This window comes from Paenibacillus sp. J22FR83, assembly GCF_059691955.1.
On record NZ_JCAUAM010000023.1, the window covers coordinates 57,672 to 115,342 of the forward strand.

At 47.2% G+C, this 57,671-nt stretch carries 44 protein-coding genes and 1 tRNA gene (1 of these 45 only partly in view); 13 read left to right on the top strand and 32 right to left on the bottom strand.

Annotated elements, in window-relative coordinates; genetic code table 11:
- Window positions 1–70 precede the first annotated feature (70 nt).
- A complete protein-coding gene (locus AC58PV_RS30525) occupies window positions 71–790 on the bottom strand; it encodes a stalk domain-containing protein (RefSeq protein WP_497436641.1) in 720 nt (239 codons plus the stop codon).
- A 22-nt stretch (window positions 791–812) separates the two neighbouring features.
- Entirely contained in the window at window positions 813–4,433 is a 3,621-nt protein-coding gene (locus AC58PV_RS30530; RefSeq protein ID WP_497436643.1) for a glycoside hydrolase family 44 protein, read from the bottom strand.
- Window positions 4,434–4,746: 313 nt separating this feature from the next.
- On the opposite strand from AC58PV_RS30530, the gene AC58PV_RS30535 reads away from it, so the two are divergent.
- The 4 genes from AC58PV_RS30535 (at window position 4,747) to AC58PV_RS30550 (ending at window position 7,874) form a co-directional block, all read left to right on the top strand.
- Complete coding sequence (locus AC58PV_RS30535; protein ID WP_497436710.1) at window positions 4,747–5,490, top strand: spermidine synthase; 744 nt, start codon at window positions 4,747–4,749, stop codon at window positions 5,488–5,490.
- Between the two features lie 95 nt (window positions 5,491–5,585).
- Window positions 5,586–7,142, top strand: coding sequence for an ABC-F family ATP-binding cassette domain-containing protein (locus AC58PV_RS30540; protein ID WP_497436644.1), 1,557 nt, complete (start codon window positions 5,586–5,588; stop codon window positions 7,140–7,142).
- 143 nt (window positions 7,143–7,285) lie between these two features.
- A tRNA-Lys gene (locus tag AC58PV_RS30545) sits at window positions 7,286–7,357 on the top strand.
- A 154-nt stretch (window positions 7,358–7,511) separates the two neighbouring features.
- Window positions 7,512–7,874 carry a DUF5658 family protein gene (locus AC58PV_RS30550; protein WP_497436645.1) on the top strand — a complete coding sequence of 121 codons (363 nt, stop codon included), beginning with the start codon at window positions 7,512–7,514 and terminating at the stop codon, window positions 7,872–7,874.
- Window positions 7,875–8,616: 742 nt separating this feature from the next.
- On the opposite strand, the gene AC58PV_RS30555 is transcribed toward AC58PV_RS30550, so the two are convergent.
- Both AC58PV_RS30555 and AC58PV_RS30560 read right to left on the bottom strand, forming a co-directional pair.
- Complete coding sequence (locus AC58PV_RS30555; protein WP_497436711.1) at window positions 8,617–11,877, bottom strand: response regulator; 3,261 nt, start codon at window positions 11,875–11,877, stop codon at window positions 8,617–8,619.
- Window positions 11,878–11,941: 64 nt separating this feature from the next.
- Window positions 11,942–13,213 (bottom strand): EAL domain-containing protein, encoded by a 1,272-nt coding sequence (locus AC58PV_RS30560; RefSeq protein WP_497436646.1) that lies wholly within the window; start codon window positions 13,211–13,213, stop codon window positions 11,942–11,944.
- A gap of 265 nt (window positions 13,214–13,478) precedes the next feature.
- On the opposite strand from AC58PV_RS30560, the gene AC58PV_RS30565 reads away from it, so the two are divergent.
- The 3 genes from AC58PV_RS30565 to AC58PV_RS30575 all read left to right on the top strand — a co-directional run bounded on the left by AC58PV_RS30565 (window position 13,479) and on the right by AC58PV_RS30575 (window position 15,753).
- Entirely contained in the window at window positions 13,479–14,189 is a 711-nt protein-coding gene (locus tag AC58PV_RS30565; protein ID WP_497436648.1) for a response regulator transcription factor, read from the top strand.
- Between the two features lie 173 nt (window positions 14,190–14,362).
- Entirely contained in the window at window positions 14,363–14,944 is a 582-nt protein-coding gene (locus AC58PV_RS30570) for a hypothetical protein (RefSeq protein WP_497436649.1), read from the top strand.
- 116 nt (window positions 14,945–15,060) lie between these two features.
- Window positions 15,061–15,753 (top strand): MBL fold metallo-hydrolase, encoded by a 693-nt coding sequence (locus AC58PV_RS30575; protein WP_497436650.1) that lies wholly within the window; start codon window positions 15,061–15,063, stop codon window positions 15,751–15,753.
- Between the two features lie 305 nt (window positions 15,754–16,058).
- Here the strand turns inward: AC58PV_RS30575 and AC58PV_RS30580 are convergent, their stop codons facing one another.
- The 3 genes from AC58PV_RS30580 to AC58PV_RS30590 form a co-directional block, all read right to left on the bottom strand.
- Complete coding sequence (locus tag AC58PV_RS30580; protein ID WP_497436713.1) at window positions 16,059–17,336, bottom strand: voltage-gated chloride channel family protein; 1,278 nt, start codon at window positions 17,334–17,336, stop codon at window positions 16,059–16,061.
- A 55-nt stretch (window positions 17,337–17,391) separates the two neighbouring features.
- Window positions 17,392–18,834, bottom strand: a complete 1,443-nt coding sequence (locus tag AC58PV_RS30585; protein ID WP_497436714.1) for a SulP family inorganic anion transporter — start codon at window positions 18,832–18,834, stop codon at window positions 17,392–17,394.
- A 172-nt stretch (window positions 18,835–19,006) separates the two neighbouring features.
- Complete coding sequence (locus AC58PV_RS30590; protein WP_497436651.1) at window positions 19,007–20,500, bottom strand: DHA2 family efflux MFS transporter permease subunit; 1,494 nt, start codon at window positions 20,498–20,500, stop codon at window positions 19,007–19,009.
- Window positions 20,501–20,734: 234 nt separating this feature from the next.
- On the opposite strand from AC58PV_RS30590, the gene AC58PV_RS30595 reads away from it, so the two are divergent.
- Window positions 20,735–21,319, top strand: coding sequence for a TetR/AcrR family transcriptional regulator (locus AC58PV_RS30595; RefSeq protein ID WP_497436653.1), 585 nt, complete (start codon window positions 20,735–20,737; stop codon window positions 21,317–21,319).
- Window positions 21,320–21,522: 203 nt separating this feature from the next.
- Here the strand turns inward: AC58PV_RS30595 and AC58PV_RS30600 are convergent, their stop codons facing one another.
- Complete coding sequence (locus AC58PV_RS30600; RefSeq protein WP_497436654.1) at window positions 21,523–22,044, bottom strand: hemerythrin domain-containing protein; 522 nt, start codon at window positions 22,042–22,044, stop codon at window positions 21,523–21,525.
- Window positions 22,045–22,326: 282 nt separating this feature from the next.
- On the opposite strand from AC58PV_RS30600, the gene AC58PV_RS30605 reads away from it, so the two are divergent.
- Window positions 22,327–22,611, top strand: coding sequence for a hypothetical protein (locus tag AC58PV_RS30605; protein ID WP_497436655.1), 285 nt, complete (start codon window positions 22,327–22,329; stop codon window positions 22,609–22,611).
- Window positions 22,612–22,673: 62 nt separating this feature from the next.
- Here AC58PV_RS30605 and AC58PV_RS30610 read toward each other — a convergent pair whose 3' ends face one another.
- From AC58PV_RS30610 to AC58PV_RS30660, 11 genes are all read right to left on the bottom strand, one after another.
- Window positions 22,674–24,323, bottom strand: a complete 1,650-nt coding sequence (locus AC58PV_RS30610) for an extracellular solute-binding protein (RefSeq protein WP_497436656.1) — start codon at window positions 24,321–24,323, stop codon at window positions 22,674–22,676.
- 179 nt (window positions 24,324–24,502) lie between these two features.
- Window positions 24,503–25,423: a carbohydrate ABC transporter permease gene (locus AC58PV_RS30615; protein WP_497436657.1), complete on the bottom strand. Its 921-nt coding sequence runs from the start codon at window positions 25,421–25,423 to the stop codon at window positions 24,503–24,505.
- A 27-nt stretch (window positions 25,424–25,450) separates the two neighbouring features.
- Window positions 25,451–26,410 (bottom strand): ABC transporter permease, encoded by a 960-nt coding sequence (locus tag AC58PV_RS30620; protein ID WP_497436659.1) that lies wholly within the window; start codon window positions 26,408–26,410, stop codon window positions 25,451–25,453.
- A 178-nt stretch (window positions 26,411–26,588) separates the two neighbouring features.
- Window positions 26,589–28,013 (bottom strand): Sapep family Mn(2+)-dependent dipeptidase, encoded by a 1,425-nt coding sequence (locus AC58PV_RS30625; RefSeq protein WP_497436660.1) that lies wholly within the window; start codon window positions 28,011–28,013, stop codon window positions 26,589–26,591.
- Window positions 28,014–28,055: 42 nt separating this feature from the next.
- Entirely contained in the window at window positions 28,056–29,126 is a 1,071-nt protein-coding gene (bglB, locus tag AC58PV_RS30630) for a beta-galactosidase BglB (protein ID WP_497436715.1), read from the bottom strand.
- Between the two features lie 96 nt (window positions 29,127–29,222).
- Window positions 29,223–30,857, bottom strand: coding sequence for a response regulator transcription factor (locus tag AC58PV_RS30635; protein WP_497436661.1), 1,635 nt, complete (start codon window positions 30,855–30,857; stop codon window positions 29,223–29,225).
- Complete coding sequence (locus AC58PV_RS30640) at window positions 30,854–32,635, bottom strand: sensor histidine kinase (protein WP_497436717.1); 1,782 nt, start codon at window positions 32,633–32,635, stop codon at window positions 30,854–30,856. Before AC58PV_RS30640 ends, AC58PV_RS30635 begins: the two co-directional genes overlap by 4 nt.
- A 118-nt stretch (window positions 32,636–32,753) precedes the next feature.
- The gene (locus AC58PV_RS30645; protein WP_497436663.1) at window positions 32,754–34,097 is read right to left on the bottom strand and encodes a DUF455 family protein; all 1,344 of its coding nucleotides are present in this window, start codon (window positions 34,095–34,097) and stop codon (window positions 32,754–32,756) included.
- Window positions 34,098–34,134: 37 nt separating this feature from the next.
- On the bottom strand, window positions 34,135–36,024 hold the full coding sequence (locus AC58PV_RS30650) for a heparinase II/III domain-containing protein (RefSeq protein WP_497436664.1): 1,890 nt from the start codon (window positions 36,022–36,024) through the stop codon (window positions 34,135–34,137).
- Between the two features lie 19 nt (window positions 36,025–36,043).
- Window positions 36,044–37,195 (bottom strand): trans-sulfuration enzyme family protein, encoded by a 1,152-nt coding sequence (locus AC58PV_RS30655; RefSeq protein ID WP_497436665.1) that lies wholly within the window; start codon window positions 37,193–37,195, stop codon window positions 36,044–36,046.
- Between the two features lie 14 nt (window positions 37,196–37,209).
- Complete coding sequence (locus AC58PV_RS30660) at window positions 37,210–38,007, bottom strand: phytanoyl-CoA dioxygenase family protein (RefSeq protein WP_497436666.1); 798 nt, start codon at window positions 38,005–38,007, stop codon at window positions 37,210–37,212.
- A gap of 179 nt (window positions 38,008–38,186) precedes the next feature.
- Between AC58PV_RS30660 and AC58PV_RS30665 the strand changes: the two genes are divergently transcribed.
- The gene (locus AC58PV_RS30665; protein ID WP_497436667.1) at window positions 38,187–39,071 is read left to right on the top strand and encodes a helix-turn-helix domain-containing protein; all 885 of its coding nucleotides are present in this window, start codon (window positions 38,187–38,189) and stop codon (window positions 39,069–39,071) included.
- 50 nt (window positions 39,072–39,121) lie between these two features.
- On the opposite strand, the gene AC58PV_RS30670 is transcribed toward AC58PV_RS30665, so the two are convergent.
- From AC58PV_RS30670 to AC58PV_RS30680, 3 genes are read right to left on the bottom strand one after another with little or no spacing between them, the layout of a single operon-like run.
- Entirely contained in the window at window positions 39,122–42,073 is a 2,952-nt protein-coding gene (locus AC58PV_RS30670) for a family 78 glycoside hydrolase catalytic domain (protein ID WP_497436669.1), read from the bottom strand.
- The gene (locus AC58PV_RS30675; RefSeq protein ID WP_497436670.1) at window positions 41,991–42,704 is read right to left on the bottom strand and encodes an SGNH/GDSL hydrolase family protein; all 714 of its coding nucleotides are present in this window, start codon (window positions 42,702–42,704) and stop codon (window positions 41,991–41,993) included. Before AC58PV_RS30675 ends, AC58PV_RS30670 begins: the two co-directional genes overlap by 83 nt.
- Window positions 42,701–43,711, bottom strand: coding sequence for an aldo/keto reductase (locus AC58PV_RS30680; RefSeq protein WP_497436672.1), 1,011 nt, complete (start codon window positions 43,709–43,711; stop codon window positions 42,701–42,703). The genes AC58PV_RS30675 and AC58PV_RS30680 overlap by 4 nt, the downstream gene beginning before the upstream one ends.
- 203 nt (window positions 43,712–43,914) lie before the next feature.
- On the opposite strand from AC58PV_RS30680, the gene AC58PV_RS30685 reads away from it, so the two are divergent.
- Window positions 43,915–45,141, top strand: a complete 1,227-nt coding sequence (locus AC58PV_RS30685; protein ID WP_497436674.1) for a BNR-4 repeat-containing protein — start codon at window positions 43,915–43,917, stop codon at window positions 45,139–45,141.
- 307 nt (window positions 45,142–45,448) lie between these two features.
- On the opposite strand, the gene AC58PV_RS30690 is transcribed toward AC58PV_RS30685, so the two are convergent.
- Genes AC58PV_RS30690 through AC58PV_RS30700 form a run of 3 tightly spaced genes read right to left on the bottom strand, consistent with a single transcriptional unit; the run spans window position 45,449 to window position 49,006 of the window.
- Window positions 45,449–46,318 (bottom strand): DUF8832 domain-containing protein, encoded by an 870-nt coding sequence (locus AC58PV_RS30690; RefSeq protein WP_497436676.1) that lies wholly within the window; start codon window positions 46,316–46,318, stop codon window positions 45,449–45,451.
- A gap of 13 nt (window positions 46,319–46,331) precedes the next feature.
- Window positions 46,332–48,791 carry a heavy metal translocating P-type ATPase gene (locus AC58PV_RS30695; RefSeq protein WP_497436677.1) on the bottom strand — a complete coding sequence of 820 codons (2,460 nt, stop codon included), beginning with the start codon at window positions 48,789–48,791 and terminating at the stop codon, window positions 46,332–46,334.
- Between the two features lie 14 nt (window positions 48,792–48,805).
- A complete protein-coding gene (locus AC58PV_RS30700; RefSeq protein WP_068671155.1) occupies window positions 48,806–49,006 on the bottom strand; it encodes a copper ion binding protein in 201 nt (66 codons plus the stop codon).
- Between the two features lie 268 nt (window positions 49,007–49,274).
- On the opposite strand from AC58PV_RS30700, the gene AC58PV_RS30705 reads away from it, so the two are divergent.
- Window positions 49,275–49,433 carry a hypothetical protein gene (locus AC58PV_RS30705; protein ID WP_167355952.1) on the top strand — a complete coding sequence of 53 codons (159 nt, stop codon included), beginning with the start codon at window positions 49,275–49,277 and terminating at the stop codon, window positions 49,431–49,433.
- Window positions 49,434–49,513: 80 nt separating this feature from the next.
- Here the strand turns inward: AC58PV_RS30705 and AC58PV_RS30710 are convergent, their stop codons facing one another.
- From AC58PV_RS30710 to AC58PV_RS30730, 5 genes are all read right to left on the bottom strand, one after another.
- Window positions 49,514–49,837, bottom strand: coding sequence for a metal-sensitive transcriptional regulator (locus AC58PV_RS30710; protein ID WP_056618141.1), 324 nt, complete (start codon window positions 49,835–49,837; stop codon window positions 49,514–49,516).
- A gap of 754 nt (window positions 49,838–50,591) precedes the next feature.
- Window positions 50,592–51,800 carry an MFS transporter gene (locus AC58PV_RS30715; RefSeq protein WP_497436679.1) on the bottom strand — a complete coding sequence of 403 codons (1,209 nt, stop codon included), beginning with the start codon at window positions 51,798–51,800 and terminating at the stop codon, window positions 50,592–50,594.
- A 52-nt stretch (window positions 51,801–51,852) separates the two neighbouring features.
- Window positions 51,853–52,557 carry an SDR family oxidoreductase gene (locus AC58PV_RS30720; RefSeq protein WP_497436680.1) on the bottom strand — a complete coding sequence of 235 codons (705 nt, stop codon included), beginning with the start codon at window positions 52,555–52,557 and terminating at the stop codon, window positions 51,853–51,855.
- Window positions 52,558–52,860: 303 nt separating this feature from the next.
- Window positions 52,861–53,445, bottom strand: a complete 585-nt coding sequence (locus AC58PV_RS30725; RefSeq protein WP_497436681.1) for a TetR/AcrR family transcriptional regulator — start codon at window positions 53,443–53,445, stop codon at window positions 52,861–52,863.
- 115 nt (window positions 53,446–53,560) lie between these two features.
- On the bottom strand, window positions 53,561–53,686 hold the full coding sequence (locus tag AC58PV_RS30730) for a hypothetical protein (RefSeq protein ID WP_497436682.1): 126 nt from the start codon (window positions 53,684–53,686) through the stop codon (window positions 53,561–53,563).
- A 183-nt stretch (window positions 53,687–53,869) separates the two neighbouring features.
- On the opposite strand from AC58PV_RS30730, the gene AC58PV_RS30735 reads away from it, so the two are divergent.
- Window positions 53,870–55,222 (top strand): MATE family efflux transporter, encoded by a 1,353-nt coding sequence (locus AC58PV_RS30735; RefSeq protein ID WP_497436683.1) that lies wholly within the window; start codon window positions 53,870–53,872, stop codon window positions 55,220–55,222.
- 81 nt (window positions 55,223–55,303) lie between these two features.
- On the opposite strand, the gene AC58PV_RS30740 is transcribed toward AC58PV_RS30735, so the two are convergent.
- Both AC58PV_RS30740 and AC58PV_RS30745 read right to left on the bottom strand, forming a co-directional pair.
- On the bottom strand, window positions 55,304–57,004 hold the full coding sequence (locus tag AC58PV_RS30740; protein WP_497436685.1) for a collagen-like domain-containing protein: 1,701 nt from the start codon (window positions 57,002–57,004) through the stop codon (window positions 55,304–55,306).
- Between the two features lie 21 nt (window positions 57,005–57,025).
- On the bottom strand, window positions 57,026–57,671 hold the 3' portion of the coding sequence (locus AC58PV_RS30745; protein WP_497436686.1) for an S-layer homology domain-containing protein. Its footprint extends 1,754 nt past the window's final position; only the last 646 of its 2,400 coding nucleotides appear in the window; its start codon lies off the right edge, out of view; it ends in the stop codon at window positions 57,026–57,028.

Sequence of the window (57,671 nt, forward strand, 5' to 3'; positions counted from 1 at the left end):
AAAAAACCTCCTAGCCTATATCGGCTGAGGAGGTTTTGTCTATAGCCATACTTGGACCTTCAATGAACGATTACTTCCCTAACATCGGCTCACCTATAATGCTTCTATCCCCTTGCACATAGATCCGAAGAGCCTTCGTATCTTTGACATCCAGCTCCACATCGGTAAGTTTACCGGACTTCACTTTCAGTTCCTTCACAGTAACGTTATGTTCATCCACGATCTTCACCTGTAGATCATCGCTAGTCAGGCTATCTGACGCCCATATTTTCGCTTTAAATTTATCATATTGGAAATCCGTGGTGACCTCTATGTTGACCGAACGGCTGCCTCCCGTCACATACCCATAGTTCAGCTTAGTTCCGTCAGCGGTTGTTAACTCCTCTGGTGTTCTGCTCGCTAAGCGATACGTGATATTCCCATTGTAGACGAATTCCGGCGATGCTTTGATGTAGCTGATCGAATTCGTAGTTACACTACCGCCAACCTCGCCTAGATAGGCTGTTTCGGTTTGAGGATCCCAAGTGACCTGTATCCCAGCAGCTTCGGCTACAGCCCGCATCGGCAGGTACGTTGAACCTCTGTACGTAATCGGTACAAGCTTCGTGCCATCATCCTTGTCCGTTGGTTCAAACGGCTTGCCGTTCAGCATAACCTTGATTCCCGTGTTCATGAACACCTTAATTTCCGTCAATGAACCTGCCCCTAAACTCTGCTGCGTCAAAAAGAGAGTCAACATAACGGCTAGTGTGGAGATGACGATTCCTTTGTTTCGCAAACGTCTATTCATCTAAGATTCCTCCTTCACTCGTTTAAGGGATGACAATTAATGTTGCAGACATCGCTGGCAACTTCACCGAGAGACCTTGGCTTGTTCCTTGAACGGTTCCTGCTGGGGCAAGACGCTTTTGCGCATCAAAACGGTAGACAGATGCTGCCCCATTCAGCGATAAATCCGACTGTAGCTTGGCTTCCCGCGGGGCTGTGTCTTTATTGAACAGCAACACGTATTGCTTGCCTTGCGGCGATACAATCGTATACGCGCCTATCGTGTTCAGGTTGGAGCTCGCTGCGCTGACAACATCGCCTTCAATGCGGCTGCCTTGACCGTCATAATCCAAGTACAACTTAAACGCGTCCTCAAGTGGCGTATTGCCAAGAAGCGCACCCCAGCGCATCGCATAGTCGACGCCTTCACGGGCGAATAAGGCGAGCGCCTCTGCTTGCGCAAGTCCACTGCCAATACCTGTTCCGTCTCCGAAGTTATATTCGGAAATAGATAGCTTCATCCCAGGCGAGTTATTCGCAATGAGTTCATGCATCCGTGGTATCAGGTTCACGGGTTCTTGAATCCATGAAGACGGATCGGTGAAATTCGGATCATACAGCGATTTCAAGGAGTCGAAGCGACGTTTTCTCATCTGCTTGGATTCATCGCTCGAGAACGCAACGTTATTTTCAGCCGGGTAATAATGAATATCCAGCGTGTCTACTAATCGTTGACCGGTTTGCACGCGGTAGTCCTCAACTTTGCCCAAAAACCACTCTAAATAAGGCTTGTTGTTATGATCCTCCATATCTTTGCCAGGTGAACAACCATCTTTGGCCGAGTAGAAATACTCACACCAGCCCCAAGGAACTGGACCGAAGATATTGGCCTCAGGATCTGCCTGTTTGATTGCCTGCGCGTAACCTTGCGTATAATTCCAGACCTCATCATAAGTCGTCATCTGCGGATGAACGTCCCAATGGGAATGCGGCCACAGCATTGGCTCATTATCTAGCGCATAGTTGTTCACGTAAGAACCGAAGCGCTGCTGGAGATGCTGGACCCATCGCTTCACGAAGTCATAGCTGACTTGCTTGGATGTATCCTTAGGATCGTTGCCAGTCATATAACTGCCATCCTTATTCCGCCCATTTCCAGCATCTTTGCGGCACCAAGCTTCGTGCCAATCGCACTCGTTCCCTTGCTGCTGACCATACTTACCAATTGAAAAGCTCCAGCTCGTATCCCGGCTCTTCGGTGTCCAACCAATCGTCGGCACCTGCAGCAAGACCTCTGTGCTCGTATCTTTGGCATCCTGAATGAACCGATCGGACAAGGAACCATTTGGCAGCTTCGACGGGTCCGCGTTATCATTCGCAATGTTCAGGAAGTACCAGTCGCCGCCGCGGTTGGTCGTATCGATTTCCCAGTTGTAACGGGTCATCGCATTGCCGCCCCATCGTTTAACTGGCACATCCATCGTGGAATGACCTTCGGTAGGGGCATCCTCGAAATTAACGCCAAAGATGCCAGGGCTTAAGGCGCGGCGCCCTTTCGTTGAGTCGATCGTAACTTGGACCGATGGAAGCTCTGGATCAGGCAAGTTAACGATGGACGTGGTCTTCAGCATGCTGATGTCATCGAAGTAAACCATGCCTTGATCATGCTCGCCCCACGCCGATACGACCACGCCATCGAACGTTAGCTCACGGATACCCAGATCAGCAAATTTCAACTTCACTTCTGTCCATTGATTCGCTGGTACGCCTTCTGGCAGTACGCTATCAAGATCCAGCTCTCCGACGAAATTCCGATTGTCCATCAAGTTCACATGCAGCTTCTGGCCACCGACGGAGCCGCCGTGAACCTTCAACGTTAAGCCATAGTAATGATCGAGGTCCATCTTCGTATCCCGATGCAACCAAATACCGTCATACCCTTGGGCCAGAAAGGAAATGGATTTCGTTCCCGAGGCTGTTGGCTGCACGTTGTCGAAATTGTTCGTTCCCCAGCTCCAGGTATCATAGCCCTCGGCCAAGCCATCCTGATAGATAGCTTCAGGTGTGACTGGTACGACCTGTACGTACATAGAAGCTGATGCTGTGCCATAAACAGCCGTTAGCTTCGCCAAGCCACTACCTGTGGCTTTCAGGGTCCCACCATCTACGGTGACAATCCCAGGATCGCTCGTGGTCCATGTAGCTTGGCCGCTCACATCAGCACTTGTGTCATTCGAGTAACGAGCCTCATAAGTAAGCTTGGCGTTATCGCCAGGGGCTAACACCATACCGTATTGTGAAAGGACGCCTTCTACCAATACGGGAGGAGCCACATACTTCTCTAGCAAGCGAATATCGTCGAGGTATACGGTACCTTGTTCACCTTCGCTTAAGCCGCTGAAGAGTAAACCATCGAATAACTGATCCTTGATTTGCAGTTCTGGCAGCTGAATCTGGACCTTCGTCCACCCATTAGCCGGAATCTTGCCTCCTTCAATCAGACTTCCGATATTCACCTTCGCTCCAGCTTGACCACCAGCGTTAAAGACCAGTTCCAGCTGCTGTGCACCCGTTTCTCCGCCGTTAATCCAGAACTCGAGTCGGTCGTAATCCTTTACCTGAACCGCTCCATTTCCCTTATACAGATATAAACCACCTTGACCACTTGGATTAAAAGAGATCGCTTGCGTTCCCGTGTGAACCACAGCAGCATCGTTCAAGCTATGCTGTGCCCAGCTGTAATCCTGAAACATGTCATTCAGACCTTCTTCATAAATGGTTACTGCCGCTTGGCCATCTTGAACGGGAGGTGGCGCGATCTCGGAGATCCATACTGTCGTCTCTGCGCGAGCTGTGCCATATACAGCTGACAACACCGAGGAGCCAGCCTTCAGCGCTCTGACCGTGCCATTAGCCACCGAGGCCACAGTAGGATCCGATGAACTCCAGACCGTCCCCTGTGTCACAGGAGCTGAAGTACCGTTGGAAAAGCTAGCGTTGACCGCGAGATTCCCTGTTTGACCCGTTAGCAAATTCAGACGGGACGGTGTTACGGATATACCGGTGAGTACCGCTGTGTCCTCTACTTCTTGGGCACGACCTGATAACGAAATATCATCAATGTACACCTCCGGCTGCTGACCCGCCGTCGTACCGCGAATGAGAAGACCATCCCATATGCCATTCGGTATGTTCAGCTTATCTAGATCGAGGGTTGCCTTCTGCCATGTCCCTGCCTGGAAGAGTGTTTCCTTCAAAGGAACGGAAGCCACCTGCTCCCCGCCAGCATTGAAGACAAGCTCTAGCTTCTGTGCACTTGCTTTCCCACCGTTCAACCACAGTTCCAACACGGGGTACTCCGATACGCGAATAATACGGTCGTGATACAAATACAACCCATCGTCGTTATTCGGTTTCATGCGAATGGATTGACTGCCCGAATGAACCGTTTTTTTCTCCGTTAAGCTATGGTTAGCCCAGCTGTAATCAGCAAAGGAATTCCCTAGCTTATCTCCATATACCGTTAATTGTGCCGGCATACTTGCGGCTGATGCCGATGGCAGCCTCCCCATGTCCGCAGCTGTATTAGAACTGGCCGCGACTATCGCTATAGCCAATGTCAGCCTCATCGCAGCCGCCTTCTTTAATCTACCTAGTTTCACCATACTACCTCCTCTTTCTCTCACTAATCCCATTCATTATCAACAATATCGCTAGGTAGCGGATAGAGACTTAGCTCCTGTATTTCCCCTGACTGCGTCATGAAGATTTATGACGTGGTCAGGGGAAATACACCGCAGCTGCAGCACAAAAATATAGATAAGATGCCTATTAACCACCAATAAATCGTCATGAATGACACAATGACTCGTCACGATTCCTGCAATGACTTGTCATAATGTTCCTAATGTCCCGCTATTCCGTAAGCTGAGCTATGCTATACTGTCCTCATACCTATTATCGAAGGAGACTCGCTCGTTGAACGTGCTATACAGGGAACATACCGCCCACCACGACATCTCTATTTATGACACTACTACCTTTGCAGATGAAAAAGGGAATTTCCGTGTCTTGGAGTTTTCCAATCAGGCCATGCAAGGTGCGATGGATTTGGCTCAGCCGCATCGCCTTCTTTTCGAATATCCACGTGCCATGATCCACCTGATGGGTGTGAACGCGCCTCAATATGAACGTGTCTTCCTCATCGGTCACGGAATCGGCACGATCGCTTCCCACCTGAAAGAGAAACGCTTCACTGTTGCGGAGCTGGATGAGCATGTCGTGGCGCTGAGCAGGCGCTACTTCGGCTACAACCAGGACAACGTGCGCATCGGCGATGGCAGGCAGCTCCTGAGCAACGAGCCTTCGCGTACGTATGATTACATCCTTGTAGATGCTTTTACAGACAAGGGCACACCGTTGTCGTTAACGTCATTAACCTTTTTCCGAATTGCCCAAGATAAGCTCGACGAAGGAGGAGCCATTCTTCTGAATCTTATGGGCAAAGGTGAACATGACCCGCTGCTCGCGGCTATTCACACCACGCTTAGCGAAGTATTTCATTACGTTAAAGCATTCGCCTTACCTTCCGAGGGACGTCGTGATCTCCAGAATATGATCTTTATGGGTCAAAATAAGCCAATCACCTGCCACATGCGCCATATGGCTGGCTTCGTCGAAATAGAGCCAGACTATGGGCATATCCTGATGGATGAGGCTTAATTTCCTTTTTTTATTGGCATAAGGGAGTTGTTTGCCCCCTATCGTTTATAATAAAATGTAAGAAGGAAAAAAGTTCAATAGAAAAGGTGTCATTCATGAGCATATTAAACGTAGAACGACTTAGTCACGGATTCGGGGATCGCGCGATCTTCAACGATGTATCCTTCCGCCTGTTGAAAGGCGAGCACATCGGACTTATTGGGGCAAATGGTGAAGGGAAATCCACCTTCATGAATATCATTACCGGGAAGCTGCAGCCGGACGACGGCAAAGTCGAATGGTCCAAGCGCATGCGCGTTGGTTACCTCGATCAACATGCGGTACTTAGCAAAGGCATGACGATGCGCGACGTGTTGAAAGGTGCTTTCCAGTACCTTTTCGATATGGAACAAGAAATGAACGATATGTATGGCCGTATGGGCGACGTTACACCGGAAGAGCTTGAGCGCCTGCTCGAGGATGTAGGTACGATTCAAGATACGTTAACGAATCAAGATTTCTACATGATCGATGCCAAAATTGAAGAAACGGCCCGCGGTCTGGGTCTGACAGATATCGGCTTAGATAAAGACGTGAATGATTTGAGCGGTGGGCAGCGTACGAAAGTGCTGCTGGCGAAGCTTCTGTTGGAAAAGCCAGACATCCTGCTCCTCGATGAGCCTACGAACTATTTGGACGAGCAGCATATCGAATGGTTGAAGCGTTACCTGAACGATTATGAGAATGCCTTCATCCTCATCTCGCATGACATTCCGTTCCTTAACAGTGTAATCAACTTGATCTACCACATGGAAAATCAAGCCTTGAACCGTTACGTTGGCGATTATGATCATTTCCTTGAAGTTCACGAAATGAGAAAGTCCCAACTCGAGTCCGCGTATAAGCGCCAACAGCAGGAAATTTCGGAGTTGAAAGACTTCGTGGCTCGTAACAAAGCGAGTGTGGCTACGCGTAACATGGCGATGTCCAGACAGAAGAAGCTCGATAAGATGGAAGTCATTGAGATTGCCAAAGAGAAACCAAAGCCTCAGTTCAACTTCAAAGAAGGACGTACGGCAGGCAAGCTGATCTTTGAAGCGACAGATCTCGTTATCGGTTACGATTCACCGTTATCTCGTCCCCTTAACCTACGTATGGAGCGTGGTCAAAAAATTGCGCTCGTGGGTGCTAACGGGATCGGGAAAACGACGTTGCTGCGCAGCATTTTAGGCGAAATCCCTGCATTGTCAGGTTCCGTGCATAAGGGTGAAAACCAACAAGTTGGCTATTTCCAACAGGAAATTAAGGAATCCAACAACAATACGTGTATCGATGAGGTTTGGAATGAGTTCCCTTCCTTGAACCAATTCGAGGTTCGCGCGGCGCTGGCCCGTTGCGGATTGACCACCAAGCATATCGAGAGCAAAATCGTTGTACTCAGCGGTGGTGAGAAAGCGAAGGTCCGCCTATGCAAGCTGATTAACCGTGAAACCAACTTGCTCGTACTCGATGAGCCTACGAACCATTTGGACGTTGATGCGAAGGAAGAACTGAAACGTGCGCTGAAGGCCTACAAAGGCAGCATCATCCTGATCTCCCATGAACCTGACTTCTATCGCGATGTCGTGACAGAGACTTGGAATTGTGAGTCGTGGACAACGAAGGTATTCTAAATTGTAGAGTGCGAGAGCTTACCTCATTGCTGTGGGGTAAGCTTTTTTATTTGTGTGAGCGGCCGGGTGTAGCGGATTACGTGGTAGATGTTAGGAAATAGATTGACCCAATCTCACGTGGCATGTTACAATTACTTAATCTTAGGTCCGTAGCTCAATGGCAGAGCAACCGGCTCTTAACCGGTAGGTTGTGGGTTCGACCCCCACCGGGCCTATATCAATCCCCCTCGATCTGTATCGGATCGCAGGGGGATTTTCTCTTAGACGGCTACGACTGGACAAACTGCCCTTGTGATGATACATTATGTATCACAGGCGAGATTCGTCCTCAGCACCTCTGACCTGCCCGATGCTCGGGAACGCATCCGAATGAAGTTACGGAAAGCGAGGAACCGTATGCTTGTTTTGCGATCCATGTTTAAGAGCAAACTGTTGATATTGCTGCTCATTCTCTGTTTTTTCGATGCGCTATTCACTGATATCGGCTTGCAGCTAGCCCTCATCCAAGAGGCCAATCCGTTCATCCGCCATCTCTATGAATGGCATATCCTTGCGTATTATCTCGTGAAACTGGTATTCCCGCTCGCATTAATGCTCATTTATCCCTATATTCGGCAAAAATTATGGGTCCAGCCCTGCTTAACCCTCACCGTTATCGTTTATGCGGCCGTCAATGTGTATCATTTCGTCTGGCTCTCCTACGGACTCACATATGTCGCTGGTCCTGCCTAGCGTATCGCGTACGCAGCCCGTCCTATTAGGACGGGTGTTTTTATTTGGGCGTAGACGCGGGGCTCCGCGGCGAGCGATGGGGCATGGTACGGCCGCGGCGGCGATGGGGTTGGGGTTGGTACATTGCCGCCACATTTGCATTAACTGGAAAACATACACTTATTTACGAGGAATTCCTTCTGAAAATCAATTTAACTGGAAAATATGTAGTTAAAATCACCACTTTCAGTTCATATTGTCCAATCTCGCTATATTAACTGTAGGTTTTCCATCTATTATATATTTGATCGTAAAATCTCGACATTTAACTGTATAAAATCCAGTTATTTGTTGGAGCAACGTTTACTCTTACAATACTTCCAGCAATCCGTACCTTTACTTCTATTTCTACTTTTAATCTCCCCTTCTCCCCTACTCTTTCTCACCTCTTCTCTTCTCTTCTCTTCTCTTCTCTTCTCTACTTTAATCTACTCCAATTGACTTCACTCGACCTTCACCTTACTTCACTTCACGCCCTTCTACTTTACTCTCCCTTCCCCAGCCCTACTCGCAACCAGCATATCCCTACCATCCATAAGAGTAAGCTTAGGGTTTGCAAGTGATTCAAGGAACACACCGTCGCCTTATCTTGTGGACTTATAATTTCCCGCGAAAAACAAAAGCCCGATGCACGTCGACCATTTCCATCGGTCAACATCACATCAGGCCTCATCGTCTTTTCAATCTCATTCGTCCAACACGTTCAGTAAGCTTCACCCACCATTAGGTTGGAACTACCCTGCCCAATAATGGCCTCGATCTCATGCTGAATCTGCTTAAGAATGTGTACTACTTCCTGTGGTTGAATGCCATTCTCCAGCTCTTTCTCCATAGCAAGCACTTCTGACACCAGCGCATCTGCGTAGAAATTCACAGCGATTCCTTTCAGGGTGTGGATCTTCCTTTTAACAGCAACAAGCTCCCCGCTATCTATAAAAGGCATCAGCTGATCATAGAAATTATGATAATCTTGCTTGAATTTTTCCAACATATACTGAAAAATATGTAACTTATGATCGATATTCCGCAGTAATTGCTCCACACCAACACCGGGGTACTGCTTTAACAAGCTCAATTGATTCCATTTCCCTAACATATCGGTCAACTGCCGTTCCGTAATCGGTTTAATGAGCAAGTCATTCATGCCCAGTTTCAGCAGCTGCATGCGATCCTGCATAAGCATATTCGCGGTGAGTGCTACAATCGGCACGAGATTCAAGTGTTTGCGCTGTCTAAGCTTCTGCGTTGCTTCATACCCATCCATCTCTGGCATATGGATATCCATGAGAATCAACTTCCACGGTTGGCTGTCTGCTACTTCTAAAGCTTCAAGGCCATTCTGAGCAATCACCGTGTGATATCCCAATTGCTTTAATTGCTCAGAGATCACAAGCTGATTAATCTCATTGTCCTCTACAACGAGAATGTTCCCCTTGGACTCCGTGCCCCACTCCGCTTCCGTGTGAGTCAGCGACGCAACTTCCTCTACAACCGCCTGGATCTCCCTCTGAGCTAGTCCCTCGATAGCCAGCTTCAGATTCGCTCTGCTTACTGGCTTCACAAGCATAACATCCGCTTGCAGAGCCGCTGGCAACTCTGACATCCATTCCCTGCCATCTAGTGTCGTATAGGCGATTATCTTCGTGCGTGAACGGTCTATTGGGGCAATCACACGCTCTAGCCCAACCTGGTGCGCGAGATCTTCCATTTGCATATCGAGAAGCACATACTCGACTGGCGAGCCATTCCATGCATCATTTTCTAGTGCAGCTACTAATTCCGACACAGTCGTTACGCGATCAGTCTCCAACTGCATGGCTGCAAGCAACTCAGCGATATGCATCGCAACGAGCGGATGATCTTCGGCGATTCGGATTCGTTGATTTTGATAAGAAATCTTCGGCTGTTCAATATCGGCTTGCATATCCTCTGCCGAGCTAGCCTTCCCTAGCATCAAATTGAAATAGAAACGACTTCCATGGCCCAAGGTAGATTCGACTTGTAAGACACTACCCATGGATTGCACCAAATGTTGGCAGATAACTAGCCCTAAGCCTGTTCCTCCATAACGTCGAGTCATCGACGTATCTGCTTGTGAGAATGGTACAAAGAGCTTCGAGAGCTGCTCCTTAGAGATGCCGATGCCTGTATCTTCCATAGCGAAGGAGAGTAAGTAACCCTCATCGGACGTTTCCTCCAAAGCAACTTTCAATCGCAAATAGCCTCGCTTCGTAAACTTGATGGCATTATTCGTTAGATTAATGAGCACTTGTTCTAAGCGAAATGGATCACCACTAACGAGATCAGGCAGGTCCTCCGATGTATCGATGATGATTTCAATTCGGTTCTTCCCTAACGATACGCTCGTAAGATCAGCTACCTTTTGGAGGGATGCCTCCAGTGAGAATTCCACTGTTTCCAGTGTCATTTTGCCCGCTTCAAGCTTCGAGAAGTCAAGGATATCATTAATCGTAGCTAGCAGAACGTTAGAGGATGAATCAATTTTGCTCAAATAATCCTGCTGAATGGTAGATAGCTCTGTCCTTTGTAAAAGAAGAGACAAACCGATAATTCCGTTGAGCGGCGTACGTATTTCATGGCTCATCCTAGCTAAGAACTGACTCTTGGCCCTATTGGACTGGTCGGCTTCTTCCCGCTTCTTCAGATCCGTAATATCGTGGACTGTCCCTGTCACACCGTCGATGTCCTTCTCGTCCTCCGTAAATAAAGGCGACAAGGTCACATTGTAGGCATGCTCGGATCCATCCGGATGCAGGAGGTGAATGCCGAACTGTTGCGTTTTCCGCCCCAAAATGGTTTGCTCGAACCCCATTTCCCATTTCTCTGGATCATCCATTTGAACCACTTCCGTTAACAACTTTCCTTTGACTTGATCGGAATCCATGGCGTACGTAAGATACATCTTACTGTTGGACGAGGCAATAGTACCATCTAGTCGAAAGCGAAAGATGAAATCTTCGGAGTTTTCTACCAAGGTCCGATACTGTTCATCCCTTGTTCTTGCTTTAAGTAACGCCGCGCGTTGCTCCGTAACATCACACGCAGAACCGATCAATTCAATCACATAGCCATTTTTGTAGATGGGTTGTAGACTTACTAGGATTGTAAAACCGTTGTAATCATACTCGTAATTGACACGTTCGCCTTGCCAAGCTCTCTCGTAATACTGTTGCATACGAGCCACAAAAGATTCGTTAAATACATTCACTTCACTTATTCTCTTGCCAATAAACTGACTTGGTTTCAGGCCTAGCATATGCAGCAACTGTCCTTCAATTACGATATACACGAATTCATCGCGATGCTTATGTAGTTTAAACGTGAATCCCGGTTGGAAACGCAACATATCCAGCAGTTCTTCCTCTACCTGCCGAATCTGTCCCTTATACTCGCGATTTCGAAGCAAATACCGCATAAAGCAAGCGATTACAAAAACACAAATTAACTGATAACTGATGTATTTCAATATAACAACTAGCGATGTCTCGAATACCAACCATACCATCGAATAATAAAAGAAAAAAAAGAACATAGAAGCATACAACCATCTCATCCAATAGGCTTTTACCCGGGCAAAAATGATGCCAGCTCCAATAATCGTTCCAAGGCCAATTAATAAAAGCGGCAAAGAAATTGCGCCTTCCACAATAATTCTAGCTACCCACACACAAACAAACGTAATGAATATAGCTAGCATTCCTCCCATGTAGGCAGCTAGCAGCAGACCGACACCACGGAAATTCAAACTCAACTGTGGGGCCAATTGAATACTGAAATTCATTAAAACGACTACAAGCGCCCCATGAGCCAATCCGATATACACTTTATGTAACCAAGTTGGTCGCTGATCAAGCTTCATGACAAGGAAGAAATGTTCCACGACTACCACAAAGACCGTTATTAACGCAAAATTGACAATCAAATCACGTAACAGAACAATCACCAACCCGTTTCTGACTCTAGTGCGGATACGCTTCTAACCTATCCTTCATCATTCTATCATTCAGTTAGGCTAGTTGATACAACATTTCTTCAATATGTTTTACTTCGACTGGTTTGCTATAATAATAGCCTTGAACGAAGCAGCAGCCATACTCGCGCAGCACTTGCAGCTCCTCTTCGGTTTCAACGCCTTCGGCAACCACAGAGAGGTTCAATTGCTTCGCCATGGCGAGCATGGTACTCACGATAATCGCATTCACTTGACCATGTTGCAATCCTTTAATGAAGGATTGATCTATTTTTATTTTATCCATCGGAAGATCACGCAGGTAACCAAGCGAGCTATAGCCTGTTCCGAAATCATCCATGGCGATGCGAAGTCCTAACTCTTTGAGTTTCCCTAATGTATCCGCAGCTAGCCTGGCCTCCACACTCAAACTCTCTGTAATTTCAAGCTCTAAGTACTTCGGCTCCAAGCCCGTTTCCTCCAGAATCGCCGCGATCGTTCCACTCAAGCGACAATCATTGAATTGCTTACGCGATAAATTGACTGCAACAAACATAGGGGGAAGGCCAGCGAGCTGCCATTTCCGGTTCTGTCTACACGCCTCTCGCAGCACCCACTCCCCAATATCGTGGATAAGCCCACTTTCTTCAGCAATTGCAATGAATTCCGAAGGTGGGACATAGCCCACAGAGGCATTATCCCAGCGAAGAAGACACTCCAATCCGACTACACAATTCGTACTAATATCCACGACAGGCTGATAGACCAGATTAAATTCCTTCTTCATTATGGCATGGCGAAGATACAATTCAATATCCATCCGTCGCTGGAGCAAGGCACCGTTGATTAAGGGAGCGCCAGGCTGCGTGCTGTCCATGTATCCTTCGAATTGTGTACTCGCGGGATACACGCCTTTTACCCCATTTTGGATAGCAAGCTTGCAACGTTCCAAGAAATAGGTGACTACCCCGTCACCCTTAAGTCCCGAAACTAACATCTCTTTATGGAAATAATCGACTGCGCCAAAACGCATCGCTTGAATCGTCTGAGCGGAGCCTTCTGATGTAAGCGTACTTAGTATGATTACAGGAATAGGACTATGGTCCATGATGAGTTGAAGTGCTGAAAGTCCCGATAAATCAGGCAAGTCCATATCAATGAGAATTAAGTCCGGTCTGTCACGAAACACATGTGCCAATACCTCACTGCCATCTGCTACAAGGCCGGACAGTACAAGCCGTTCATCTTGTCTCAAGATGGTCGTAATGACCCCCTCGGTTTGTTCCGATTTACTCACTACTAGTACTTTATACCTGCCTATCAGACTCATTTTTCCGCCACCTCTTCAACCATTGCTTACTTATGTTACCATTATACTTACCACTTATTAGGACACTTCCTTAAATCGAATGAATTTTAGAGCTCCTTTTCGCTAATATTTTACTAACATTTTTTTGAATATCCTAGATGAAAACGGTTTACTCTTAAAATTCGACAGCGTATAATAGAATTATTAGCTAAATATTAGCAACATCACTCACCTCATCACTATAACTAATTTCAAATTAGAAACTATGCGTTAGGGGGAACTTCTAATGGACAGAGTTCTATTAATTGAGGACGATGATATTATCGGTGAGATGATCTGCATGTATCTGAAAGAGGAAGACTTCTTAGTACTCAGGTGTCACAATGGACAGGAGGGTCTAACGGCCCTGCACGATTTCCAGCCAGATCTGATTCTACTTGATCTTATACTCCCAGACTTTGAAGGTACAGAGCTATGCAATTCCTTGCGCGGGCTTACACCCGTTCCGATTATTATCATCTCCTCTAATTCCAAAGTCAGCGAGAAAATCGAAGCTTTTACCGTTGGAGCCGATGATTATTTATGCAAACCATTCAGTATGCATGAAATGAAGGCCCGTATCCAAGTGCTATTACGCCGCTTCAAAAAGGAACTACCCGCTGAGCAACTTGCTCCTCCTACCCCGATCCGCCAACGGATTACCGTTCCTGCTATGGAGCTCCAAATTAATTTAGAGAAACGAACCTTGCATGTACGAGGTGAATCGATCGAAATGACCTTCTCTGAATTCGAGCTCATTCGATTGCTAGTTGAACATCCTGAACGGGTATATCGTCGCGAAGACCTGATCAATGCTTTACGTGGATTCGATTCCTACATAAATGAGCGAGCGATTGATGTACATATTACGAATCTGCGCAGGAAAATCGAGATCAATCCCAAAGAACCAAAATATATTAAGACCGTATGGGGCGTAGGCTACAAATTTGTAATCTAAGCCCATTACATATCGACCTGATCCTGGATTGGATTTGGTCTTATTTTTTGTTCGTTATTTTTAAAAATAGTAAAAAATGGGTTGACCTTCCAGTTGTATTCCGTTATCATTTGAATTCTGAACACCGCTGCCGCGGTAACTATTACTATGTAACTTACAGGTGAGGTATTCGAATGCACAATGATAAGTACATGAGGAAACTAGATACGCCAAGTCAAGGGATGAACGAATTATGCGATACGTTAACAAGCAACCTAGAGCACGTTGAGCATGGCACGGAAGATCATCTAGTCGCTCTTAGGAAGGCTGTCTGGTCCACGAAAGTGCCGAACCATCTCGATATCATACATGTGGGGGAACACCATATTCATATCTTCAGCTCCACCGTTGAAACCCCTTATGTCATTCCCAATGGCATCCTCGATCTGAATCGTCAATTTCACTTACGAAAAGCTCCAAACCAAAGGCAGATCGCACTGTGCATCAAATGGTTATCATGTCGCCTGCCGCCTACCTTACAGACTTTTGCTTGTATCGGAAAAGGTCTCCATGCGTTGCAACAATCACCTATCGAACTTGAACATGATCTCTATTGTTTACGCGAGGATTTCCTTCTATTTGCGCAGCAAATAGCCCTCCAGGAGGTTCATGCTTTGAGTACTGATTCCTCTCATGAGGTTGTAGCCATACACTGTGTTATTCTGGCAGGACTGTTCAAATCAGGTGCATCTAAGTTCATGCCGCACCTCTACTGAGCTGATTTTAAAAGAGCAGATATTCCTTTATTCATACATTTATTTAGCCGAACTAAATATCATTAAGAATACTATGCTAATTATTAGTGATCTTAATGGGGAGAGTGGACGTCAAGGTGAAAGTTCAAGGCGTTGTTACAGGTGTTTATTGGCTACCACTTGGGACTGTTAATGCATACTTGATTGAATCGGAGGATGGTCTTATTCTGATTGACACCGGCACACCAGGAAGTGCCTCTGCAATCTTAGAGGGCATCCAAGCCATCGGTCACACCCCATCTGACTTGAAAACCATTCTACTTACACATGGTCATCCTGACCATGTGGGGAGTACCGCTGCACTGAAGCGCGAGGTGCCGCATGTGAAGATCTATATCAGCGAAGTGGATGCGCCGATCGTAGAGAAGGGGCAGCCGCAGCGTCCGCTGACCGCAACGCCTGGATTCATGAATAAACTGTTATTTCGTTTATTCATCAAAGAAACGCCGATAGAAACCTTTCCTATCGACGGCTACCTGAAAGCGAATGACACGCTTGATTTCGCGGCCGGTCTGCAAATGATCCCTGCTCCCGCGCATAGCGCAGGGCAGTTCGCCTTGCTGCTGCCGAAGCAAGGCGGCGTGCTGTTCGCCGCGGATGCAGCGGCCAATATGATGGGCCTTGGCTGGAGCATCGGCCACGAGGACTTCTCGCAAGCGAAGCAGGACTTGATCCGCCTGGGGGAGGCGGAGTTCAATGTCGCTTGCTTCGGCCATGGCAAGCCTTTGCTCGCGAAGGCATCGCAGAGGTTCCAAGCCAAATGGTCGTAGATGGCGACTCACCGCCCTCAACATCATTTAATCCGACTTTGCCGAATTAATTTCGCTGCGAGCGCCCATACACCTCTGTTAGTCCGAAAAAACCCAACTAAATCGCTCCAAATGCCTTTCAGATGAGGAAAAAGGGAAATTAGTTGTGTAAAATCGGACTACTCATCCTTTTCCCCTTGAAATGCTGGATTTAGTTCGGAGAAATCGAACTAAATCCAGCCAGCATTCAACAAAAAACAGGCCAGCCCAGAGTAGAATCATCTACTCGACAGGACAGCCTGTTTTCACTTTCTTTTACTCCACTCTCACTCTTTCTTCTTCACCCTAATCGAAGCCAATGTTGCCCCCTCAGGCACAGCGTGCCTGCTCGATTTGGACAATCCGATTCGCTGTGAGGTGTAGATTCCGGAGTGACCGGAGAACAGATAGCTGACGATGCACGCCATAAACATGTAGAGGATTCCCTCTGAGCCGAATAGCTCCACGCCCATGATGAAGCAAGCAAGCGGCGTGTTCGTCGCGCCGCTGAATACGGCGATTAGTCCCAGCGCAGCAAGGAATGGCGCGGACAAACCCAACAGATCGGCTAGCGAATTGCCCAAGGTGGCGCCAATAACGAACAGCGGGGTCACTTCCCCGCCGAGATAACCAGCACCGAGCGTGAGCGCGGTGAATACCGTTTTCCACAAGAAGGCGAAGTGAGCTACCGGCTCTGCAAAAGCTTGCTGCAACAACGGAATCCCCAGCCCAAGGTAATCCCTCGTTCGGAATACCGCGACAAGCGCAATAATCACAAGACCGCCGACAAAGGCTCGCAGTACCGGATTGGCAAATAACCGCGTATATAGCTTTTTTAGCCCATGGGTAAGCTCGCTAAATAGGATGCTCGCTAACCCGAATAGAATCGACGCCAACACGACCTTGAGTATAACCCCTGTGGATAAGTCGGGCACACTCCCCATCGCATAGTGAATATGGTGAATCCCCCATGACGTGGTAACGAGGTTGGCTACTACACTGGCAATAAAACAAGGAATCAGCGCCTGATATCGCATCATCCCAATGGCAGCCACTTCCAAGCCGAAGATCGTTCCCGCAAGCGGAGTCCCGAACACAGAGCCAAACCCGCTGCTGATGCCGCACATGAGCAGGATTTTCCGATCCGCCTCATCCACACGGAAGATACGTCCTATCCATTCGGCGAAGCTTCCCCCCATTTGAACAGCCGTCCCTTCGCGGCCTGCCGATCCACCAAACAGATGCGTGACAAGCGTTCCCATGAGCACCAATGGCGCCATACGGAAAGGAATGGATTCCTTTCCATCGTGAAGTTGTTCGAGGATCAGGTTGTTTCCCCGGCCCGAATTACGACCTATTTTCAGATAGAGATAAGCCATCAACGCCCCGCCAAGAGGTAAAAGGAACAACAACCATGGGTGATGTAATCGTTTCTCGGCAACAAGGTCTAAACTGGCTAGAAACAGCGCCGAAGCCGAACCTGTCACAATGCCCACTAGGCTTCCGTAGAAAATCCATTTGATGAACGAACCCATAAGTGCAATATGCAGAAACGCAGCGACCATCTCAAAAACTGCCCTTAGACGATGTTTCAACGCCATTCTCACCTCTCATGAAGACCTAATGTTGCAGTGGGCCTACTCGATCCATCAGATGCTTACTTTCTGCGTTCAATCCAATTATTGTTACCTTTTTATTCATTCGCTCGTATCTTTGCATCGTTTTGGCAATCGCCGTCACGGCAGAATGATCCCACACATGCGAAGCGCTGAAATCGATAACGATCGCTTCCGGGTCATTTTTATAATCGAAAAGATCTACAAAATGCGCCATCGTACCAAAGAACAGCTGTCCCGTTATCCGATACACTTTGGCACCATTCTTCTCCATACTCGCGTTAGCCTTAATTTTGGCAGATCGCCAACCGTAGACCAATGCGCTCAAAATCACACCAGCTACTACGCCTAAAGCTAAGTCGGATGTGGCCAAAACAACGGCAACCGTCACGACCATGATCAGCGCATCGCTCCGCGGAATTCTAGCTATCGTTCGAAGTGATGTCCAATCAAAGGTCCCGATCGACACCATGAACATGACACCCACCAGCGCTGCCATCGGAATCTGCCGAACAACGTCGCCGAGAACAAGAATGAGGAAGAGCAGGAATACCCCCGATACGAACGTCGATAACCGCGCTCTGCCACCGGATTTCACATTGATAACCGTTTGACCGATCATCGCACAACCTGCCATCCCACCGAACAACCCTGAGACCACATTGGCAATCCCTTGGCCTCTGACCTCTTTATTTTTGTCGCTTTTGGTTTCTGTCATCTCATCCACAATCGTTGCTGTCATCAGGGATTCCGTCATCCCGACAACCGCAAGCGCTAGGGAGAATGGCAGCATTCGCCAAACGAGCTCAAACGACAGATCAATTTGTGGAATATGGAAAAATGGCAGCTCTTGTGTGATTTTGCCCATATCCCCTACCGTTCGAAGATCCAAATGCAGGCTCATAGCAATGATCGTCATAACAATAATAGCCACTAGCGGTGAAGGTACAGCCGTAGTAAATCTAGGCAATATATAGATAATCGCAAGCGTACCCGCAATCATCACTGGCATTTGCCAATTCGCCCCTTCGAAACTAGGAAACTGCGCCATGAAAATAATGATAGCCAAGGCGTTCACGAATCCTGTCATGACCGAATGAGGGATAAAGGTGATAAATCTGCCGAATTTCAAAAGACCCATCACATACTGGAGAACACCGGTCAGTATCGTCGCGGCAAATAAATACTCGATCCCGTATTTCGCCACTACCGGTCCCATTAATGAAGCCATAGCGCCCGTTGCCGCCGAAATCATTCCTCTGCGCCCACCTACAATCGAAATCGTCACTGCAATACAAAAAGAGGCATACAGCCCCACCATCGGGTCTACCCCCGCTAAGATTGAAAAGGCAATCGCCTCAGGAATTAACGCTAAGGCGACCGTAATTCCCGCCAGAACATCCTTTCGGACGTTTGAGAACCACGCCATTTTAAACTTGTGAATCAACAACCTTTTCCCACTCCTTCATCCTATTTAATGACCTTTCAGTCTCAGAAAAGTCGGGTCCGCTCGTCAACTTGTCTCATTATACACAAATACGTGGCATCCCTCTAGATGAAAAATAAAAAGCACAGCACACTCCAAAGGAGCGCGCTGCACTTAACCAATTCTATTTATCTTACGATGCACTCACTGGCTTGCGATTGGCAACGACTTCGGTTTCTTCTTCCTCCGCTTGACCTACGCGTTTGATGAAGAAGGACAAGACCAACCCAACAACGGCAATACCAATAATAACGAGATAAGAATCATTAATCCCTTGGATCGATGCTTCTTTAATCATTTCCTTCGTTGCTGTAGCCGTTTTACCTGCCGTCATTAACTCGATAACATGTGATTTGGTTCTAGTCGTCATAACGGTGATCAATAGCGCTGTACCAACGCCCCCAGCTACTTGCTTGATCGTATTGGAGATCGCGGTACCATGCGCATTCAGCCTTGCAGGCAACTGATTAAGTCCAGCCGTCGTGATTGGCATTAAGAAGAGTGCCATACCAAAGCGTCGTCCTGTAGACATGAGAACAAGGTATGTGTAACTTGTAGAATCCGTTAAATTAATGAAACCAAGCGTGGTAATAATCGTAATGACCATACCGATAATAGATAGCCACTTCGCTCCGAATTTATCGAATAGCTTACCAGCGATTGGCATCATCAAGCCCATCAACAATGCGCCAGGGAGCATCAGAATACCCGATTCCAACGCGGTATAACCGCGAGCATTTTGCAAATACAAAGGAAGCAGCATCATATCCGCATACATGACCATTGTAACTGCGATGTTGATTAACGTGGTCAAGGTAAACATGTTGTGCTTGAACGCTCTAAGATCTAGAAGTGGATCTTTGATAACCAGTTGGCGCCATGTAAACAAAATTAATGCGACTACGCCGACAACAATGGATAAGATGACTTCCATGCTGGACCAGCCTTTGCCACCAGCACTACTAAAGCCGTAAAGTAGGAAACCGAATCCGATGGTGGAAAGAATGGCACCCCACGTATCAATTTTCGGATATTGACGTTCAGAGACATTTTTCAAATACATGAAAGCAACAGCAATGACGATAACAACAATAGGAATGATGCCGTAGAAAAGAGTACGCCACGAATAGTGTTCCAAAATATAACCAGCAAGAGCAGGACCAATGGCAGGGGCAAAAATGATCGCCAACCCAACCATCCCCATAGCGCCACCGCGCTTATCTGCTGGGAAGATTGTCAAAATAACGTTCATAAGCAGCGGCATAATAATACCTGCCCCAGCTGCTTGAATCAGACGCCCTGTCAACAATACCTCAAAGCCAGGCGCCACAGCGGATACTATCGTACCGATGAGGAAAATAATCATGGACGCTTGGAACAGCTCCCGCGTCGTAAAGCGTTGCATCAGGAACGCAGTTATCGGAATCAAAACACCGTTAACCAACATATAACCAGTGGTCAACCATTGTCCTGTTGAAGCGGCAATATTGAATTCGACCATGAGTGGCGGTAAGGCAACGCTCATAATCGTCTGATTCAGAACGGCGATGAATGCCCCCAAAATCATAACGAATAGCAGGGGACCTTTCTTAATAGAACTTGGATCAAATGCTGCAGTTTTACTCATTTCACATATTCCTTTCAAATTCGATTTCAATCTAATTGACAATGTGTTGTATAATAAACTCGATGTAAATAGTATTATAGTCATCAATGCTCATGTTCACAAGCAACAGCTTTTTTATAAATGTATATTAGTTAACAGTTTATATGAATCTGTCGTCTATCACTCACATAATACACACAACTTGCAGACAATGTTGTCTATCCTAGATCTAGAGAGAAAGAAGGTCGTGCTATTATGACATCCAAATTACAACGAACAGATCCCCGCGTGCTTCGTACGAGGCTTTTGATTCGGGAAGCATTTATTGAATTACTTCAAGAACTTGAAGTTGATAAAATCACCGTGAATCGCATTGCGGATCGAGCGACGATTAATCGCGTCACCTTCTATCTTCATTATCGCGACATCCCCGATATGATTGATAAGTTGGCTGAAGAGATGATCAACGAAATCCATGCAATCTTGAAAGATGCGCCGGATCCACCTGGTTTCCATATTCGGATCGTCCTGAATATGCTTGAGCATATCGCGGACAACTCTAATTTCTATAAAGTTCTTCTTGCATCCAAACGTATTCCTGTATTCACGGAACGGCTCATGAAGCTGATTGCTGATTTTATCACGAATCGAATGGATAAGTTAGAGGCCTCCTCTGCTTCGAATCCGAAGGTGAAGAGGGATATCGCCATTTGGTACGGCTCTTCCGCTATCATTGGCACGATTGTCTTCTGGCTTCGCAACGATATGCCCTACACGCCAGAATTCCTAGCTTCACAGCTGGCTGAATTGCTCCATCTCCCTCAACCGGAATCTCCCTGAATCTCAGGCGATGACTTCCACAAAAAAACGACATCCCTAGGATGCCGAAAGTAGATTTGCGTATTTACATCAAATAAACAATTAAAACAACGACTAGGATCACAACATACAGGGCATTCTATAATGTCAATCTGTACATATTGTTTTTCGTATCCTTCGTATATTGATTACGGTAAAAGTGGCTAGAATGGAGATTACACTTCTCAAGCTTCATAACGCTCCAGCATTTGATTCGCAATCGGGAAAACCATCTCTTCTTCGGATCGCAGATGCTCGGAAATGACGGAACAAGCTACACTAAGCAGCGTGATTGCCTTCTTCAGCTTTATGGTGTCGGTACCTTGACATTGGTCCGCATAGTCAAGAAAGGAGCGAACAAACCTTTCCGCTTCTTTATGATCCTCTTCCAAGACCCACGTTGAGGTGAGGAAGGAGGGCTCCATCCCTTGATTCGCATACTCCGTAAGGAGAGGGAGTACCTCCACTTCCTCCCAGTGTTCGTGTGCCTCGAGCTGTTGCATGAAGTTTTCCATTACTTTTCGAATTTCTTGAAGCAACAGCTTGGATTCCTCTGAGCCAAGCACGCCCACCAAATGACTTGTCATTTCTTGGACGTGGTCAAGCTCTTTTTTTAACGCGCCATGTTCGTCCTTTAACCGTCCCAGAACCTGTTGAACACTAGCAGCTTGATCGTCGTCTAACGGCATTCCATGATCATTCACCATACCTAATTCCTCCTTATATTGCCATACTCACATTATATGCCTTTATCTTCGCAATCTCTGTGAGATGAATCACAGCTATTGTTGCTATTCCGTGACGATCAACATTACATGAAAAAACACCTATGCTTACCCTCCTAATGCGGAGTAGAAAGTATAGGTGTTAGAAACTATTTAACATTAAATTATACATGTATGTGAAAAAAATCACAGTCTCCCGCAATTATCTTGTTTATAATAATTTTACCATTGATCTTATGTGAGAATAGGGAGATGATTCTTGCTATGAAACGAGAATTTACCGTTCATTTCAAAGTAATCCACCATGATAGAAGTTCCCTTTTACGGGGCATTATTTACTTAGAGGAGAATCAAGAGCCCACTTTAAATGATTATGCCCAATGTCTTAAGGATTGTGGCCATGATGTCGTTCTACAGGATAAAGAAAACATCATTTTCAGAGCTTTTAAACCAGATGAAGACGCCTACCTTATTCACATTTTGGAGGAAGACAACGACCATATTAGGGATATCGTTATTGAGAATCTAGTTAGAAATCTGATGAAATAAGCGAAAACAAACAAGGAGCGAACCTAAAATCAGTTCGCTCCCTACATGTAGCCCCAACCATGTTACTTCTTCATCGTTTTATAAGCATCGCTAATCTCTTTGTCGTAATCTTTGCCTCCAGCTCTTTCCCAAGCGCTAAGCATCTCCGCATAGATTTTCTCGAAATCCGTAGAAATAATGACTTTGGAAACTCCTTCGTACAGACTCTTCTCAATGGCTGCAACTGTCTTCTGAGCTACTGGTCGTGGTGAGTCGATGATCGTCGTCGGTTTACCAAATTTCTTGAAAATATCATAATAAGTAACGAATGAATTCGCGTACTCTTCTCGCTGCTTCGCGTCCGGAAGTGAAAGGGCTACTGACTTCAACAGTTGTTCTTTGTTTAATGCAGGTCCCCCTTGCTGAACAATGGCAAGATCCCCTGCAGAGGATACCCACGTAGTTTTCTTATTCAGTTCAGGATCAATTTGGACTTTAACGCCTCCGTCATCCTTCCAGTTGACTCCCTCAATTCCGCTCTGAACGGTCGCAAGATTCTTCGGTTGAACCATCCAGTTCAGATATTTCATGACAGCATCTGGATTCTTGCTGGATTTCGGAACAGCGACAAGCATAGAGAAATCGGATACCTTGTTCATCACTTGAGTTCCATCTGGACGTTTGAATGGTTCTACAGGTACCCAAGTTGCTGTTGGAACTGATTTACGTGTAGCCACATTCATGTTCCACGGTGTGTCGTTGGAATCTACGAAGCCAGCAACCCCACTGTTAACCTGTTGTGTAAATTGTTGCGAGCTCACATCGGTGACGAATTCCTTCGAAATTAGCCCCTCTTTGTACACTTTGTTCATCCATTGGTAATACGCTTTTCCTTCCGGTGTAGCAACTGCGGAGGTGAAGACACCGTTCTTATAGTTGCCATCTGGCGCATAGAACTGATTACTTGGACCATCCATATTGACGCCGAAACCAAACATTGGGCCATAGTAGAAGGCTTTCATCGATTGATTGATCGCAGGGAGCGCCCATGGAATCACTTTGTCTTTCCCTACGTTACCCGGGTCTTTCTCTTTAAAAGCCTTTAATACCTGATATAATTCCTCGTTCGTAGTTGGATTCTTCATTCCTAGCGCATCCAGCCAGTCTTTACGAATCTTCATGTTAGGACCGGAATATGTGTTGGCCTTCAGGGCAGGAATCGCATACCGCTTACCTTTGTACATACCCACTTGGTCCAGCGCTGCCTTGTTATTCTTAATCAAGTCTGGATACTTCGCTAGATAGGAATCCAGCTCCCATAATCCGCCTTGTTCCGCGTATTTGAAAATCGTATCCATCGAATAGGTTAGAATAATGTCAGGTGCTTCACCGGAAGCCATCCACACGTTCAGTTTCTCCGATTCCTGCGCTCTAGGCAGGGAGACGAATTCTACGTCAAGACCAACCTTCTTCGTTTCATCAATGACATATTTAATAATTGGATTATTGCCGAGGTTCTGTCCCTCAGGCGCATTGGCACGGTCCCACAAGGTAACTCGGATCTTTGCTGGTTTCTCAGGCTCTTTACTTGGTGCTGCTGTGCTGCTGCCACTAGGTGAAGTTGTTGTTGTGCTGGCTCCCCCATCCTTGCTAGAACAAGCAACCAAGAAACCCGAAAGCATGAGCATAACTGTCATACTTCCTAATACCCCTTTTTTAAATACCTTTACCATACTGCTTCCTCCCTAGTTTAAATTTGCAGACCTGCTCATTGAATTGACATGTACCCCTATCTTGTTGAAAAAACACATAAGTAAAGCGCTTGCATTGTCAATATAGGCGCTTTCAACTTGTGATTCTATTCGATAATTTTGACATTTTAGTAGTTTTTTTGTTATTCACACGTCCGCTTTTATCCCTTCACAGATCCAAGGAAGGACCCTTTAACAAAGTACTTTTGCAAGAATGGATATACAATCAGAATCGGAACTGTGGCGAAGACAATCGTAGCTCCTTTCAGAGACTCTTCAATCACATTGAGATTATCCATGGATTGCATGGTTTCTAGCGAAGTATCCATCTGGGCAAGCAGCAAAATATTCCTCAGTTTCACCTGTAACGTATAGAGCGCCGAATCGTCGATGTACAAGACAGCTGCAAAATAGGAGTTCCAATGGCCGACCGCATAAAACAAACTTATCGTTGCTAGCACGGCACCGGATAGGGGAAGTACAACCTGTGCTAAGTAACGCAAGTTACCACAGCCGTCCATGACGGCCGCCTCGCGCAACTCCTCAGGGAGATCTTGAAAAAAGGTTTTCATAATAATGACGTTAAAAGCGCTGATCAAACCTGGCAACATTAACGCCCATAAGCTATTCAATAATCCTAGCGACTTGATCAACAAATAGCTGGGAATCATACCGCCGCTGAATACCATGGTCACGATCATGAAATTCATGAAATACTTGCGTCCCTTCAAGTCTTTCCTCGAAAGGGGATAAGCCGTTGTAATCGAGAACAGCATGTTAAGTGCAGTACCGACTACGGTAATATAGATGGTTACCCCTAGCGATCTAATGATATTAGAATCTGTGACGACGGACTTCATCGCATCCAACTGAAACTCCACCGGCCACAGTACGACTTTCCCTGTCTGTATGGCATGGCTGGAGCTGAAAGCATTCGCTAACGTATTAATGAAGGGAAATATACATATGAAAGTGAATAGAATTAGCAAGGTATAATTAACGATATTAAAACTTACATCCCATCCCGAGTACTTACCGAATAAGCTGCGTCTATTTCCATGTTTGTGTGCAGTAGCCGCCATATCTCTACTCTCCTACTCATGCGAATTTTACCAAAGTCCTTCCTTACCCAGACGCTTAGCGAAATAATTCGCACCAAGCACAAGAATAAGATTAATGATGGATTGCGACATCCCGATTGCTGTTGTTATTCCGAATTGTCCCTGTTTAATACCTGAGGAGTACACGTATGTGCTAATAACCTCCGAAATGCTGGTAACAACAGGATTTTGTAAGGCAAAAGGATGCTCGAAACCGATGGATACCATATGACCGATATTGAGAATTAACAAGATAATAACCGTTGGCATAATGCCTGGCAATGTTATATGCACGATTTTCTTCCATCGGCCTGCGCCATCCATGACAGCTGCTTCGTACAAAGAAGGATCGATCATCGTCATCGCTGCAAGATAAATAATCGTTCCCCAACCCGCTCCTGCCCATACGCTGGACAAGGTGTAGATGATGACCCACCAGGTCTCCTCGATCATGAAATAGATTTCTTCCATCCCAAAGAATCTCATCACACTATTAACGATCCCGTATTTCGGGGAAAGGAGATTGTAAATAATCCCGCCCATGATGACCCATGACATAAAATGTGGCAAATACAGAAGCGATTGCGATATTTTCTTGAAATATTTCGCTCTGATTTCATTCAACATTAAGGCCAAAATAATCGGTGCTGGGAATCCCACAATAAGACCTAGGACATTAAGTAGCAGGGTATTGCGGACGATGCGATAGAAATCCTGAATCTGCAGCATCTCCTTGAAATGATGGAGCCCTACCCAATCAGAATCGAGGATCCCTTTGAAGATGTTATAATCTTTAAAAGCTACAACAAGCCCTAGCATCGGAACATAACAAAATACAAAGAAAAAGATAATGCCTGGGACAAGCAGTAAGTACAAATCGTAATTTTTGAACAGCTCTTTGGTAAAAGCACTTCTTCGTTTACTGTTCGTCTGGGCAATTATCTGGTGTTTCTGAGATTGTACTTCCATACCCTTGCTCCTTTCTTTACCTACTAACCCCTTAACTGAAAGCGTTTGCTATACGGCTAAAAGTTCACCGCACACCCTATTCTTCTAGGTATGTTGCAAGTGTACTTCCTTGTGAAAACGATTGACATGCTAGAAATTTTACTTTTTATTAGTTTTCTTTACTTCCATCTTGATCTATCTAGCTTTCATCCACTGATTCATCCACCAATAACTCAAACATACCCTGTAAGCAGATTTCGGCATGCCTCATCATATCGTCAATGTAGACGAACTCATCTGCTTGATGGACGTGGGTATCAACGCCACCAGGCAGCCCCGCACCGAATGCGACACCATTGTTTCGCAATTTACGGGCATAAGTACCAGCGCCCATACGCAGCAATACGGCTTCGTCTCCCGTCATTTTCTTGTACGCACGGCTTAACCGGACAATGACGGGGTGGGTCTCTGGCACATAGACCGGAAGCAGGTGCCGCGTCAGTTCAATGTGGATGCCATGCTTGCCGGCAAGGCCAGCAACTGCAGCTAATATACCCGCACCATCATGGCTGACTGGATACCGAATATTGCTTAGTGATTCCGCTCGATGGAGATCACAGGAAATGGTGCGTAAATATACGATCAACGCGCCTGATTCGCTATCACTACAAGCAATGCCGAGCGATTGTCCGCCTTTCTCCGCGCCAATTTTCTCATTAAGGAAATGTAAGAACGGATCCCAATTGGTCGTTAGCACTTGCGCACAGAGGAAAGCAACCATATTCGCGATGGCATTTCGCGATCCTGTCGGACTGTCTGCCAGAAACTCACTTCCCGCTGTTAACAGCAAATTGCCGCAATCGTCGTATGCGAACGACATATTTGCCTGAAGATTAACCGCATCATGAAAGTCTGCCACCTGACTATCGGTGAGAAGGGCCAACGATAGCGAAGCCGTGCAGCTCTGTGGAATCAGCGTGAGCATGTTGCCACCCTTCAGAGACAAGATCGTCAGCTGCGGTTTCGGTCTCGTGGAAGAGGCCTCTTGTTCACTCGAGAACACTACGTTCATGCTGCCCATTTCCACATTGAAAATAGGGTAGCCAGCATCAGGCGCAAATGCCATAACGGGGAGCTGCTCCCGCTCGAAATAGTAGTCGAGGTCCCTCATGCCACTCTCCTCGTTCGTCCCAAAGATTACTCGGAGACGGCGATTGCCGATAATTCCTAGATCCTTCAACACTTTCAGCGCATAGAGCGCGACTACGGCTGGTCCTTTGTTATCGGACGCTCCTCTTCCGATGATCTTGCCGTTCTCGACAAGCCCACCGAACGGCGGGAAGGTCCATCCTTCTCCTTCTTCTACGGTATCCAGGTGAACAAGCACCGCAGCGATTTCCTCACCTTGTCCGTATTCGGCATGGCCCCCATACCCGTCCACATTGGTCACGTCGAACCCTAACGACTCAGCTAGATGGAGCATATATTGCAGAGCACGATCGACGCCAGCTCCGAACGGCTTTCCCGGTTCCGGGTCAGCCATGATACTTCTTATTTGTACGAGTTCAGAGATACCAGCCGTAATCTCATCCCGATATTTGTGAATTTCATTCCCGATTATCATAGATATATCCCCCACCTTCTCACATTCGCTTCCAACCGACAGTCAGTCGACATGATGAAGACTTTCTACCAACATGAGCAGCGTCATGGACTGCCCGTAAGGCATCGGGCATAGGGGGATGTCACGATAGAACTGCAGCGTACGCCCCATGCGCGTTCCGTAAGATACTCCGTGAACGGCTCCTTGTGCATCAACCTTATTCATAACGGCTTGCAGCGCTCTCAGCCCGACTTCTTTGTAGACTTCGCTGATATAGCCTTTGCGAACCGCTTTCAGAATCCCGTACGCAAAACCCGCAGTTGCTGAGGTTTCCTCGTAAGATGTCGGATCATTCAGCAATGTCGTCCACATCCCGCTCGGTCTTTGCAGCTCAGTCAGTTTATGAATCTGACGCTCTAGCGAAGAAAGCAGGAATACTTCTACACCTAGCGGTATCTTGACGATATCCAAGTAATCGACCAGTCCTGCCGTGTACCACGCATTACCGCGCCCCCAGAGCGCTTCCGCGAAATTATGCCCCTCCATGAAGCTCCAACCATGAAAGAATAACCCTGTTTTCTTATCCGTCAAATACTTGAGATGGACGAGGAACTGACGGATACTTTCTTGTACATAGTGATCTTTGGCCAGTACAATACCCATCCTGCCCATGAACAGCGCCGTCATATAGAGCGTGTCGTCCCACAACTCGCCCTCATTCGCATTATCGATCGTCTCGTGCGTAATCCCGAACTCAGGCGTCCGAGGCATTTCATCTGCGGCATAACTTGCCCACTCTTCACATATCCGCAAATATTCCGGATTACGCGTTTCCTCGTACAAGTAGCTTAGCGTAAGCAGCGGACACATCGTATTGACGTTCTTCGGTGGCAGCCCTTCGCGAATCCGGCTGTCGAACCAATCGGTTAAATACGTAAACACATCCCGATTCTGAGTTTCCTTGTAATATAAATAGAGGGAGAACAAGCCCACGCCTTGAGACCAGTCCCATTTATCCATCGTAATGATGCTGACAGGCGTATCTTCCTGGATCGTTGCCTCCAGATTTTTCATACCACTAATGACTTTATGAATCATGATCTCTATCTCTTGCCGCTGTAACTGCGTGATCATCACGGTAAGCACCTCCAGATACGCACTATAAAGTGCTTATACGCCTAATGTAACGCACATGCCCAGCAGTTTACATACGAGAATCTTACCCTTTTATTAGATTTCTTTACCTCTGTTCTTATATTCTTTAGGCGATTGACCTTCAAGTCTCTTGAAAACCTGATAGAAATAGGCGTATTCCTTATACCCTACCATTTCGCCTACTTCATTCACCTTATTCTTAGGATCCATGAGCAGACGCTTCGCGGTCTCTATCCGAGCCTTCGATACCAAATCCACGAAATTAATACCCGTTTCTGTGCGCAACAACCTGCTAAGATAACTCGAGCTCAAACCGAAATGCTCAGCGGTCGACGTCAAATTGATGGTGTCAGCGATATGGGTGTTAATGTAATCGATGACCTTCTTTACGACAAGGCTGTACACTTTCTCCCCGCCTTCAAGCTTCTTTTTAATCGTCCCAATAAAAGTTGTCAGGTAGGTAGACGCTTCCATCATACTCGTCAGGCGATACACATCCTCTAGAATTTGATCGACACTTTTGCCAAGGCCAAACTCATCGCCAGTTATACGGAAATAGTAGCGTGCCACCGCAAGACATACTTCGGAGAGCAAACCCTTCACGACAAGGATATTCCCTTCGCTATAGGCGGTAATTTGTTTCAGGAAACGCTCCAAATAAGCTATCACATCTTCGCTGGATTTGTCCTCCAACATTTGATTAAACTGTTCCAAATCTTGAATAATCGAGAATTTCCCCAGTTCTTTTTCTTGCTGACCATGATCGGGGAATAACACACGCTCCTCCATCCGGAAAAAGCTTGAATCCATAATCTGAGAAGCTTCCCGGAAAGCATCCGGCAGCTCTAAAAGGGATTTATACACGGAACTGACAGCAATATGACAGGAGACTTCCTCCTTCATTTTCGCCATATCAATAAACGCATTGCAGAAGCTCTGCAGCTTCATTCTGTACTCTCTCTGCGAGAATACCTTAGGAAAAAGACAGACAAATACAAGATCATGATCTCGCAGAGATTCGATTACATAGAAATCACGTTTGGCAGTTAGATTATGTGCTTGTTCAGTTAGACGGAGCTGCATCTGCTGCTTAAGCTTGACTATGTTCGCTGCACCAGACTGGCCCCCTCGATCTGCAGTACGAACAATTTGCACAACGAATCGGCTATACAAAATTTCAAGCTTCTTCACTTGTTCTTGCATATCGCCTGTTCCTGTCATTAAATCACCGATCAGCTTGCTTCTGAGTGACGGGATGGAATCGCTATGTTGTTTCTCCAACTCGACGTAAGCTGACGTAATTTTGACCGTCTGCTCATTCTCCCTGCGCTTGGAATCAATTTCGGATACGGCACTCCCGATCACCTGGCTTAACTCTTCGTAATTGATAGGTTTGACGATAAAATCGAATACCCCGAGTCGAACAGCTCTTTTCGCATATTCAAAGTCTTGATAGCCGGTAATTAAAATTGTTTTGGCCAATGGATAATTCGCACTCATTTCTTCAGCAAGATCGAGCCCGCTTAAGCCAGGCATTTTGATGTCCGTTACCAGAATATCTGGCTGCAGCTCCATTATTAAACGCTTGCCTTCGATGCCATCCTCCGCTTGACCGACTACGGTGCAATTCAGCTGATCCCAGGCGATTGTTTGCACAATAGCTTGCCGGATCAGTGGTTTATCATCTATGACCACTACTTTGTATGTCATTTGGGACTCTCCTCCGTTAGGATTGGCAGACGAATCCGAATCGTTGTCCCCTGATCCCTTTCACTCATAATAGTTAAACCGTATTCGTCTCCAAATAAGATTTGAATCCGCTTGTGTACACTGATAATTCCGACGTTCGTATGCTTATCTTTCTGTTTCAGTTTCGAATTCTCTGGTGGGTTGAGCAAGTGCTCCTTCGTTTCCTCATCGATGCCTACGCCATTATCGGATACCTCGAGATATAGAACGTCTTCCTTAATCCAGGAGCCGATACTGACAATCCCTTTGCCTACTTTCTCTTCAATGCCATGCTTGATCGAGTTTTCTACGAGCGGCTGCAGAATGAATTTAGGAACCCTAAGGGCCATCAAGCTGCTGTCAAAATAGTAATTTACCTCTATTCGATTGCCATAAATAATTTGATGAATCGATAAATAACTCCTAATAAAGTCGACTTCTTCCTGCAGGTAAATAATATCCCCCTTCTTGCTGATGCTCTCTCTGAGCAGCTTTCCGAGAAGGTAAATCATTTCGCTGACTTGTTCGTCGCCACGCAGCTTGGCTAAGCTATGAATCGACTCCAGTGTATTGTATAGAAAATGAGGGTCAATCTGGGCTTGCAGCGCTTTGTATTCGAATTGTAACGTGCGATACTCCGCTTTCTGCTTCAGGAGCTTCTCCTCGTACACAGTATGAATTAACTCGCTGATCTTCGTAGCCATTGAATTAAATTTCTCCGCAAGCAGACCTACCTCATCTCGGCTCCTCGGAACGATAACCTTATGGGTAAAGTCTACGGAGAAGTGCGTCATGCTCTGGAGCAGGAGACGCACGTTTCCTGTAATGTTTCTAGAGATGAAGACCGCTAAAATGAATGCTAAGCATAGTGAGACAAGAATAGTGCTTAGTGTCCACAATTTGATGACTTCCGTGCCGCGTGTTAACTCGTTGACAGCAATAACTTGGACAATCATCCATTTATCATAAGGTGTTGAAATTATAGTAGAAATGTACGTTTGCCCTTCATATTGAAAGCCCTGATTGGGACTAGGCTTCCCAGCGTACATCTTATTTTCAATGAAATAGCGGGTCGGCTCCGAAACAAGCCTATCGTACAACAGCGGCTCGAGTTCCTCGTTCAGGATGACGATGTTTCCCTTCGTCAGTTCGTCCACATTGGTGTAGATACTGCCGATCAAATTAATGTCGACACCGACGATAATGATACCCACGTAACGGCTAGATGTAACGTCATATACCGCCTTCTCCATGAAGATAACGTTGCTCTTTCCTGGAACCCAGGAAGTGCGGCCACGCTGATCTTTAATTCTCTCAATATCCAGATCCACCAATTGTTTATTATAATTTTGGGTTGCACTGCGTTCGAATCCGAATGGGTTGCCAGCCGTGTCGATGACCATGACGGACAAGTAATCCTCTTTGGAGAACACTAAATCTTTCATGAATTCACTAATTACCCTATTTTTCATATACAAATCTAATTCACTTGCATCCTCCGAAATACCCAGCGTCGTATTGAGCGTGGAATTGCGGAACTGTTGAAAGACATGCTCCTCAATATCCTTAGTCCGTTTCTCGAGGTTAATCCCGATTTGTTCAATTAAATATTGAGAGAAAACAGACGTATTCTGTTTAATTACACGGACAGAAACATAGTAATTAACGATACTAATCATCAGCACGGTTAACAAGATGATCACTGTGAAGGACAGCAGAAACTTCGTGCGCAGCTTCAAGCTCAGAAATTTGGAAATCACATTAGACAAACATTTCACCTGCATTCTGATGGAATGGCAAGTGCGTGAGCCTTCAGCTCACGCACGTATTGTTAGCATTATAAACCTTTCCACAGTAATCGGCTATGGATGGCGTTCATTAGTATTTATCGTAATTAAGTTCCATCGTTGCAAATCCGCAAAACTCTGGAAAACTATGCAGCACTTTGTTAATCTCATCCTGGCTGTAACCCATTTTGCGCAGATGCATCTGTTTAACCGTTTCAGCGGCATTCTGTGCAGATATGAAATCATCCATATGCTCGAATAGCTTTGCGCCCCATTTCTGCCCAAACCCCACATGAAGACGCTCATCTGCAATATCATATTCGGATTGGATGGACGATAATGGATCACCGTGCTTCATGAAAGCCGTAATCGACTTCCGCTTCTTGATAAAGGAACAGGGCTCCATTACCATGGTCAGACTGGAATAGAACTCTGGAAACACCCCCTTCATCGTTTCTGGTGTCGGCGCTGTCGATGGATGCCATGAGAAATCCTCCGTGCGATAGCCCATCTGCTTCAATCGGCGAACGCCCATTTGACTGTGGCGAACCTCATCCCAAGTATGCCGTGCAACATCAAAGTAGAAATCTACTGGCATTTTCTGCACGCCATAGTACAGATAGGTTAGGCTCTCTACAGCCGACATTTCACTGGCATTAATGAAGATCATATGTTTCAAGCTATCGTATGTGGGCGATTTCGGATCGAACATCGCACTCTTGTACTTAGTCAAATCGACATGCGGGTACTTCGGATCGTTAGCAGGCTTCAGTGGGATCGGGCCCGCCGGCTCCATCACTGGATGGTCAGGCCAATCAATTCCTTTCCCCGACGATGATTTCTCAAGCACCTTCCATACCTGATCCATGTAAACCAGCCAAGTCTGATATGCATCACGCTTCTGCGCATCTTCCACATAAGCAAACTTCACATAAGGAATGCCCCAGGAAATCATCTGCTCCTTATCCAGCTCGATATATCGCAGTTTATCAAATGTCGGTCCGTCCAGGATCGGATCCAACGTCTCATGAAATGCCGTGTACTGCTCATAAAGCTTCTGGACGATAAACTTATAACCCGCAGCAAATTCAATCAGCCCTGCCGCCTGCGTAATACGCTGGCAAGCTTCTTGGAGACTGCTCGGCGTCCATGCTTTATCATTGATATCCGCTCCAGGCAACTCGCTAATCCGTTCACGCAAATGGATCATATGCTGCGTGTGCAAATACGACATTCGCACAAGTTCCCCTTTTAGTTCCCAGTCAGGCACAGAGGATACCCATCCCATCGTCATGCGAGACAGCTCAAACTCTAGCCAGAAGCACATCTTCAGCAGCTTTGCGGTATCTATCGGTCGCAGCAGTGAGCCTTTATAGGAGGATGCAGCTTCAAGGAAACTGTAATCCGTTACGTCCACTTCAATTCTCTTCGCCATTGATGATTACCCTCCATAAGAAGAAATGACTTTCTTTTTACTCTATCGTATAAAGGGCTCGGTATACGGCACCACGCCCACGCCTTCTCACCAATACCCCAGCTCGCTTCTTAGCCGTTGTATCTTCGTAGCCCTCGAATACATAAATCTCAGTACCTGCGCATCCTTCCATGCGAAGCGTTAACGTGCGTTCTGCCATAACCCAGCGTATCGACCAGATATCGTCCGTCGAGCAGACACGTAGATTCATCAGATGCTGGTAGCCGAACTCGCTCCCAATGGGTGCACATGGCTGCGTTTCGAACGCTGTCTCCATCTCTCCCTGGCAGTGAAACAGCCAGTCTGTCTGATGTTCGTCTGCGCTAATGACCTCAAACGTATCCGAGAGGCATCCTTCTTGCAGCTCAATATCGCGCACATAATCGACACCAGGATATACGTCCTTGGCATGGGCTCGAATTCGATTTCTCTCTGGTTCGAATTGTTCCACAACGCTCCGTTCCGTATAGACCTGATCAACACCATCGACGATGACCGTATTATGAGCAATTGTCTTCCGCTGCCACTCTAGGAATAAGAAAGAGCCATAGCCATTGGAAGAGATATCGTGAGACCATAGGCAATCCGCGTCGAACAATTCGATATTCATGACATCCGGGTGCGCATGGCTCCGCGTGTTCAATCCGTATTTCATAAATAAGGCCGTTTTCCCCGCGCGTAGCGAGCAGATTTGAGAAGTAGGATAATTCTTGGTTACGCGGATCATCTCTTCCCCCGCATACTTTCCTTTGCCGAAGAGGAGACGCTGAACCCACCCTTGGGGTGAATTCTCGATCATCCCTCCATAAGCCATGGTTGGCCGGTAGTAGGTCCCGTAAGATCTGGAAAGCGCGTACTCGAAGGCTTCATCTGGAAACAATTGATTCGCATACTCATATTGACCCGCATAGTGAGTTAACGCGATATTCGGCCAGCCGTCATTCGGATTGGGGAAAACACCGTTATCAAACGCAAGCTCAGCCGGGAAGACATACATCCGTTTAACGATCTCTTCCATGCCATTGCATGCTACATTATAAGTACGAGCGAACAGTAGGAAATAAGTGAACGGTTCTACGCAATAGAAATGATAGTGGAATGAACCTTCATACCAGAATCCTTCCGCTGTTACGCCCTCCTTCAATTGCTGCAGCAAGCCGAATGGCCCCTTCAGGGCTCTCTCTACATAGCTGCTATCACCGAAGAACATGCCTGTCATACCTATTGCTGCCTTCATCCAACACGCAATGTTGTGAATACTCGTACAGAGTCTTTCCAACAGCTCTACCTGGGGGTCGAATAGATGACTTTTGTAGTGTCGAAGCTCGGTAGCGCTTAGCGTCTCCTTCACCATCTCCATGCCCTGCAATAGCCAAATCATGCCAACCGCATCGCAGAGATTAATGCCCGCTATTTTTCCAACATAACCCGCGGGAACATCTACCTGAAGCTCCTCATAATGATCGCAATAAAAGGACAGTACCCTACGGATATAGGCCGGATACCGCTCATCCCCTGTGAGCCGATACAACACGCCTGCGTAAAAAACATGCTTATGCGCTTCATCCCGGTACAAATAATTCCATGCTTGATCAAAGCGAGCACCCTTATTGGCATGGCCGCAGCTTTGACAGATATTCGCATGGGGGGCTTCCCGCTCGAAATCAATCCGGCTCCCGCAAGCTTCGCAGAAATAGTTGTGCCCCCATCCCGTAATTCTCCCTGGATCATCGGCGTAATGATTAACCCACCACTCCGTGGTCTCAAGCAGGTTGTCATACACCGTCTTCGCCCAAGCTTCCGTCCGAATTTTCTCTTGAACAGTCTGCCAATCCTGAACATAGCTCACGTTAACACGCGTCCCCTCTATACTTCGTACAATTAACAACCGACGGTTCCCCTGACGACTATCGTGTCATTCCGATCAGTGCGCGATCCAGATCTTCAATAATTGAATCTACATGCTCCAGCCCAACCGATATGCGCATCAAACCGATCGGAATTCCTGATAGGAGGGATGTCTCCTCGTTGACCCACAACCCTGGTGAATTAATGAGACTCTCAAAACCACCCCAACTTGGACCTTCTTCAAAATAGCGCAAGCCCTTCATCATCTTCATAATCTGCCCTTTGTCACCCTTAGGCACGAAACTCATCAAGCCAGAGTAACCGGACATCTGCTTGCACCCAAGCTCGTATTGCGGATGGCTAGGCAGACCTGGATAGTACACAGCGGATACAAGTGAATGACCTTCAAGGAAAGCAGCAACCTTCTTGCCATTCTCCTCATGCTGCCGCATCCGAACCGCGAGAGTCCGCAGGCTCCGGATAAGCAGCCAGGATTGGTGGGGATCCATAACCGCCCCATACAAACTTCTTTCGTTATTCGTAATGGATTCCAGCACCTGCTTGCTGCCTATGATGACACCACCCAGAATATCGCTATGCCCACCCAGATACTTCGATGCAGAATGGACCACGAGATCAATGCCATAGGCAAGGGGATTCTGATACAACGGCGTCGCCCATGTATTATCAATAATCGTCGCAATCCCGTGAGATTTCGCCAGCGCAGCGATGGCCTGCAGATCCTGGAGCGTGAAAATGTTCGATAGCGGGCTTTCCAAATAAATCACTTTCGTATTCGGTCGAATCGCCTGTTCGAATTCCTCGATGCTTTCCCCTGACACGAGCGTAACCTCACAGCCGAACTTCTTCATGTACGTTTCTAGAAAGGCTTTGGCAGGCACGTAGGCCGCACGAGGGCATATGACATGGCTATCTTTCTCAAGATAATAGGACAAGGCAGCACTGATAGCCGCCATTCCTGAAGAGAAACATCGTGCTTCCTCCCCACCTTCGAGCGCTGCAATTTTCATCTCGGCAATCTCCGTCGTCGGATTGGCAACGCGCGTATACGTATAACCGTGATTAACCGTCTTCCTTGTGAAGAGTGAATTTTGGAAAATAGGGGGCACAATGGCTCCCAAATAACGGTCATAATCGTCACCGAGATGAGCAAGCAGGTCTTCCTTACTCGTGATATCATCCTTATCCATAGTTGGTCTCCTTCTTACGATCTGGAGGCTAATAGTGGGAACATCCGACCTGCCAACGGTTGATTTTCCTGCAAGTTCAAATCCATCGTAATCGCATGCTTCTTCCCGCTGAATGTCGTTCCGTCCGGCATATAAATAAGCGCTAGCGCACGCCTCGGTTTATCCGTTACATTCGAGTGAGCATAGTGAAAAGTAAGTCCATTATGGAACGTACAGCTGCCTGCCTTTAACGGCACCTTCACAGGCTTCGCATTCTCATAATCGGTCCCCTTCACGAACTCGAATAAATCCTGAGGGTTGGCCAAATCAATATGATTTAATTTACCGGCATTTTGTGATTTCGGTACGAACATCATGCAGCCATTCGACTCATCCACGTCATCGAGTGCGATCCATATTGACATGGCTCCCTGCTCCGTCATTGGCCAATACGGGTAATCTTGGTGCCACGGGGTCGGCTTGGAATCGCCTGGCATTTTCCAGAGGGCATGATCGTGAAAGAGACGAATGCCGCTAGCGCCTGTAAGCTCGAGTGCCATTTGCGCAAAGCGCGGGTTGAAGGAATACTTATGCATGCCGCCATGATCCCGCCAAACGTTAACACGCTGGTTAAGCACGCGGTAATAGCTGCCGCCTTTCTTATCTGTTTGCAATGAAAGCGCTCCCGAATCCTCGATCATCACTTCTTCCATGTATTGGCGAAGCTCAATTAATTCTTGCTCGTTAAGAACATTATCCACTTGGACGAATCCATTTTCTTGATAAAATGCGCATTGCTCTGCGGTTAAAAGCGATTGAATCGCGTTGGTCATGGCAGCCAGCTCCTTTTGTACTTTCTGTTCTTTAATCTCACTTTATCATGCGTACGAGGGGGCAGACTTGGTGAATCCGTCAGAGTTTCAAGGTGATTTGCCAACTTCCCTTCTTTCCGAATATCCTCTATGATAAAAAGAAATGAAGCACTTATCTTCCTTACCGGAGGTCTTGTCCGATGACTCGATTTGCAAATGAAAGTTACTTGGAATCGTACGAATTTCCCTTTCATCTCGAACAGTACACGTGCAAAAAAAAAGAATCCGTCAAACCACATTCACACGAATTCGTCGAGTTTGTGTATGTGGTAGAGGGATCGGGTCGCCATAGCTATGCAGGATCGGAATATCTGATTCAAGAAGGGGATGTCTTCGTCATCGAGCCTGATGTCGAGCATGCTTATTTCGTGGATGAACATCTCTCCGTGTACAATATCCTCTTTGCCCCTTCCATCTTGAGTCATGAGCTGCAATCGTTATCCAACGTCACGTCGTTCGTCGACTTTTTCTATGTGGAACCTTTTCTGCGGCAGTACGTCCATTTCCAGTCCCATCTCAAACTGAATCCACATCAACGAATCGAGATGAAGCAGCTGCTTGACCGCATCCTCAGCGAATACACGGATAAGATGCTCGGTTATCGCCTGCTCGTGAAGACCAGGCTCATCGAGATGTTCGTATTCCTCAGCCGCTGCTACGATCAAATGCTGCATAAACCAATGACAGCGCTTGCTTCCGAGCATAAAATCATTGAGCGAGTAGCCGAATTTATCGAGCTGCATCATGCCAATCCGCTGTCGCTTGCCCAAGTCAGCCAGATGTGCGGCATGAGCCAGTCTGCTTTCACATCTCGATTTAAGCTCTACATGGGCAAAACCTTCATCGAATTCCGCAATGAAATTCGCATTCGGATCGCGAAAGAGCTGATGCTTTCTACGAATAGCAACATTTTGCAGATTGCCCAAGAAGTCGGGTTCGACGACTTGAGCTTCTTCAATAAACTTTTCAAACAAATGCATGGAATCTCTCCTGGGAAATTCCGCAAGAGTCAGAAGGAGGATTAATCGCAGCAATACAGCAACCACTGTACCTGCCTGAGCAGAGTCCTTCAAGTCTATCCGATCCTATGTATCTGAATATCCCAATCGGCATACTGATCTTGAATCGCCTCTATTTGAATATCTAGCGGAACAGCTGCGTGCATTACGTGTTTTCCCGCTTCCTTCGACCACGATACATCGATACGCCCATAAGCCGTCGGAACGCTGCCTTCTGCCCATAGCAGTTCAGTTACTGGCGGGACGATTCGAATATTCCGATAGCCATCTTCTAGTTTCTCAATGCCTAACAGCTGATTCCCAAGGACATAAGCCGGCGCAGCCGACCAGGCATGCGCATGACTCCTTGGGAATACTTGAAAGGCTTCCCATGTGGTTGTAGCCCCATAACGAATCATTTGCCCCCAATCGGTCTTGATCTGCGCCAACGTGCGGTCTAGTTCACCGAAACGTTTCCACACTTCAAACAAATAGAACGAGAAGAAGGGCGTACCAATTTGAACCCAATCCTTCGGCGGATTCAGCAGTTGAGGTTCGATAACAGCTGCCTGCCGCTCTCCTAAGCAATCCGCCAGATACAGTAACACATGCGTCTGGAGACTTGTCGTCGTCGAAGGCTTACCGTTACGGTGGATACCGTCCAGGTAGACCTGAGCCTCTTCGTTCCATAAACGCTCATCAATTGCTCGCTTCATCTGCTCTGCACGCTGTAGCAGATCCTCCGCTTCGCCTTGTAGACCCAGCAATTCCGCCATCTCTGCTGCGATTCGGTGGCATTGCGCCAATTGCGCCTGCTGCGCAGTGACTACGCCAACAGTGGGAATATCGATTGGCGCCCAATCGAGCATATTCCAAGAGCTCGTATCAAACAGGCCATCTTCGTTGAGAAATCCTCTATACGCTTCCAGTGTTAGCCGGATTTCCGGATAGATGGCCTCGATGAAGGAACGATCACCGCTGTAATCGACATACTCCTTACAAGCGATAATCCAACTAAAGGTCCACATCGGAATCGCCGCCTGCCAATCCGTAGGGAATAAGGCAAGCAGAAGCGGACTTTGACTCCGCGAACGCGGCACCATTTCCAAGCAATGCCTGACAAGCTCATAGGAGCCGAACAACTGATAGTTCACAAGTGCGCTCACTCGGCAGTCCCCTACCCAGAAGACCTGCTCATAGGTGGGACAATCGACGAACGTATCCTCCATGCACATGTGGGACGTATGCCTGGATATTTCCCATATGTCATTCAACAGAGGATCAGAACAGCGGAATAACGCTTTATCCGTAGCCGGATAACTAGACTGATGCAGTTGGATTCGATGAATCCGAATCTGCGTATCGGCTTGGCGTACCGCCACGATCACATACCGGAAGCCCATCCGGGTAAAGCTCTTGAACACTTGCCTACCTTCACGGCAAATATACCGGAATGCATTATTACAGCCGGATGTATAGGCATTGACGCCACTGACTCGATTTTCGAAGCCATAGACATCGATCACTGTTCCTTGTGGTGCATCAACTTCTAGTTCAATGGTGCCTACGTAAATTTTCCCGAAGTCCAATACGATTTCGAGATCCCTGCCTTCTACGGTACGAGGGAGCTCAGTCGGCAGCAGATGGTCATGCAGCATTCGCTCTATTCGGTTCGTAATGGGATAGTGCTTCACGCATCGTTTCCGCATCATCAACGAATAGATCATTTGGTTAACGAGCACATGCCTCGGATGAACATCCTTCCACATCTCGTGGTATGCCCCGAATGCCTCCAAGGTTGAGCAAGCCCCTATTTCCAGCAGCAGCGGATGCTCATGATTCAGACCCGTTCTCTTCTCAACGCCGCCGTACACAGGCTGAAGGCCATCGGCATATGACTCGATTGTTTCAAACGGCCCCATGGTTACGAAGGCGGCATCTTGCTCGACATCCTTAGGATGAGCGAACTGCAGTTCCCTATCAAAATCAAATTCCATATGGCAGAACAAATCATTATGAACGCCGCAAATCTCCATCAGGAATAGGTGCTCGCCAGCCGCTAGCTGTATCTCATCCTGATGAGCATACCAGCGGTCATCGATCTTGAATCGCCCCTGAACGCCATTCCACTTGGAATGTGCGAATGTTAATCGACCGTGGGTTGCTGCCTCAACCACCAGCCTAACGGCCAAAAACCCACTGAATATCTTCGCATTAGCATCACGCGCTCCTGGATACAGATTATCCCGCATTTGAACGGAAATCACTTGGCGGATGGGCTCAATTTCACTCAGTGCGAGGACTTGCTTCGGCCTAACAATCTGTGTGGATAACGGCTCAATGACTCGTGGATAAAGTCCTCCCCAAGGTGCACCTCCGTAAGGAGCAACCACTTCACTCTGTACCCAGCTCCTGTCATCGTAGACAGGAAGTACCCATTGTTCGCTCAGCGCATTGGCATCGCATATTTCCATCCAACCCAAATTCACATTACGCTTAACGACATCGACCTCGTATCCTTCATGCCTGCAACAAAGCCATGTTTCATCTGTGCCAATGACCTGGATGCCATCGGAGCCGTGCAAGGATAATTCCACAATAAGTCCCGCTTCATTCTCAATGTATTGATAATTAGAATGCCCGTAGTGCCAAACCTGCACGGCAATCACATTCGTTCCAGTTCGCAGCAAGTGAGTCATATCAAACTCATCGTAATACCAGTGATCCGCAGTCGAACGTATAGGTCCTTCTCCCAGCTCCGTTCCATTTATCCATAACCTAAACTTGGTATCCGCAGAGATAGACAGTATCGCTCGATTGCATACCTCTTCCTCATATGTAAACGTTTTCCGAAAAAGGATGTGCTCATTAATCGGTCTCCGCTCTCCCGACTTCCATATCCATTTCGCCTGTTCGAACATGCGGCTCTCCCACTTTCTGTTGAAGTTATTCGTGTCCTTCGAATATCCGAGCTTCGATTCGTTCAGCCATCTGGGCATGTAGTTCGCGATCGGGGTGATTGATGCCATTGGCTAATCTAGCATGAGGTGCTTGCCCTTCCAGCAACCATGCTTCGAATAGCGCATACATGTCCACGTACGCCAGCTTTTCTCGCTTCACATACTCCCTAAGCGCAAGGGTATACAACCGTAAATACCCCTTCTCTGCTGTATCTGAGAAACGAGGCAATACAACGCGATCATTCGCATGAATGGTATCGTTATCGTGCAACATCATCATGTTGGGCGTAAGCATTAGGATATCTGCTTCTGTATCTCGCTTCACAGTTCGCACGAACGCATCTATTTTCTCCAAATAAGGCTCAAGCCCCGCCTCCCCCGCATGACAATCATTCACGCCGAACCCAATGGTAACAAGATCAGGTTGATACGCAATCACATCCCGCTGCCACCTCGGCTCCGACTTAACAGCCGTATCTCCCGATACGCCAGCATTGATGACATTTAGAATTGTCGTCGGATACCGTTGCACAATTCGCTTCTTAAGCAGATTGTGGTAGACTTGCTCGTGCTCGATAGCAGCGTATTCCATGCAGCCTTGGGTCACGCTATCACCGAAAGCCACGTAAGTGACAGGGCGAGCTCGGACATCGTCCGCTTTCTCCTTCAGGCGCTTATGGAATCTGGCAAAAGCACTCATAACGGATCCACCACCGCATCTGGATTATGATAATTACGTGGCCAATTGAACGGTTTCAATTGCTCCAATAGCTCCGTCGGCAACGGTTTTCCGTCCGAAACCTTAAGATTGAGTTCCACTTCCTGAACGCTGCGCATTCCCGGAATGACACAGCTCACAGCTTCATCCGACAGACAGAAACGAAGCGCAACTTCGGCAAGCGTCATCGTCGCATCGTACTCACGAATCATTCGTTTAATTGCATCCACCTTCTCCAGTGTCCGCAAGAAACGCTCCCCCTTGAAATACGTCCGCCTTACATCGCCTGGCGCGAAAGTAGCGTAGGTCTCTGGAACCCAGTTGCCGATCAATGAACCTTCATCAAAGGGGACCCTGGCAAGAACAGCCACGCCGTTCTTCTTACAAGCAGGTAACAGTGCCTCCGCAGGCCTCTGCTCAAAAATATTATAAACAACCTGCTGGGCCTGAATCAGCCCCGCCTCAGCAAGTGCAATACCATCCTGTGGACGGTAATCACGAATAGATACGCCGAATTCGCGGATTTTGCCTTCCTTCTGAAGCTCCGTCAACGCCTCATGCCATTCGCGATCTTCCAAACCCTGAGGAAACCAGCCATGCAACTGATACAGATCAATGGTATCCACACTTAGTCTTGTTAAGCTGTCTTCACACTGTTTGCGGATGTGGGCTTTAGGATAACGCCCTGTCATAGCAGGATCGATCTCATTGGGATGCGGCCATTGAACGGGCTGCACCTTGGAAGCTATATAAATATGATTGTGATGCCATTGCTTGAGTGCCATGCCGATGACTTCCTCCGAATGACCTTTCCCATACATTTGAGCTGTATCTACGAGATTAATTCCCCGATCCCATGCTGCTAGCAAGGTTTTAACGGAATCACGGTCATCTACTTGCCCGAAAGCTCCACCACCGCCAATCTGCCAACCCCCGAAACCGATCTCTGAAATATCCCACTCGGTATTGCCAAATTTCCGATACTTCATAAGAAGCATCCTCCTCTCTCGAATCACCTTTCAGTATAAGGGGGGTACGAAGAGGCTTTCTTGGTCGATCTGCCAGAAAAAACACGCCAAATTCGCGCTTCACAGCTCCTAAAGGATGCGGTAGAATGTAGGAAATTCTGGACATTTCCACATATCCGCGTCCGAGTGCATGCAGGGACGAAACGTATAAGAAGGAGAAATGAATGGCTATGCGAGGAGAAAATCATTCGAGTTTTACCGAAGATGGGGCGTGGTGTTTCTTCGCTGACCCACGGACCGTCCGCTATGTCGGTGAGCAGGATCGTACGTATATCGGTTGGTTAACGAAACAAGGTCACGTCATGATAGGTACCTACGATCATCGTGACGGGTCCGTCCAATCCATCCTAATAAAGCCAAGTCTACAGCAGGATGACCATGCGAATCCCTCGCTATATATCCCTGCCAATGGACGTGCCATCATCTATTACTCTGCTCATAATGGGAAGACGATGTATTACCGTCAAATGGAAACGGCAGAAGATATCACATCCTTTGGCGCTGAGCAGGAACTGCCAGAGAATACAAGCGGTATGCATGGTTATACATATCCCAATCCGATATATCTTCATCAGGAACAGCAACAGTATTTGTTCTGGCGTGGCGGCAATTTCAAACCTAATTTCAGTATCTTACCCGATGAAGAGGGGACATGGTCGGAACCCCAAACCTTAATCATGGGAGAAGGCGCCCGTCCCTACGTCAAATACGCCAGCAATGGGGAGGATACCATCTGGTTTGCTTTTACGGATGGACACCCTAATATAGAACCGCACAACAGTATCTACTGCGCTTGCATCCAAGATGGCTCTCTCCATCATGCGGATGGTTCAACGATTAAAACACTGGCTAACTTGCCTATGCTTCCTCGTGAAGCTGATGTAGTGTTCGATGGAATCCAGCATGATGCCAAGGCTTGGATCTGGGATATTGCGGTAGACGCTGACGGTCGTCCCGTCATTGTGTATGTCGTCTTTCACGCCAATACGGACCACCGCTATTGGTATAGCTATTGGAACGGCGACGCCTGGGAGAATCATGAAATCACAGCCGGCGGCTCCTGGTTCCCACAAACCGAGCAAGGCGCTGTAGAGCGAGAGCCTTTCTACTCCGGCGGTATTATCCTCGACCATGCCAACCCGGCCCATGTGTATCTGTCTCGCTCGGTCAATGGGATCTTCGAAATCGAGCATTGGGTTACGGCCGATCATGGATCAACGTGGGTATCCACTGCCGTCACCAGCGGCTCTTCGTGCAACAACGTGAGACCCGTCCTCACTAGGAGCAGCGGCCAAGATGACGCTCTCCTTCTGTGGATGCATGGGGATTACATGCATTTTACGAACTATGCGACGGCTTTGAAGATGAAGTTGGTTACGCGGACACAATAAACGAAAAGAGGCAGTTTCAATAGTCTATGTAGACTTATTGGAATGCCTCTTTTTGTTATTAAACCCCGCGATTTAACTGGATACTCTCCATCTATTTGAACCGGATAGAGCGAATTCGGATGATTAACTGTATTTCCTGAAGTTAAATTTCCCCAATTGTACCAATTTGTCAAATTCCATAGAATTTACCTGTATGTTTTCCATCTAATCACGAAAATCCCACAATTTCGAGCACATTAGCTGTAGTTTTTACATCTACATGTGATGCGGCAGTGGGACATCCCTTTATTCATGTGCTTATATGGACTTATTTCACCTCAACGACGAAAGGCACTGTAAACACTTCTCCGTTATGCTGAAACTGTCCCCACAGCTTGTAGATGCCCGCTTCTGGAAATGAGGTAGCGAACTTCGCAATAGGACCCGTCGCCTTCTCCTCAAGGGGATGTACATGAATGTACTTCTCGGCATCAGCCGACAGAATCACAACATGACCTACAGCGCCTAAGTAGGGCTGCAGATTCGTGATCTCTTTGTTCGTCCCAGCATCTCGAATTGTAAAGCTAAGCGTTACCTCTTCCTTGGCTTTCGTGCTGCTCAAGGAAAGTTCAACAGCTTTACCGCTAACCTCTTGGCGCAGCTTGGCATCGGCTTTGAGCACGGTATGTTCGGACTCTTTACCAGTGACCTTCACCCATTGACTGAGTGTGGTGCTCGTTCCGCCACTCGGAATGAAGTCAGCGATAAGCTTATAGTCACCGCCTCCGTCGAAGGTTGTGCTAATCGTAAATTTACCATTTCCTTGGTAGGCAGGATGGACATGTTGAAAAGATGAAAGACTATGATTCACTATAATCAAGTGCAGCAATTTCTCATGATTCACTTGAAAATCAGAGACGGGTTTGCCGGTATCATCCGTAATTTGGATCGTTAATTCCGACGTCTCCTTATCATTCAGACTCCCCGAGCCGAAGGTGAATGATGCTTTCAGATTCGTGGATGCCTTCGGCATTTCGCCCCCATGTCCGCTATGTTCATCGGCACTTGATGGGCTGGAGGCTGCTTCGTGACTGCCATGCTGACTCTTGCTCGAGGAGGCCTCTTTCACACTGCCGCATGCGCTCAGAAACAGTACGGCGAGCATGGCTGTGATAAGCCCTATTTTCTGAATATACACGCGCTATTCCCTCCTATATCAAGGTTAATTCCTTACGAATCTTGGCACGTTGAAGACGAAGTGCATTAAGAACAACGGAAACCGAGCTTAATGCCATGGCTAAGCCAGCAACCCAAGGCGCCAATAAGCCAAGCGCAGCAATAGGTATCCCTAACGTATTGTAACCGAGTGCCCAGACCAAGTTTTGTTTGATGTTGCGCATCGTTAAGCGGCTCATATAGATCGCATCCGGTATGCTGGCTAAATCCCCGCGCATCAGCGTCACGTCAGCAGCTTCCATGGCTACATCCGTGCCCGTTCCGATTGCCATCCCAATGTCAGCCGTCGCAAGCGCCGGTGCATCGTTAATACCATCTCCAACCATCGCTACTTTCTTTCCTTGCGCTTGAAGTTTTTTCACTTCTTCCGCTTTGCCTTCGGGTAGAACCTCCGCGAAAACATGCTCAATGCCCACTTGTGCTGCGATCGCTTTGGCCGTCCGTTCGTTATCGCCGGTGATCATGATGACCTCAATGCCCATAGCTTTCAATCGGCTAACAGCAGCATGCGACGTTTCTTTGACGGTGTCCGCAACAGCTACTATACCCCCGTACCCTTTATTAATGGCAACAAGCATAGCTGTTTTACCCGACTCCTCTAGCTGCGACATCGTGTCATAGGAATCTTTCGCCTCTACACCGAATTGCTCCATGAGTCGTCGTGTTCCAATGAGCAGCTCTTTTCCTTCTACAACAGCTTTAATGCCATACCCAGGGATGGCTTCGAAAGATTCTGTCGCTGGGAGTTCAATGCCCTTCTCCCTAACGCCTGCTACTATCGCTTCTGCGAGGGGATGCTCTGAGTTTCTCTCCGCGGCGCCTACAAGACGTAGGAATTCCGCTTGGTCACCCTCCGCGTACACATCCGTAAGCGCTGGCTTCCCTTGGGTGACTGTTCCTGTTTTATCCAAAATGATCACATCAATCTGATGCGTCTTCTCCAGATGTTCGCCACCTTTGAACAGGATGCCCAGTTCGGCCGAGCGCCCTGATCCCGCCATAATCGAAGTCGGCGTCGCTAGGCCTAGCGCACAAGGACAGGCGATCACTAAGATCGCTATGGCTTTCTCCAACGCACCTGCAAAATCGCCCGGTGTCACCACGAAATACCAGACTAGGAACGCGATGACGGAGATCCCCACTACAATAGGGACGAAAATACCCGAAATGACATCAGCCACCCGCTGGATCGGTGCTTTCGAGCCTTGCGCTTCCTCGACAACTTTAATAATTTGTGCCAGCGCCGTTTCTTTTCCAACCTTCGTTGCTTGGATGCGAAGCATGCCATTTTTATTGAGCGTTGCCCCAATGACAGCATCACCGGGCTTCTTGCCAACCGGCAGACTTTCTCCTGTGAGCATCGATTCGTCCACTGAGGAAGAGCCTTCAAGCACTTCTCCGTCTACCGGTATTTTATCTCCCGGACGAACAAGTACGATATCCCCAGTCATAACTTCGTCAATGGGTATATCGAGCTCTTGACCTTCACGAACGACCATCGCTGTCTTCACCTGCAGCCCCATCAAAGACTTAATCGCTTCCGATGTCCGTCCCTTGGCAAGCGCTTCAAACAATTTCCCCATGATGACTAACGTAATCAACACAGCGCTCGTTTCATAGTACAGAGACGGTCCATGATGCATGCCGGCGCCCCCGATAACCCAATCGATCGTCAAATACAGGCTATAGAAGTAAGCAGCCGACGTTCCCAATGAAACCAGTACATCCATGTTGGCAGAGCCATTTCGCAGCGCTTTATAAGCACCTTCATAAAATTGTCTTCCGATATAAAATTGAACCGGCGTTGCCATGACCAATTGAAACCATGGGTTCATGAACAATTCGGGTATCCAAATCCATGAAGTGAACGAGAAATGGCTGACCATCGACCACAGCAATGGCAGTGATAAGAGCGCAGATAGCAGCAGCTTGCGTTTCTGCTTACTAATCTCTTGCTGCCTATGTTCAGCGGGATCGCCTTGCTCTTGCTTAGGGACTGCTTTGTAGCCGATCTTCTCCACGCGCTTCTGCATATCCGATACCGTAAGTTCGGACGGATTGTACACGACATGGGCCGTTTCCATCGCCAAATTAACCGTAGCCTCGCTCACACCAGGCAACTTATTTAAAGTCTTCTCAATCCGCTGCGCACAGGCCGCACAAGTCATGCCTTCAAGCTGGAAATCAACTGTTTCCTTCACGGTATCGTAGCCTAGCTTCTGAATGCTTTGTTCCATCTTGACCGCATCGATGCGACCAGGGTCATAAGTTACCGTTGCTCGCTCCATCGCGAAGTTAACATTAGCTTCCGTGACCCCGTCCAGTCTGTTCAAACCCTTTTCAATGCGAGTCGCACAAGCGGCACATGTCATGCCTGTGATCTGCAGTGATGTTTGCTTCGTATTGGTATTTGTTGCAGCATCCGCAGTTGCCATGATCTACACCCCGTTTAGTTGACGTCGTAGCCTTGCTCTTCAATCGCTTCTTTAATCGCAGCTTGCGTCAGCTTATTTTCATCAAATTCCACATTCACCGTTCCGCTCGCTAAGTCCACTTTCCCTGAAGCACCAATCGTTTTCAAAGCTCCCTCAACAGAGTTCACACAGTGATTACAGGACATGCCGGCTACTTTCAAAGTTACATTTTGCATGGTTCATTCTCCTTTATATGTTAGATTTACTTCATCTTTGTAAAAGGTTACCGACTACTTCAGTAAGGCCAACTTGAAATTGTTCAACAACCTGATCTCGGTTTTAGTATACCCCCCTACCCTATATAAGTCAAGATGGAAATCGGGACTTACGAGGATGAATTTCTCCCCTTGCGCATATCCTATCCATAAAGCACCTTTGGAAATCCTGCCTAACTCGTTTAATAAGCAATAGATCCGTGTAATTAAACACAGGAGGTGTTGTACGATGAAGATCATGATCACAGCTGCGGAGGCTATGGAAAAAGGGGTATGGCTAGAGCTCCTTCGCCTATTCGGCAGAGATGCAGATGAGGATATCTGGCCTCAGCAGGAATTTATTCTTACGGAACAGCAGGCACTACATTTGAAGCTAATTAAGAAATAGACACATAGCGATTAACTCACATAGGGACTTCATCTATATGGTGAAGTCCTTTTTTATATGCGTTGGTAGAAGTTTTCAGTCTATTTCATGAGTTTATTAATCGTTGTTAATAACTCCGTTATCACTTCTTCATCGCCTTCTTGAATGCGATCAATGACACAACTTTTCATATGATGCTCAAGTAATTGCTTACTTACTCCATTCAACGCGGATTGGATCGATGAAATCTGATTAAGCACATCATCACAATACGTATCCTTTTCTATCAGCCCTTTAACCCCACGAATCTGCCCCTCAATCCGGTTCAATCTCGTGATCAGATTACTCTTGGCTTTGTCGGAATGGTGACTCTTTCGTTCACTTGAAGTTGCACACATATCGTGTGAATGGCTCTCCTCCGTCATCACAATCACCCCTTATTGATTGCATTTTATCATAGCCCCCCACCCTATGCAAACGAGAAATGCCGAAAGCAAAGGCTGAGCGAAAGTAACTATTATGTATCTACTGACTCACCACTCATCCCGTTGCCATCTATCCGTTCTCTACCTTACTGCCTATCTACTTATTACCCCATCTTTCCAGCCACTCATCTACCTATTGCACACTCTCCCCATCTATTTCACCATTCATCTGCCAACTCCCTAACTACCCATCGCATCCAGCCGTCCAACTATCTATCTACTATCTACTATCTACTATCTACTATCTACTATCTACTATCTACTATCTACTATGTTGCCCCTCATCTACCTACTCTCTATCTACCTCTCCATTCAGCCGTCCATCTACCTATTACCGATCTCCCCTCCTATCGTCCTTCCAGCACCAGCCATCCCAGTTCTCCCCCTTCCAAAAATGCAAAAAGGCACTTTTCGAATGGCCTTCCCCCTCCGTTACCGCAAATTGTTGCAAATAGGCATCAATTTAGAGGGATTTCAGGAGATTATCCTGAATTACATCAAAAAGGTTGCCTATTTGCACGCATTTACCAAAAAAGTCTCTGATTTAGCAGAAAAGGTTGTATTTTTGCACTTTTGGCAGACAGGATTGAGCATTCAATGCGAGCTGCCCACGATATACAAAATATCCCCTAGATTCCACTCCCGCCTCTTTTGGCGTGTAGAATCAAGGGGATACTACGAATTTCAAAAAAGATCATCCAATCGGCTTAGGCGTATGAGATGCTGACACGATGGCCATACGGTTTTTCAGCGAAAGGTATAAGGTAAAGAGTGCAATCAAAGCCACAACGACAGCTAGAATCCAAATTGCGTTGCTAAAGCCATATGCCGTCGATATCACCCCGCCGCCGTAGGCGCTGAGGCCTTGGAATAAATAAGCGATAACCAGTACTGCAGAGATAAACTGTACGCGATACTCCGCAGATGCGTTGATGACGACAATCCCGATTCCACCCGCAGCTGAGAAACCATAGCCAAGTCCTCCGAGGATCGACGAGATGAAAAATAGCGTAAAAGAATGCAACTCCGAAGCGGTGACCAGCATAACCACAGTCAGAATGGCGGAGACCATCCCAACCCGGATCGATGTTCTAGGCCCCAAGCGCCCAGCAATCGTTGCGCTAACCGCGCCAAGCAGATACGATATCGACAGGACTGCTCCGATAATAAGAATGTCATTCGTTCCAATGACGTCACGGGCAATTTGAGCGCCTAGCGATAAGAAGACCGCGCCGTTCGCGAAACCCGTTCCTACTGCTAGCGCAGCTAATGCATACAATCCCCATTGTCCGGGCGGAATTTGAATGCCTTGCGGCCTCCAACCCATTTTCCGGACCGCGTTATTCTGAGGAATGAAGAAGCATAGGATCAGGCTGATGACCACAATTGCAGTTAAAAACCAATAACTGAAATGCAGCGGTGAGGGGGCATATTTAATGAGAACTGCACCGATAATCGTCGCAAAAAATAGCCCGCTAGCCTGAGTAATCGTATTAATGGATCCAGGGTATTTCGAATTGGACTTCGGATTAAATTCGACAAGTGCCGCGGCTCCAGATCCTGCTGTTAATCCTACTCCGATACCTTGCAGGATGCGACCGCCAAACAGCCAAAACACATTCGGAGCTGTAGCAAAAGCTAATGCACTTATGAGTAGAAAACTAAGTCCGATGAGCAACGTGTTTCGGCGGCCAATGTAATCCGAGATATTTCCTAATAGAATAAGTACCAGAATAAGTACGATCGGATATGTTGCAAAGATGCCCGTCGTTACTGCCTTAGATAAATGCCACTCCGAAGCATAAATAGGAAAAACAATCGAAGGAGCTGTACTTGCCCACAAGCTGACGGTTAATATCCAAGCTACTGCCCAGAATGCCGCTTTCGTTGACAATGTTTTCATTCACGTTTCCTCCTTCAATCGTATTCTTGGTTCACTTAACAATAAATTCTTCTTAACCTCGAAACAATTGAGGGTACAAGCTCGCGACTCCACCTGCAAGGCCTTTCTGCACATTACGACTCGTATCGTCAGCTACGATCTCCAGGCTATCGGCCTCAATGCCATCAATAGCAATTTTGGCGATATCTGTAGGATTAACTTTTGGTGCTTGAATATTCGCAGTCATATCCGTATCCATGAACCCGACATGTAGACCGGCAACTCTAATGTTACGAGGTGCCAAATTCAACCTCAGTACGTTCGTCAATCCCCACTCTGCTGATTTAGCAGCGGTATATGCGCCAGCGTCTCCGATACTGAACCAAGACAGGGCAGAGAGTATGTTCAGAATGGTCCCTCCCCCATTTTGCTCAATAATCGGTGCGAATCTACGGACCATAGCGAGTGTACCGAATACATGCGTGTCGAATTCAAGTTGAATGGTATCCCAGTCACCTTCAAGCAACGAAGCACCTGTTGATGAACCTGCGTTATTGATCAACACCGTTACATCCTTGGCCACTTCTCCAGCCGCGGCTACCGATTGTGGATCCGTGATATCTAATTGGAGCGGAATGGCTCCGGGAATATTAACCGTTTCTGGGTTTCTAGCACCTGCATACACTTTAACCCCTCTTGCAATCAATTCAATTGTCAAATGACGGCCAAGACCTCTGTTCGCTCCAGTAACTAATGCAACTTGATTTGTCATATTCATCGTAAAATCTCCTCTGCTTATTTATTTTATTTAAAGAATGACCATTCTTAAAAGATCGAAAAAAAAATGCCTATTTGCCAGTATTAAATTTCTTTTAGCATTCGCCATTAACAAGCGCGCTCCATCTCTCTACGTCTTACAGCATACATCATTCAAGAATGATCAGTCAATAACTATTTTAACCAATCCCCTATTCCTACTAATATCCCATTCGTATTACCGCACTAAACTCAGAGAAAACAAGTATTATATAAGAATGTTCATTCTTAAAATTTTAAATAATCACGGCGACTACGTCCGCTCTTACACTAAAATCGACATAGCCACCGCTGCTGCATCCTCTAACATTTTACGATCTGTTGCTGTTTTGGCCATAACGTGAAGACCATGCCTTGTGTTTACGAGAAACCGCGCAAGCTCTCGAATCCCAAATTTACTCTTGAGCGCCCCTTTTTGTTGTGCGCGTATCAAGAAATGATAGAACGTCGTCTCCAAATCGAGTGTATGAGCTTCCACACGCAGTGATATTACAGGGTCCTTGCTAGCAATGTCCATAGCTGTGTTAGCTACAAAACATCCGCGGCGCTGATGCTCATCGCTTAATGAAACATCGATCAGCTTCGTAAAGAAGCGCTGCAAAATCTCTTTGGGTTCGCCTTCCTCTTCCAAAATGTAGTACACGCGTTCCTTTGCAACCATTCGGAAACGATCCAAGCAGGTTAAAAATAATTTGTGCTTATCCCCGAACGTATCGTATAAACTTCCACGATGAACACCTGTATGCTCAACCAAATCTTGAATCGATGTTCGTTCGTATCCTTTCTCCCAGAACACCTCTAAAGCTTTATCTAGCGCTGCCTCTTGGTCGAACTCCCTAGGTCTCGCCATTCCTCTCACCTGCCTTCTTTGCTTATCTTACACGTTTAAGAATGACCAGTCAAGAATGAATGAATTCAATAATAGGACAACACCCAGCACAGGCCGTTTCGATCGGTAACAATGGCTAGTAATCGTTGAATGGCGCTTCATACATGTCTACGGCCGATCCACTCGCTCCCGTTGCACCTGCTGTTCCTCTTGCACCTGTTGGGCCAGTTGCACCTTTATTCACATTTTCAATTCCAGTCATGTGAATAGTCTTTTCTAGTTTCATTTCCTGGTTTATATCAAAAGATCCTCAGACTGGGACTACCTTATCCACCAAACCATAAAGTTTATATTCAGTTTAAAATGGCCCAGTATATTGTACCTAGTGATCCGACTTCGCGGTATTTGAAGACAAAATTGAAGATTGAAGAAAGTGGTGAACGCTATGGATGCAGAAAACCTCCATTATTTCGAAAAAGCACCAATCTATAAAGCTATCGCTCATTTCGCCGTTCCTATGATGCTCGGCATGTCGATGAGCGTTATTTACTCCATTCTTAACGCATATTTCCTAGGTACTCTACACAATACTGAAATGCTAACGGCACTAGCGCTTACCCTGCCACTGTTCGCTGGTATTATGGCAATGGGTAATCTAATCGGCATGGGTGCAGGTACATTCATTTCAAGATTATTAGGCGAGAAAAGATATGATGAGGTAAAGCATGTATCCTCCTTCGGCTTCTACGCAAGTCTTGTGCTCGGTGTATTGCTGATGATTGTGGGACTCCCCTTCATTGACCAGATTGTTCATGGACTTGGAGCAACGGCCAGTTCCTTTGCATTCACGAAGGATTATGTCACAATCATGCTCATTGGCTCGCCGTTTGTCGTCTTATTCTTCGCCCTGGAGAACATTGTCCGCGCCGAAGGATCCGCTATCACCTCTATGATCGGGATGATTCTTAGCGTTATCGTCAATATTATTCTTGATGCACTCGTTATCTTTGTCTTACACGGCGGTGTGATGGGTGTAGCAATAGCAACTGTCATTTCCAACGTGGCAGCAAGCATCTTCTTCGCTATCTATATAGGTAGAAAAAGTGAATTCCTTAGCATATCGTTAAAATGGTTCAAAGTATCGCAAGAGATCTTGAGTAACGTCTTCAAAATTGGTGTACCTGTCTTTATTATGAGCATATTTCTAGGTGCCATGAGTCTAATCTTCAACCACTACCTTATTGAATATGGTGATCATGCCGTTGCCGGATTTGGCATTTCATCACGACTCTTGCAATTCCCTGAATTTATTCTGATGGGGCTATGTGAAGGGGTTGTACCGCTCATTGCTTTTTGCTTCACCGCCAATAAGCTGCGGATGAAGAAAACGATCAGCTTTACGATCAAAATGGTCGCCACAATGGCTGCCGTATTTGGTGTTATCGTGTATCTAACTTCGGATCACTTGATTGGCTTCTTCACGAATGACCCGCAATTGATTGAACTAGGCAGTTATATCCTGCACGTCACATTCTTGTCATTGTTCATTTCAGGGACGACCACGCTTTTCACAGGAATTTTTCAAGCGACGGGTCAAGGAAAAGCTGCTTTCGCCATGGCAATTGTGCAGGGTGTAACGCTAATCCCTGTCTTGTATCTCGCTAATCGCTTAAACGGCTTCCATGGTGTCGTTTGGTCGCTCGTCATCGCGGATGCGGTTGCCTTCCTCGTCGGGGCGGTCATGCTCTATGCGCTGCGAAATAAACTGCAGCCGGATTTAGAGCAATTGGTGCATTAGTTATGTTTAAAAGAGATATAAGCCATGCGCGGGAAATCTACGCATGGCTTTCATTACTTTTAAGACAACCTCTCTTCTTCACTATCGCAAAAACATATTCTCAGGCAAAGACACCACCGTTTTAATTTCATAACCTGGTTTGCCGCTTTGAGCTACCACGGTACTTGTAGTCGCACCATAACCACCGTTCCCTCCGCTTGCTCCACCGCCGCCTCCGCTAATGATGGTTGCCGACGCACCCGCAGTAGCTCCGTATGCCCCGCCGTTAACCTGTACAGTGCCTGTGATTATTGCTACGCTCGACGAAATCAGGTGCACGATTCCTCCACCTCCACCTCCGCCGCCGCCTTCGGAGTTGCCGCCATTGCCGTCAAATCCAGCACTGCCGTTGCCTCCGTTCGCTTGGACGGTTCCTGCAATGGTCAAGTTTCCTTTCGCACCAAGAACGATGATACCGCCTGCGCCTCCACCGCCTCCTGGAATGCCTTGGCCTGACGTATTCGGATTTACTCCACTAGCCCCATTTGCCCGAATTGCCGCGGCATTCGTTATAGTCAGATTTTCTTTCGCAATCATCACAATAGATCCGCCACCTTCTCCGCCAGTTGCCGCACCGTCACGGCTGCCGGCACCTCCGGCTGTTGCCTCAGGCAGCGTTTTACGAGAAGCAGTAATGTAAGAGACTGCTACACCGCCAATGCCTTGCCCTGCCGCTGCTAAAGATATGCCGGGATGCGGACTATTCGGATTTGAATTCATGGCTCCCGTCATCACCTGAACACTTCCCGAAACATGAATGCTCCCTGTTGCGCGAAAAATGATGCCGCTAGGAGCGATCAATGTGCCTGCAATCGTAATGTTAGTGAATTGCAGATTTCCGCCATAGTGCGGGCTTGCCGAAGTCATGGAGGTCAAATCCAGGGTTTGACCTGACGGAACATTTAAATCTCCGGCCGAGCCGTCTCCGTAGATGCCACTATCTCCAGATGGCCCCTGTGCTCCAACCGCCCCCGCAACTCCTTGGACGCCTTGAATACCTTGAGGACCTACTGCTCCAGCAAGACCTTGTTCACCAATATCACCCTTATCACCCTTATCTCCCTTTACTCCTTGCGGGCCCGCCGGTCCCACTAAGCCTTGCTCACCGGTATCACCTTTATCTCCTTTGACACCTTGTGCTCCTGCTGACCCCGTTGCGCCTGCTTGCCCCTGTTCACCAGTATCACCTTTATCTCCCTTTACTCCTTGCGGGCCCGCCGGTCCCACTAAGCCTTGCTCACCGTTTTCGCCTTTGTCTCCTTTATCTCCTTTGACACCTTGTGCTCCTGCTGACCCTGCTGCGCCTGCTTGCCCCTGTTCACCAGTATCTCCCTTATCTCCCTTTACTCCTTGCGGGCCTGCCGGTCCCACTAAGCCTTGCTCACCGGTTTCGCCTTTGTCTCCTTTGACTCCCTGTGCACCTGCTAACCCCGTTGCGCCTGCTTGCCCCTGTTCACCAGTATCACCCTTATCTCCTTTTACTCCTTGCGAGCCTGCAACTCCAGCCAGACCCTGCTCTCCCTGCGGACCTACTGGCCCCTGATCCCCCTTCAGATTAAGCGTGTACAGAGTTTGGTTCGCCTCACAACTGCTGCCTGGCGCCAGCAATTTGATCTGCCCGTTGCTGCTGACACAAATTTGAATGGCATCCAACAGCATGGAATTCGCCCATACCCCTTGGAACTGTGTGCTTAGTAATAAGAAACTCACCGCGACGGCGATTTTGCCTTTTAACGATTTCATTGATACTGCTCCTCTCACAACTTACTGAATAAACCTGACAAGCTTCAGCATTCGCTCCAGCATGGCCACTGTCTCTGCCCGTGTCGATAAACTCGTCGGACGGAACTTGCCGCCCCCGTCAATAATTCCCATTTCAGAAGCCCGATGCACGGCTTGCAGCGCCCATTCGGCAATCGCTCCCTCATCGGTTATGACAGAGGTACGAGCTTTACCTTCCGGCTTCGCCTCCGTGTATATCATAGCGCCGATAACCATTTGAACTAGTTCTTCCCTAGTAACAGATCGATCGGGACGGAATGTTCCGTCTTCATAGCCAGTAACAAGTCCCGCCCGGTAAGCCGTATTCACTGCTTGCTCATACCATCCTCCAGCAATGTCTGTAAATGGGCTATTCTCTTCACTTGGTGTAAGGCCCAACGATCTGATCAGCAGTGCTGCAACTTCTGCGCGCGTGACCGCCTCATCCGGTGCAAAAGCATCTTTGCTGCGCCCCTCAATAATTAGCTTGGAGGCGAGCAGCTCAATAGGCGTCTTCCCCCAATGATTCTGCACATCGCCAAAAGTAACCGGCCGGTCGATCACTGTATAAACACTCGCCCCCTGCCGCTTCATGACAGCGATCCATTGTCCGTTTGTCTTTTCAAAATAGGTCGGCACATAATGAAAC

What these genes read in the sequence shown, in the direction of transcription:
- AC58PV_RS30525 (WP_497436641.1), bottom strand. Translation starts at nt 790, where the DNA reads ATGAATAGACGTTTGCGAAACAAAGGAATCGTCATCTCCACACTAGCC.
- AC58PV_RS30530 (WP_497436643.1), bottom strand. Translation starts at nt 4,433, where the DNA reads ATGGTGAAACTAGGTAGATTAAAGAAGGCGGCTGCGATGAGGCTGACA.
- AC58PV_RS30540 (WP_497436644.1), top strand. Translation starts at nt 5,586, where the DNA reads ATGAGCATATTAAACGTAGAACGACTTAGTCACGGATTCGGGGATCGC.
- AC58PV_RS30550 (WP_497436645.1), top strand. Translation starts at nt 7,512, where the DNA reads ATGAAGTTACGGAAAGCGAGGAACCGTATGCTTGTTTTGCGATCCATG.
- AC58PV_RS30560 (WP_497436646.1), bottom strand. Translation starts at nt 13,213, where the DNA reads ATGAGTCTGATAGGCAGGTATAAAGTACTAGTAGTGAGTAAATCGGAA.
- AC58PV_RS30565 (WP_497436648.1), top strand. Translation starts at nt 13,479, where the DNA reads ATGGACAGAGTTCTATTAATTGAGGACGATGATATTATCGGTGAGATG.
- AC58PV_RS30570 (WP_497436649.1), top strand. Translation starts at nt 14,363, where the DNA reads ATGCACAATGATAAGTACATGAGGAAACTAGATACGCCAAGTCAAGGG.
- AC58PV_RS30580 (WP_497436713.1), bottom strand. Translation starts at nt 17,336, where the DNA reads ATGGTCGCTGCGTTTCTGCATATTGCACTTATGGGTTCGTTCATCAAA.
- AC58PV_RS30590 (WP_497436651.1), bottom strand. Translation starts at nt 20,500, where the DNA reads ATGAGTAAAACTGCAGCATTTGATCCAAGTTCTATTAAGAAAGGTCCC.
- AC58PV_RS30595 (WP_497436653.1), top strand. Translation starts at nt 20,735, where the DNA reads ATGACATCCAAATTACAACGAACAGATCCCCGCGTGCTTCGTACGAGG.
- AC58PV_RS30600 (WP_497436654.1), bottom strand. Translation starts at nt 22,044, where the DNA reads ATGGTGAATGATCATGGAATGCCGTTAGACGACGATCAAGCTGCTAGT.
- AC58PV_RS30605 (WP_497436655.1), top strand. Translation starts at nt 22,327, where the DNA reads ATGAAACGAGAATTTACCGTTCATTTCAAAGTAATCCACCATGATAGA.
- AC58PV_RS30610 (WP_497436656.1), bottom strand. Translation starts at nt 24,323, where the DNA reads ATGGTAAAGGTATTTAAAAAAGGGGTATTAGGAAGTATGACAGTTATG.
- AC58PV_RS30615 (WP_497436657.1), bottom strand. Translation starts at nt 25,423, where the DNA reads ATGGCGGCTACTGCACACAAACATGGAAATAGACGCAGCTTATTCGGT.
- AC58PV_RS30620 (WP_497436659.1), bottom strand. Translation starts at nt 26,410, where the DNA reads ATGGAAGTACAATCTCAGAAACACCAGATAATTGCCCAGACGAACAGT.
- AC58PV_RS30625 (WP_497436660.1), bottom strand. Translation starts at nt 28,013, where the DNA reads ATGATAATCGGGAATGAAATTCACAAATATCGGGATGAGATTACGGCT.
- bglB (WP_497436715.1), bottom strand. Translation starts at nt 29,126, where the DNA reads ATGATCACGCAGTTACAGCGGCAAGAGATAGAGATCATGATTCATAAA.
- AC58PV_RS30635 (WP_497436661.1), bottom strand. Translation starts at nt 30,857, where the DNA reads ATGACATACAAAGTAGTGGTCATAGATGATAAACCACTGATCCGGCAA.
- AC58PV_RS30645 (WP_497436663.1), bottom strand. Translation starts at nt 34,097, where the DNA reads ATGGCGAAGAGAATTGAAGTGGACGTAACGGATTACAGTTTCCTTGAA.
- AC58PV_RS30655 (WP_497436665.1), bottom strand. Translation starts at nt 37,195, where the DNA reads ATGGATAAGGATGATATCACGAGTAAGGAAGACCTGCTTGCTCATCTC.
- AC58PV_RS30660 (WP_497436666.1), bottom strand. Translation starts at nt 38,007, where the DNA reads ATGACCAACGCGATTCAATCGCTTTTAACCGCAGAGCAATGCGCATTT.
- AC58PV_RS30665 (WP_497436667.1), top strand. Translation starts at nt 38,187, where the DNA reads ATGACTCGATTTGCAAATGAAAGTTACTTGGAATCGTACGAATTTCCC.
- AC58PV_RS30670 (WP_497436669.1), bottom strand. Translation starts at nt 42,073, where the DNA reads ATGGCATCAATCACCCCGATCGCGAACTACATGCCCAGATGGCTGAAC.
- AC58PV_RS30675 (WP_497436670.1), bottom strand. Translation starts at nt 42,704, where the DNA reads ATGAGTGCTTTTGCCAGATTCCATAAGCGCCTGAAGGAGAAAGCGGAC.
- AC58PV_RS30680 (WP_497436672.1), bottom strand. Translation starts at nt 43,711, where the DNA reads ATGAAGTATCGGAAATTTGGCAATACCGAGTGGGATATTTCAGAGATC.
- AC58PV_RS30685 (WP_497436674.1), top strand. Translation starts at nt 43,915, where the DNA reads ATGGCTATGCGAGGAGAAAATCATTCGAGTTTTACCGAAGATGGGGCG.
- AC58PV_RS30695 (WP_497436677.1), bottom strand. Translation starts at nt 48,791, where the DNA reads ATGGCAACTGCGGATGCTGCAACAAATACCAATACGAAGCAAACATCA.
- AC58PV_RS30700 (WP_068671155.1), bottom strand. Translation starts at nt 49,006, where the DNA reads ATGCAAAATGTAACTTTGAAAGTAGCCGGCATGTCCTGTAATCACTGT.
- AC58PV_RS30705 (WP_167355952.1), top strand. Translation starts at nt 49,275, where the DNA reads ATGAAGATCATGATCACAGCTGCGGAGGCTATGGAAAAAGGGGTATGG.
- AC58PV_RS30710 (WP_056618141.1), bottom strand. Translation starts at nt 49,837, where the DNA reads ATGACGGAGGAGAGCCATTCACACGATATGTGTGCAACTTCAAGTGAA.
- AC58PV_RS30715 (WP_497436679.1), bottom strand. Translation starts at nt 51,800, where the DNA reads ATGAAAACATTGTCAACGAAAGCGGCATTCTGGGCAGTAGCTTGGATA.
- AC58PV_RS30720 (WP_497436680.1), bottom strand. Translation starts at nt 52,557, where the DNA reads ATGAATATGACAAATCAAGTTGCATTAGTTACTGGAGCGAACAGAGGT.
- AC58PV_RS30725 (WP_497436681.1), bottom strand. Translation starts at nt 53,445, where the DNA reads ATGGCGAGACCTAGGGAGTTCGACCAAGAGGCAGCGCTAGATAAAGCT.
- AC58PV_RS30730 (WP_497436682.1), bottom strand. Translation starts at nt 53,686, where the DNA reads ATGACTGGAATTGAAAATGTGAATAAAGGTGCAACTGGCCCAACAGGT.
- AC58PV_RS30735 (WP_497436683.1), top strand. Translation starts at nt 53,870, where the DNA reads ATGGATGCAGAAAACCTCCATTATTTCGAAAAAGCACCAATCTATAAA.
- AC58PV_RS30740 (WP_497436685.1), bottom strand. Translation starts at nt 57,004, where the DNA reads ATGAAATCGTTAAAAGGCAAAATCGCCGTCGCGGTGAGTTTCTTATTA.